Origin of the sequence: Pseudomonas sp. TNT2022 ID1044 (assembly GCF_028656895.1) — a bacterium.
GTDB lineage: Bacteria > Pseudomonadota > Gammaproteobacteria > Pseudomonadales > Pseudomonadaceae > Aquipseudomonas > Aquipseudomonas reinekei.
Genome location: NZ_JAMDHB010000037.1, coordinates 1 through 56,776 on the forward strand (window position 1 = coordinate 1; position 56,776 = coordinate 56,776).

General features: G+C 60.5%; 51 protein-coding genes and 4 pseudogenes (1 of these 55 cut by a window edge). 35 read left to right on the plus strand and 20 right to left on the minus strand.

The window, feature by feature from the left end; all coding sequences use genetic code 11:
* The 4 genes and pseudogenes from M5G20_RS29440 to M5G20_RS29450 form a co-directional block, all read left to right on the plus strand.
* Positions 1-128, plus strand: a pseudogene (locus M5G20_RS29440) (IS30 family transposase); the annotation flags it as partial.
* Entirely contained in the window at positions 106-510 is a 405-nt protein-coding gene (locus tag M5G20_RS30415; RefSeq protein ID WP_443218332.1) for an Imm50 family immunity protein, read from the plus strand. The pseudogene M5G20_RS29440 and the gene M5G20_RS30415, both read left to right, overlap by 23 nt.
* Before the next feature lie 426 nt (positions 511-936).
* A complete protein-coding gene (locus tag M5G20_RS29445) occupies positions 937-1,311 on the plus strand; it encodes a hypothetical protein (RefSeq protein WP_273922021.1) in 375 nt (124 codons plus the stop codon).
* A gap of 415 nt (positions 1,312-1,726) precedes the next feature.
* Positions 1,727-3,352, plus strand: a complete 1,626-nt coding sequence (locus M5G20_RS29450) for a methyl-accepting chemotaxis protein (RefSeq protein WP_273922022.1) — start codon at positions 1,727-1,729, stop codon at positions 3,350-3,352.
* 42 nt (positions 3,353-3,394) lie between these two features.
* On the opposite strand, the gene M5G20_RS29455 is transcribed toward M5G20_RS29450, so the two are convergent.
* Positions 3,395-4,705: an ATP-binding protein gene (locus tag M5G20_RS29455; RefSeq protein ID WP_273922023.1), complete on the minus strand. Its 1,311-nt coding sequence runs from the start codon at positions 4,703-4,705 to the stop codon at positions 3,395-3,397.
* Positions 4,702-5,442 carry a response regulator gene (locus tag M5G20_RS29460; RefSeq protein ID WP_075949170.1) on the minus strand — a complete coding sequence of 247 codons (741 nt, stop codon included), beginning with the start codon at positions 5,440-5,442 and terminating at the stop codon, positions 4,702-4,704. Before M5G20_RS29460 ends, M5G20_RS29455 begins: the two co-directional genes overlap by 4 nt.
* A 303-nt stretch (positions 5,443-5,745) precedes the next feature.
* Between M5G20_RS29460 and M5G20_RS29465 the strand changes: the two genes are divergently transcribed.
* The 4 genes from M5G20_RS29465 to M5G20_RS29480 all read left to right on the plus strand — a co-directional run bounded on the left by M5G20_RS29465 (position 5,746) and on the right by M5G20_RS29480 (position 8,693).
* Positions 5,746-6,009, plus strand: a complete 264-nt coding sequence (locus M5G20_RS29465; protein ID WP_150732470.1) for a DUF2790 domain-containing protein — start codon at positions 5,746-5,748, stop codon at positions 6,007-6,009.
* 49 nt (positions 6,010-6,058) lie between these two features.
* Positions 6,059-6,313: a hypothetical protein gene (locus M5G20_RS29470; protein ID WP_273922024.1), complete on the plus strand. Its 255-nt coding sequence runs from the start codon at positions 6,059-6,061 to the stop codon at positions 6,311-6,313.
* A 51-nt stretch (positions 6,314-6,364) separates the two neighbouring features.
* A complete protein-coding gene (locus tag M5G20_RS29475; RefSeq protein ID WP_273922025.1) occupies positions 6,365-7,591 on the plus strand; it encodes a cytochrome c biogenesis protein DipZ in 1,227 nt (408 codons plus the stop codon).
* A 289-nt stretch (positions 7,592-7,880) separates the two neighbouring features.
* Positions 7,881-8,693 carry a class I SAM-dependent methyltransferase gene (locus tag M5G20_RS29480; protein WP_273922026.1) on the plus strand — a complete coding sequence of 271 codons (813 nt, stop codon included), beginning with the start codon at positions 7,881-7,883 and terminating at the stop codon, positions 8,691-8,693.
* Between the two features lie 62 nt (positions 8,694-8,755).
* Here the strand turns inward: M5G20_RS29480 and pcsA are convergent, their stop codons facing one another.
* Positions 8,756-9,478, minus strand: coding sequence for a phosphatidylcholine synthase (pcsA, locus tag M5G20_RS29485; protein ID WP_273922027.1), 723 nt, complete (start codon positions 9,476-9,478; stop codon positions 8,756-8,758).
* A gap of 256 nt (positions 9,479-9,734) precedes the next feature.
* Here pcsA and M5G20_RS29490 point away from each other — a divergent pair, with 256 nt between their 5' ends.
* Both M5G20_RS29490 and ligD read left to right on the plus strand, forming a co-directional pair.
* Positions 9,735-10,493 carry a tellurite resistance TerB family protein gene (locus tag M5G20_RS29490; protein WP_273922028.1) on the plus strand — a complete coding sequence of 253 codons (759 nt, stop codon included), beginning with the start codon at positions 9,735-9,737 and terminating at the stop codon, positions 10,491-10,493.
* 338 nt (positions 10,494-10,831) lie between these two features.
* Entirely contained in the window at positions 10,832-13,426 is a 2,595-nt protein-coding gene (gene ligD / locus M5G20_RS29495; protein WP_273922029.1) for a DNA ligase D, read from the plus strand.
* A gap of 51 nt (positions 13,427-13,477) precedes the next feature.
* On the opposite strand, the gene M5G20_RS29500 is transcribed toward ligD, so the two are convergent.
* The gene (locus M5G20_RS29500) at positions 13,478-14,152 is read right to left on the minus strand and encodes a DUF3313 domain-containing protein (RefSeq protein WP_273922030.1); all 675 of its coding nucleotides are present in this window, start codon (positions 14,150-14,152) and stop codon (positions 13,478-13,480) included.
* A 392-nt stretch (positions 14,153-14,544) separates the two neighbouring features.
* Complete coding sequence (locus M5G20_RS29505; protein WP_273922031.1) at positions 14,545-14,946, minus strand: hypothetical protein; 402 nt, start codon at positions 14,944-14,946, stop codon at positions 14,545-14,547.
* Between the two features lie 187 nt (positions 14,947-15,133).
* Here M5G20_RS29505 and M5G20_RS29510 point away from each other — a divergent pair, with 187 nt between their 5' ends.
* Both M5G20_RS29510 and M5G20_RS29515 read left to right on the plus strand, forming a co-directional pair.
* Positions 15,134-15,463 (plus strand): hypothetical protein, encoded by a 330-nt coding sequence (locus M5G20_RS29510; protein ID WP_273922032.1) that lies wholly within the window; start codon positions 15,134-15,136, stop codon positions 15,461-15,463.
* A 213-nt stretch (positions 15,464-15,676) separates the two neighbouring features.
* Entirely contained in the window at positions 15,677-16,093 is a 417-nt protein-coding gene (locus tag M5G20_RS29515) for an organic hydroperoxide resistance protein (RefSeq protein ID WP_273922033.1), read from the plus strand.
* Positions 16,094-16,111: 18 nt separating this feature from the next.
* On the opposite strand, the gene M5G20_RS29520 is transcribed toward M5G20_RS29515, so the two are convergent.
* Positions 16,112-17,020 carry a LysR family transcriptional regulator gene (locus tag M5G20_RS29520; RefSeq protein WP_273922034.1) on the minus strand — a complete coding sequence of 303 codons (909 nt, stop codon included), beginning with the start codon at positions 17,018-17,020 and terminating at the stop codon, positions 16,112-16,114.
* Positions 17,021-17,147: 127 nt separating this feature from the next.
* Here M5G20_RS29520 and M5G20_RS29525 point away from each other — a divergent pair, with 127 nt between their 5' ends.
* The 11 genes and pseudogenes from M5G20_RS29525 (at position 17,148) to M5G20_RS29575 (ending at position 29,977) form a co-directional block, all read left to right on the plus strand.
* Complete coding sequence (locus M5G20_RS29525) at positions 17,148-18,203, plus strand: tartrate dehydrogenase (RefSeq protein WP_273922036.1); 1,056 nt, start codon at positions 17,148-17,150, stop codon at positions 18,201-18,203.
* Positions 18,204-18,307: 104 nt separating this feature from the next.
* Positions 18,308-19,663 (plus strand): dicarboxylate/amino acid:cation symporter, encoded by a 1,356-nt coding sequence (locus M5G20_RS29530; RefSeq protein WP_273922037.1) that lies wholly within the window; start codon positions 18,308-18,310, stop codon positions 19,661-19,663.
* A 194-nt stretch (positions 19,664-19,857) separates the two neighbouring features.
* A complete protein-coding gene (locus tag M5G20_RS29535; protein WP_273922038.1) occupies positions 19,858-20,775 on the plus strand; it encodes a LysR substrate-binding domain-containing protein in 918 nt (305 codons plus the stop codon).
* 261 nt (positions 20,776-21,036) lie between these two features.
* Positions 21,037-22,224 carry an aromatic ring-hydroxylating oxygenase subunit alpha gene (locus M5G20_RS29540; protein ID WP_273922039.1) on the plus strand — a complete coding sequence of 396 codons (1,188 nt, stop codon included), beginning with the start codon at positions 21,037-21,039 and terminating at the stop codon, positions 22,222-22,224.
* An 11-nt stretch (positions 22,225-22,235) separates the two neighbouring features.
* On the plus strand, positions 22,236-23,681 hold the full coding sequence (locus M5G20_RS29545; protein ID WP_273922040.1) for an aldehyde dehydrogenase family protein: 1,446 nt from the start codon (positions 22,236-22,238) through the stop codon (positions 23,679-23,681).
* A 5-nt stretch (positions 23,682-23,686) separates the two neighbouring features.
* Positions 23,687-23,851 (plus strand): annotated as a pseudogene (locus M5G20_RS29550) (rubredoxin); the annotation flags it as partial.
* Positions 23,840-25,096 (plus strand): FAD-dependent oxidoreductase, encoded by a 1,257-nt coding sequence (locus M5G20_RS29555; protein ID WP_273922073.1) that lies wholly within the window; start codon positions 23,840-23,842, stop codon positions 25,094-25,096. The pseudogene M5G20_RS29550 and the gene M5G20_RS29555, both read left to right, overlap by 12 nt.
* Positions 25,097-25,106: 10 nt before the next feature.
* Complete coding sequence (locus tag M5G20_RS29560) at positions 25,107-26,435, plus strand: NAD(P)/FAD-dependent oxidoreductase (RefSeq protein ID WP_273922041.1); 1,329 nt, start codon at positions 25,107-25,109, stop codon at positions 26,433-26,435.
* Positions 26,432-26,803, plus strand: coding sequence for an ethanolamine utilization protein EutQ (locus M5G20_RS29565; RefSeq protein WP_273922042.1), 372 nt, complete (start codon positions 26,432-26,434; stop codon positions 26,801-26,803). Before M5G20_RS29560 ends, M5G20_RS29565 begins: the two co-directional genes overlap by 4 nt.
* 24 nt (positions 26,804-26,827) lie before the next feature.
* The gene (locus tag M5G20_RS29570) at positions 26,828-28,075 is read left to right on the plus strand and encodes an MFS transporter (RefSeq protein WP_273922043.1); all 1,248 of its coding nucleotides are present in this window, start codon (positions 26,828-26,830) and stop codon (positions 28,073-28,075) included.
* A 228-nt stretch (positions 28,076-28,303) separates the two neighbouring features.
* On the plus strand, positions 28,304-29,977 hold the full coding sequence (locus M5G20_RS29575; protein ID WP_273922044.1) for a BCCT family transporter: 1,674 nt from the start codon (positions 28,304-28,306) through the stop codon (positions 29,975-29,977).
* A gap of 135 nt (positions 29,978-30,112) precedes the next feature.
* Here M5G20_RS29575 and M5G20_RS29580 read toward each other — a convergent pair whose 3' ends face one another.
* The 6 genes from M5G20_RS29580 to M5G20_RS29605 form a co-directional block, all read right to left on the minus strand.
* Positions 30,113-30,634, minus strand: a complete 522-nt coding sequence (locus tag M5G20_RS29580; RefSeq protein WP_273922045.1) for a cytochrome C — start codon at positions 30,632-30,634, stop codon at positions 30,113-30,115.
* A 104-nt stretch (positions 30,635-30,738) separates the two neighbouring features.
* Positions 30,739-31,260: a methylamine dehydrogenase light chain gene (locus tag M5G20_RS29585; protein WP_027620621.1), complete on the minus strand. Its 522-nt coding sequence runs from the start codon at positions 31,258-31,260 to the stop codon at positions 30,739-30,741.
* 18 nt (positions 31,261-31,278) lie between these two features.
* Positions 31,279-31,899, minus strand: coding sequence for a methylamine dehydrogenase accessory protein MauD (mauD, locus tag M5G20_RS29590; RefSeq protein ID WP_075949195.1), 621 nt, complete (start codon positions 31,897-31,899; stop codon positions 31,279-31,281).
* Between the two features lie 5 nt (positions 31,900-31,904).
* Positions 31,905-32,444, minus strand: coding sequence for a MauE/DoxX family redox-associated membrane protein (locus tag M5G20_RS29595; protein ID WP_273922046.1), 540 nt, complete (start codon positions 32,442-32,444; stop codon positions 31,905-31,907).
* Between the two features lie 13 nt (positions 32,445-32,457).
* Complete coding sequence (locus tag M5G20_RS29600) at positions 32,458-33,609, minus strand: amine dehydrogenase large subunit (protein ID WP_273922047.1); 1,152 nt, start codon at positions 33,607-33,609, stop codon at positions 32,458-32,460.
* A gap of 222 nt (positions 33,610-33,831) precedes the next feature.
* Complete coding sequence (locus M5G20_RS29605) at positions 33,832-35,313, minus strand: sensor histidine kinase (protein WP_273922048.1); 1,482 nt, start codon at positions 35,311-35,313, stop codon at positions 33,832-33,834.
* A 243-nt stretch (positions 35,314-35,556) separates the two neighbouring features.
* On the opposite strand from M5G20_RS29605, the gene M5G20_RS29610 reads away from it, so the two are divergent.
* The 9 genes from M5G20_RS29610 to feaR all read left to right on the plus strand — a co-directional run bounded on the left by M5G20_RS29610 (position 35,557) and on the right by feaR (position 43,505).
* Positions 35,557-36,720, plus strand: a complete 1,164-nt coding sequence (locus tag M5G20_RS29610) for an acyl-CoA dehydrogenase family protein (protein WP_273922049.1) — start codon at positions 35,557-35,559, stop codon at positions 36,718-36,720.
* A gap of 30 nt (positions 36,721-36,750) precedes the next feature.
* Complete coding sequence (locus tag M5G20_RS29615) at positions 36,751-37,122, plus strand: hypothetical protein (protein WP_046040355.1); 372 nt, start codon at positions 36,751-36,753, stop codon at positions 37,120-37,122.
* Between the two features lie 3 nt (positions 37,123-37,125).
* Positions 37,126-37,611 carry a nuclear transport factor 2 family protein gene (locus tag M5G20_RS29620; RefSeq protein ID WP_273922050.1) on the plus strand — a complete coding sequence of 162 codons (486 nt, stop codon included), beginning with the start codon at positions 37,126-37,128 and terminating at the stop codon, positions 37,609-37,611.
* Entirely contained in the window at positions 37,608-38,756 is a 1,149-nt protein-coding gene (locus M5G20_RS29625; protein ID WP_273922051.1) for an amidase, read from the plus strand. The genes M5G20_RS29620 and M5G20_RS29625 overlap by 4 nt, the downstream gene beginning before the upstream one ends.
* 23 nt (positions 38,757-38,779) lie before the next feature.
* Positions 38,780-40,063 carry an aromatic ring-hydroxylating oxygenase subunit alpha gene (locus tag M5G20_RS29630; RefSeq protein WP_273922052.1) on the plus strand — a complete coding sequence of 428 codons (1,284 nt, stop codon included), beginning with the start codon at positions 38,780-38,782 and terminating at the stop codon, positions 40,061-40,063.
* Positions 40,060-40,560: an aromatic-ring-hydroxylating dioxygenase subunit beta gene (locus M5G20_RS29635; protein ID WP_273922053.1), complete on the plus strand. Its 501-nt coding sequence runs from the start codon at positions 40,060-40,062 to the stop codon at positions 40,558-40,560. The genes M5G20_RS29630 and M5G20_RS29635 overlap by 4 nt, the downstream gene beginning before the upstream one ends.
* A gap of 10 nt (positions 40,561-40,570) precedes the next feature.
* On the plus strand, positions 40,571-41,311 hold the full coding sequence (locus M5G20_RS29640) for an SDR family NAD(P)-dependent oxidoreductase (protein WP_273922054.1): 741 nt from the start codon (positions 40,571-40,573) through the stop codon (positions 41,309-41,311).
* Positions 41,312-41,481: 170 nt separating this feature from the next.
* Positions 41,482-42,432, plus strand: coding sequence for a PDR/VanB family oxidoreductase (locus M5G20_RS29645; RefSeq protein ID WP_273922055.1), 951 nt, complete (start codon positions 41,482-41,484; stop codon positions 42,430-42,432).
* Positions 42,433-42,584: 152 nt separating this feature from the next.
* Positions 42,585-43,505 carry a transcriptional regulator FeaR gene (gene feaR / locus M5G20_RS29650; protein ID WP_273922056.1) on the plus strand — a complete coding sequence of 307 codons (921 nt, stop codon included), beginning with the start codon at positions 42,585-42,587 and terminating at the stop codon, positions 43,503-43,505.
* Between the two features lie 151 nt (positions 43,506-43,656).
* Here feaR and M5G20_RS29655 read toward each other — a convergent pair whose 3' ends face one another.
* Complete coding sequence (locus tag M5G20_RS29655) at positions 43,657-44,286, minus strand: response regulator transcription factor (protein ID WP_273922057.1); 630 nt, start codon at positions 44,284-44,286, stop codon at positions 43,657-43,659.
* A gap of 259 nt (positions 44,287-44,545) precedes the next feature.
* On the opposite strand from M5G20_RS29655, the gene hpaC reads away from it, so the two are divergent.
* Positions 44,546-45,055, plus strand: a complete 510-nt coding sequence (hpaC, locus tag M5G20_RS29660) for a 4-hydroxyphenylacetate 3-monooxygenase, reductase component (protein WP_273922058.1) — start codon at positions 44,546-44,548, stop codon at positions 45,053-45,055.
* A gap of 43 nt (positions 45,056-45,098) precedes the next feature.
* On the opposite strand, the gene M5G20_RS29665 is transcribed toward hpaC, so the two are convergent.
* From M5G20_RS29665 to M5G20_RS29685, 6 genes and pseudogenes are all read right to left on the minus strand, one after another.
* Entirely contained in the window at positions 45,099-46,115 is a 1,017-nt protein-coding gene (locus M5G20_RS29665) for a phosphotransferase enzyme family protein (RefSeq protein ID WP_273922059.1), read from the minus strand.
* Between the two features lie 9 nt (positions 46,116-46,124).
* The gene (locus M5G20_RS29670; RefSeq protein WP_273922060.1) at positions 46,125-47,405 is read right to left on the minus strand and encodes an aspartate aminotransferase family protein; all 1,281 of its coding nucleotides are present in this window, start codon (positions 47,403-47,405) and stop codon (positions 46,125-46,127) included.
* On the minus strand, positions 47,398-48,708 hold the full coding sequence (locus M5G20_RS29675; RefSeq protein WP_273922061.1) for an amino acid permease: 1,311 nt from the start codon (positions 48,706-48,708) through the stop codon (positions 47,398-47,400). Before M5G20_RS29675 ends, M5G20_RS29670 begins: the two co-directional genes overlap by 8 nt.
* Before the next feature lie 357 nt (positions 48,709-49,065).
* Positions 49,066-50,091 (minus strand): annotated as a pseudogene (locus M5G20_RS30420) (methyl-accepting chemotaxis protein); the annotation flags it as partial.
* Positions 50,092-50,463: 372 nt separating this feature from the next.
* A pseudogene (locus M5G20_RS30425) lies at positions 50,464-51,192 on the minus strand (cache domain-containing protein); the annotation flags it as partial.
* 53 nt (positions 51,193-51,245) lie between these two features.
* The gene (locus tag M5G20_RS29685; protein ID WP_273922063.1) at positions 51,246-52,568 is read right to left on the minus strand and encodes a hypothetical protein; all 1,323 of its coding nucleotides are present in this window, start codon (positions 52,566-52,568) and stop codon (positions 51,246-51,248) included.
* 281 nt (positions 52,569-52,849) lie between these two features.
* On the opposite strand from M5G20_RS29685, the gene M5G20_RS29690 reads away from it, so the two are divergent.
* Positions 52,850-53,239 (plus strand): c-type cytochrome, encoded by a 390-nt coding sequence (locus M5G20_RS29690; RefSeq protein ID WP_273922064.1) that lies wholly within the window; start codon positions 52,850-52,852, stop codon positions 53,237-53,239.
* Between the two features lie 137 nt (positions 53,240-53,376).
* Positions 53,377-54,867 carry an aldehyde dehydrogenase family protein gene (locus M5G20_RS29695; RefSeq protein ID WP_273922065.1) on the plus strand — a complete coding sequence of 497 codons (1,491 nt, stop codon included), beginning with the start codon at positions 53,377-53,379 and terminating at the stop codon, positions 54,865-54,867.
* A gap of 30 nt (positions 54,868-54,897) precedes the next feature.
* Here the strand turns inward: M5G20_RS29695 and M5G20_RS29700 are convergent, their stop codons facing one another.
* A protein-coding gene (locus M5G20_RS29700; protein WP_273922066.1) for a DUF3772 domain-containing protein crosses the window boundary here: on the minus strand, positions 54,898-56,776 show its 3' portion. Its footprint extends 503 nt past the window's final position; the window shows 1,879 of its 2,382 coding nt (coding positions 504-2,382); its start codon lies off the right edge, out of view; it ends in the stop codon at positions 54,898-54,900.

Genomic DNA, 56,776 nt, shown 5'->3' on the forward strand with positions numbered 1-56,776 from the left:
CCATCGCCCTGCAACTGAATATGCGCCCCCGTAAGCGCTTCGATTTCAAATGCCCGATCGAAGTCATGGGAGAGGTGATGCAGGAAGCCTTGGCTATGCGGCATGATGCTCCGGCTTCAATTCAATAACCGTGTTGCACTCAGCTCCTGCAACCGCCTGGTGTTTAGTGGGGCGATTAAAATCGGTGAAATAAAATTGTTTTCAATAGTCGTGGATAATGTTGCGTCGACGGCAACCTTGGCATTTAATATAAAGGAGTTGCCAGACAAGCCGCCTCTAAAATGGCAGTCAATAGAGTATAACGCCTGTCGAATTGGATTTACGTGCGATGATGTGAGGGGACTGAATGTGAAAAACCTTCCGGCAACCTCCCTGATGACAGTGAACATTGAGCGGCATGATTCTCGGTTTCGGGTATCGATAGAAGCGGAAGACTCATCGATAGAGTTTACTGCCGCATATTTGAGGCTTGGTGATCCATCGGTTTACTTTACTGATGATGTTTTCTGAGATCCAAGGTGTTCTAATCGTTGGTGTATAGCTTGTTGCGAAATTTTACGACCAATTAGCTGATGTGGCTTATTAAGACTGTTGATTGATGGGCTGAGCTTAGGAGAGTGGGTGATTAGTTTGGTGTTCATTGCTGGAATACTTCTCATGATGATCTGTCTGTAATAAAAATTGACGATATGTTTACTCAGGCTAGTGATCTCAAAGAAAATCTGTTGCAGGTGAAGTACCCCTCATCGCTGTTGCTTGATGTTGGTTGGTATCCTTCATTCGATCCTTGTGGTCATAATTAATCCTGGAGCTGAAGAGCCGTATATCCCAATGCCCTCTTAATTCTTCAATATTGCTTACCTAGAAAGCGTACCTATCGACAGAGGTTTCTTCTTTATAAGAACCTGGGGAAAGATAAGGTGGTGAGGCCCGCCGATGACTAAAAAATATGAGGCTCTTGTAGTCGAAGTTGATGAGGTTGTCGAAGAGGCAATGGTCTTGCTCGTTGAGGGCATGCTTGTCAAATGCTTTGCAAGCTACTGCCCGTTTGAAGTTGAGGTAGGTAAACAGTACCTGGTTGAGTTCGAAATGGTCTTGCCTGAAGGCAGTTGTGTCTTGGCGGCAAAAGGGTGCGATAGAAAAGTTGAGATGATTGGCTGCGGATTTTCTTGTGTTATTTCTGGATATTTGGACGGGGATGTCTTCCGATCATTTATTGATTTTATGGATCAAGAACTTCACTACGAGTACCCATATCTGAATGAGAGGTATGTAGAAGTTACTGCGGAAAGGATTGATGTTTCTTTTTGAGCAAGAGTGGCGAAATTTACGGGCAACGTCCTAGGGGATTTCCTTCAAGTACTAGCGGTTTTCATGAACTGGTGCGCGAAGGGTCAGAGCGATAGTCTTTATGAACCTAATCCTTTAGATCCGGAAGCTTCCACAGGTTTTATGTCGATCGGTAAAGTTGTGCAGGGCAAGAAAGCCTCAGGGATCCACCGATTTTTCAGTACGTGCGTGCCAAGTGTTTCGCCCTTGAAACAGCCTTAACCCTTTGAAAATTATTTGCTAAATCCGCGCAATAAACCTCAAGCCTGGCCGATACATCCAACAGGCGCAGACAAATTGATTACAACAATGGCGCCGGCCTGAAGGGGGGCTCCAATGCCTGCCTGTCAGAAAAACGGCATGGACGCTCGCAGCCACATCACCCGAGTATCGTCCTATGTCATTGCGTAATCTGAATATCGCGCCTCGCGCGTTCCTCGGTTTTTCCTTCATTGCGTTGCTGGTCATCGTGCTCGGTGTGTTCGCCGTGAACCGCATGACTGTCATCCGCGAGGCCTCCATCGACATGGAGTTGACGCAGCTGCCCAGCGTCGGCTACCTGGGCAACATGACCGAAAACGTCCTGCGCATGCGTATCCTGTCGTTCCGGGTGCTGGTCAACCGTGAACCGGCGGCGTTGCAGGAAGCCCAGACGCGTATCGGTGTGCTGGTCGACAAGCTGCGCAGTGCGCAAGCCAGTTACGCCGCGCTGCCGGCCGGGGCTGAAGAAGCGCAGTTGTACAAGACGTTCACCGCCACGCTGGACAATTACATGCAAGCCCAGACCCAGATGCTGGAGCTGTCGCGGCAGAACAAGCTCGATGAAATGCGCTCGCTGATCAACACACGGATCAAGGGCGGCACCGATCAGATGGGCGAGCAACTGAACAAACTGGTGGCCCTCAATACGGCCGATGCCAAGGGCGCTTCGGCCATCGCGGGTGCCAACTACGACAGCGCCATCACCGGCATCGTCGTGGTCGCTGTGATTGCCGCGTTGCTGACCGTGCTGTTGGCCTGGTTGTTGACCCGCAGCATCGTCACGCCGCTGAATCGCGCCGTACTGGCGGCCCAGACCATTGCCGAGGGCAATCTGAGTAAAGTCATCGACGTCGATGGCAAGGACGAACCGGCGCGGTTGCTCGGCGCCCTGGCCACGATGCAGGCCAGCCTGCGTAAAACCATCGAACAGATCGCCGGCTCTGCCACGCAATTGGGGACTGCCGCCGAAGAACTCAGCGCGGTGACTCAGGATGCGTCCCGTGGCCTGCAGCAACAGAACAACGAAATCGAGCAGGCCGCCACCGCCGTTAACGAAATGACCGCCGCCGTGGAAGAAGTGGCGCGTAACGCGGTCTCGACCTCCGAAGCGTCGAACCAATCGACCCAGGCCGCCCGCGAAGGCCGGGATCGGGTGGTGGAAACCGTCGATGCGATCCAGACCATGACCCACGACGTGCACAACACCTCGTTGATGATTGAAGGCCTGGCGACCCAGGGACGTGACATCGGCAAAGTGCTGGACGTGATCCGCGCGATCGCCGAGCAAACCAACCTGTTGGCGCTGAACGCGGCCATCGAAGCGGCCCGTGCCGGTGAAGCCGGTCGTGGGTTTGCGGTGGTGGCGGACGAGGTTCGGGCGTTGGCCCATCGCACGGCGCAATCGACCCAGGAAATCGAGAAGATGGTCGCCGGCATTCAGAACGGCACCGGAGAAGCGGTGGCGTCAATGCAGCAAAGCAATCAACGCACCCAAAGCACTCTGGAACTGGCCCGCGCCGCCGGTGTAGCGCTGGAGCAGATCACCGAGTCGATCCATTTGATCAACGAGCGCAACCTGGTGATCGCCAGTGCCTCGGAGGAACAGGCGCAGGTGTCTCGCGAAGTCGACCGCAACCTGGTGAACATTCGCGATCTGGCCACTCAGTCCGCCGCCGGCGCCAACCAGACCAGCACCGCCACCCATGAACTGTCGCGTCTGGCGGTGGATTTGAATGCGCTGGTGGCGCGCTTTGTCATCTAACGTGTGCGGCAAATCTGTAGGGGCCGCGTGCCCCTACAGGTATCAGCCGCGCAGTTTGAGCTCGGCGCACAAGCCACCGCCTTCACGATTACTTAACGTTAACGATCCCCCGATCGCCAACGCCAGTTGCTGTGCAATCGCCAGCCCCAGCCCGGTGCCGCCGGTACTGCGGTTACGCGAGTTCTCCACGCGGTAGAACGGTTCCATGACCTGGGCCAGCTCCGCTTCGGCAATGCCCGGGCCGCGGTCCATGACTTTTACCGAGACGCTGCCGTCGGCTTTCTTTTCGACCTGCAACTCGGCGGCGCCAGCAAATTTCAGGGCGTTGTCCGTCAGATTCACCAATACCCGGCGCAGGGCATGGGGACGGGTGTCGATGACGGTGGCGCTTTTCCCACTCAATTGAACCTCCTTGCCCACGTCCTGATAGTCGAACACCAGGCTGTCGAGGAACGAGTCCAGGTCGGTACGGCGACTTTCTTCGGTGGCGCCGTGGACGCTGCGGGCATAAGCCACGCCTTCGCGCACCAGGTGTTCCATCTCGCCGAGGTCGTTCCACAGCTTGTCTTTTTCCACGCAGTCATCCATGAACTCGGCGCGCAGCTTCATCCGTGTGATCGGCGTTTGCAGGTCATGGGAAATCGCGGCCAGCAGTTGCATGCGCTCTTTCAGGTAAGCGGCGATGCGCGCCTGCATGGCGTTGAAGGCCCTGGCGGCGTGGGCCACTTCGGTCGGGCCTTTTTCGTCCAGCAGCACCGGGTGGGTGTTGGGGTCAAGGTTGTCCACGGCTTCGGCGAGGCGGGTGAGGGGGCGAATGGCGATGCGTACGGCCAGCCAGGTGCAGGCGATCATCAGCGCCAGTTGGCCGAGCAGGACGATGGGCAGCCAGGGCGACAGCGGCACCATCGCAGGCCGCACGTCGATCGTCAGCGGGCTGCCGTCCGACAGTTTCAGGTGCACCTGAAAGTGTTTTCTCGGCCCCGGAATGTCGGTGAAGGTCATCGGATAATCTTTACCGATGGCGTCCTTGATCGAGGCCATTGCGATCGGCGCGCCGGGCATGTCCATGTCCATTGGGTCGCCGTTGGCGCCTTCACCCAGGAGATAACCGTAGTTGGCGCGTTGCAGCTGCTGCAGCCAGCCCATGCGTTCGTTGGCCGGCAAGCGGTCAAGGATGGCGATGGAGGTCGATACGTCGGTTTCCAGGTTGCCGAGCATGGTGTTTTTCGCGCTTTCGTAGCGCTCGTAATACTGCGCACCGAAGGACAGCGCCTGGGCGAGGATCAGGCCGACCAGGAAGATCAGCGACAACCTTGAAGCCAGGGTGCGGGGCCAACGCATCGACAGGTTCATGCTGGCGCACCGACGATTTCTACCGGCAGGGAGAACACATAGCCCTCGCTGCGTACGGTCTTGATGTAGGCCGGTTCACGGGCATCGTCCAGCAGTCGCTGGCGCAGGCGGCTCACCAACAGGTCGATGGAGCGATCGAACAAATCGGCGTCGCGACCCTGGGTCAGGTTGAGCAGCTGGTCGCGGTTGAGCACCCGCTGTGGATGATCGAGGAACACCCGCAGCAAGCGGTATTCGGCACCGCTCAAAGCGACCATGGTGCCGTCGCCGTCGAGCAGGTGACGGGCCGAGGTATCCAGTTTCCAGCGCCCGAAGGCCAGCAGGCGACTGCTTTCGGTGACCACCAGGTTGGGTGGCAACATCCGCGTGCGGCGCAGTACGGCGTTGATCCGCGCCAGCAATTCGCGGGCGGCGAACGGCTTGACCAGATAGTCGTCGGCGCCCATCTCAAGGCCGATGATGCGGTCGGTTTCATCGTTACGGGCGGTGAGCATCAATACCGGCGTGGCCTTGTGTTTTCCCGAGCGCAGCTCGCGGCAGAGCATCAGGCCATCGTCGCCCGGCATCATGATGTCCAGAACGATCAGGTCCACCGGCGTGGATTCGAGGAAGGTGCGCATCTGCCGGCCATCGGCGACGACGGTGGTGCGCAGACCGTTCTTCTTCAGGTAGTTGCCGACCAGTTCGCGGATCTCGCGGTCGTCGTCAACGATGAGAATGTGGTCGACGTGTTCCATGGGTCTTGCCTCTATATGTGGGGGATGTCGACAGTCTACCCAGCCTTTTCCCGCTCGCCCGCAGCGGTTTGTATTGCAGTGTATCTGGCTTGTTGGTGGATACACACAGACGTAAAAAAGCGATTTTTCCGGGGTTTTGTATCGCTCTGTATCCCGGCCCGGCTCAGATACTTTCCGATTTATCCGCGCCTGTTTCCGACACATGCGGGATACCTCGCAGGCTTTAAATAGGTTCCATCGAGGCAAGCCCAACCGCCTCTGCCCAAAAACGATTGACCCTATCCAGACCTTGAGGAAAACACCATGAACACCAAAGCCGTCTACGCCGCTTGCCTGTTTGCCGCCCTGAACATCTGCACCTTGTCGGCCCGTGCCGAATCCGATGTCAGCGCTAAACCCTACACCTACGGGACCCACCTGGACATCCAGAAAGTGGTGTCGCTGAAACAGGACGCTTCGCCTTCCTGCGGTGTGGTGGATGCCCAACTGACCTACCTCGATTCCCAGAGCAAAACCCAGGTCCTGGACTACCGCAAGATTTCCGATAACTGCAGCTCGGATAACTGAGTCCTGCGATTCGCCATTGCTCATCCCCTTTGAAACGAGGAACCAGACCATGAACAACATCAGCCGATTCTTGACCGCCTTTGCCTTCTCCGTCGCCGGCGCCGCCGCGCACGCCAATGCCGCTGTAGAACAAAGCGCCTGCGGCAGCAGCACCTGCTTCCAGTTGACACCGGTGGCGCAGAAGGGCGGTGAGGGTTTCCTCGCCGAGGATGGTTACAGCCGCACGCCGCAGGGGCAGGTCGTTGCCGAAAACGGGTCCAGCCACACGCCGCAGGGCAAGTGGCTGGATGGCCACACGGCCTGATGAACAACACCACAGGGCTTAGTGTTTGTCCCACATATTCAAGGTGATCCCATGTTCCTTATCGCTTTTCTGGGCGGCATATTGACCGTCCTCAGCCCGTGCATCCTGCCGGTCGTGCCGTTCCTGTTCGCCGGTGCCGACCGCAGCCGCTCATCAATCCTGCTCACGCTCGGCGGCATGGCCGTGACCTTTGCCCTGGTCGCCAGCCTGGCGGTGGTCAGCAGCGAATGGGTCATTCAGGCCAGCAACGCCGGCCGCCATGTGGCCCTGATCGTGATGGTGCTGTTTGCCCTGTCGCTGATTTCCGCCCGGGTCGGCGATTGGCTGACTCGTCCGTTCGTGCTGCTGGGCAATCGTCTTGACCCCAACAGCCGCAACGTCTCCGGCCCGCTGGGTTCGCTGATGATCGGTGTCGCCACCGGTCTGCTCTGGGCGCCGTGCGCCGGACCGATCCTCGGGGTGATCCTGACCAGCGCCATGTTGCAAGGCGCGAACGCCGGCACCAGCCTGTTGTTGGTGGCGTATGGCGCGGGCAGTGCGTTGTCGCTGGGCATTCTGATCTTCGCCGGTCGCGGACTGGTCAATCGCCTGAAGCCCTCGATCCCGGTCACTGGCTGGCTGCGTCGTGGCGCCGGTGTCGCGGTGTTGGCCGGGGCGGCGGTGATCTCCACCGGCGCGGATAGCGTGCTGTTGGCCAATACCTCTTCGCAAGGTGTCAGCAGCGTTGAGAAAGGCGTGCTGGAAACCGTGCCGAAAGTGGTCGATTACTTCGTCAGCAAGGTCAAGGCCGAGTCCATGGACAACGCCCAGGGTGCCATGCCATCGCTGAACGGCGCCGTGCAATGGCTCAACTCACCGGCCCTGACCAATGAATCGCTCAAAGGCAAAGTGGTGCTGGTGGATTTCTGGACGTTCGACTGCATCAACTGCAAACGCACCCTGCCGTACGTGAAGGACTGGGCGAAGAAATACGAGAAAGACGGGCTGGTGGTGATTGGCGTACACACCCCGGAATACGGCTTCGAACGGATCATCGATAACGTCAAGGACAAGGTGAAGGAGTACGGCATCACCTACCCGGTGGCGATCGACAACAACTACGCGATCTGGCGCAACTTCGATAACCAGTACTGGCCGGCGCATTACCTGGTCGATGCCAAGGGCCAGGTGCGTTTCACCCACTTCGGTGAAGGTCGCTACGACGCCCAGGAGAAGATGATCCAGCAACTGCTGGAAGAGGCCAAGGCCGACGCCAAGGCCACCACTCCGGCGGCGTGATCCCGCAAATCAATGGCTCACAGGTCTCGCACCGTGGGCCATTGCGCGGTTCTACTGACTACGCCGTCACGCCGCTGGCGGCGCTCCCTATTCGCGACGAAATGTCTGGTTGAAACCGCCGGACGATCGGACAAGGTCGCCCGACGATCGGACAGGACAGCAGCGGCCGGCAGCGCGATAGTTGACGCACAGGGTCTGCCGGCCCTGTCATGTGAACATCATCGATCCCACCACGGCGGAATAATCGTCCGTCGATCACCGTTCAGTGCGCCAAACAGAGATTGTCTCCATGAGCACACCCATTGATCTTACTGCCTTGAAAAACCGCCAGATGGCCGCTTGGGCCAGTGGTGATTACGCCGTGATCGGCACCACCTTGCAGATCGTCGGCGAGCAACTGGCCGAAGCCTGTGACCTGCTGTGCGATGAGCAAGTGCTTGATGTCGCGGCCGGTAACGGCAACGCGACACTGGCGGCGGCGCGTCGCGGTTGCCAGGTCACCTCAACTGACTATGTGGCCGCTCTGCTCGAACGCGGCGAAGATCGCGCCCGGGCGGAACGTCTGAACGTGACGTTCCAGGTGGCCGATGCCGAAGCGCTGCCATTCGACGATGGCAGTTTCGATGCCGTGCTTTCGACCTTCGGCGTGATGTTTACCCCGGATCAGGCCAAAGCCGCTTCGGAGCTGGCGCGGGTCTGTCGGCCCGGTGGCCGGATCGGCCTGGCCAACTGGACGCCGGAGGGTTTCGTCGGCCAGATGTTCAAGACCCTCGGCCGGCACCTGCCACCACCCCCTGGCGCGCAACCGCCGTCGCAATGGGGCACTGAGGCCTGGCTGCATACGCACTTTGACGAGCGTAACTTTCTGGTTCAGGTGACACGCAAGACGTTCAATTTCCGCTATCGCAGTGCCGGGCATTTCATCGATACGTTTCGAATGTGGTATGGGCCGGTGCACAAGGCGTTTGCGGCACTGCCACCGGAAAGCGGTTTGGCCCTGGAAAGTGACCTGGCGGATCTGATCAACCGTTCGAACCGGGCGGGGGACAAGTCTCTGGTGGTGCCGAGTGAATACCTGGAGGTGGTGATCACCCGGCGTTAACGCACAGCACAACGCCTGTGGGAGCGAGCAGGCTCGCTCCCACAGGGAAACGGGCATGGCACTTACTGGTGTCGCGACCCGTCGAACCACTCCAACGCCGTACGCCAAAAGCAGATCCCCAGAAAATACGCCGACATCAGCAACCAGAGCCCCATCACCATCGGGTTGATCACCGGATGATTGATCACCAGCGACAAGCTGCACAGCAACCAGGTCGCGGTCACGGCAATGTTGATCGGCATGAAGCGGCGCACGCGGAACGGGTGCAGGAATTTCATTCGGGTCAGCGTCAGCAAAGCCAGGCCAATCACGGTGAGGAAAGTGATCCACGGTGAGGGAGCAATGATGTACAGGCATAAGGCGACCACGTTCCACGCGGCGGGAAAGCCCTGGAAGTAGTTGTCCTTGCTTTTCATATTGACGTTGCAGAAACAGAACAACGACGACACCAGGATCAGCGACACGGTCAGCAACAGCGTGTTGTCCGGCAGCGGGATGTAGCGATAGATGAACAACGCCGGAATAAACACATAGGTCAGGTAGTCAATCACCAGATCGAGGATCGAGCCGTCGAAACCGGGCAGCACCGCTTGCACATTGACCTTGCGTGCCAGCGCACCGTCCAGGCCGTCAACGATCAGGGCCACGCCCAGCCAGAGCAGGCAGTTGGTCGGCTGGTTATCGAGCAGGGCGAGTGTGGCGAGGAACGCGGTGACCACGCCAGTGGCGGTGAATCCATGGGCACCCCAGGCCTTGAGCCTGGCGATGTGTAGAGTCGATATCACGGGGGCGTTCTCCAGAAAGTGAAGCAAGCCAGTCAACGCCTTCATCGAGGGCGGCAGCAAACCGGGTCGGGTTGCAGGTATCGACCGGGTATCCGGGAATAAGGTTCACCGCTTATGAATCTTAGCCAAGCCCCGAAAAAACACCCTGGCAAATACGCGGGGCTGATTGCCGGGCGTCAGCCAAACGGTGGTGGCGCATTTACAGGTGAGGTCTATCGTTGCCTGACGGATCACTCCCTTCGATGAGGATGTCGTCATGAACACCAGCGATTTGCTCGAACAATTACTGCGGGCCGGCCAGGGCTCGATGCCGCGACAGGGCGGCGGTGGGGCCTCGGCACAAGGCGGCCTCGGCGATCTGGGCGGATTGCTTGGGGGCCTGTTGGGTGGCGGTGGCGGCGCCAGCGGTGCCGGGGCGGGTGCTGGTGGAATGGGCGGGCTGGGTGGCTTGCTCGGTGGCTTGCTCGGAGGTGGTTCGGCGCGGATGGGCGGCGCGCCGCAGTCGCGATCCGGTGGTGGCGCCAACTACGCGGCGCTCGCGTCGCTGGGGATGATGGCATTCCAGGCCTATCAAGCCTGGCAACGCAGTCAGGCTTCGCAGCAACAACAGGCGCCGCAACAGGCCATGCGCACGGTGGACATGCTGGCCGGGCCGGAAGTCGAAGAACACAGCCATGCGATCTTGCGTGCATTGATTGCTGCGGCCAAGGCTGACGGCCGGTTCGACGATGCTGAGAAGGCGATGATCAACAAACAAATCGCCAGCCACACTGACGACCCGCAGTTGCAGCAGTGGCTCGACGATGAAGTCGCCAAACCGCTGGACCCCAATGAGGTGGCCCAGTCGGCAACCGATCCTGGCATGGCCGCCGAAATGTACCTGGCCAGTGTGATGCTGGTGGATGATCAACAGGATGCCGAACGCCGCTATCTCGATGAACTGGCGGCAGCGTTGCGGATTGAACCGGATTTGCAGGTGCGTCTGGAACAGCAGGCCAAGGGCGGGGTTGCTTGATTTTGTATCCGTGAGGACCAGCGGCGCCTGCCAGGAGGCCATCGCGGGCAAGCCCGCAGGTACCGGGGTTGTCCACAGAATCTGTTATCGCCACCCGTCTCTGTGGGAGTTGGCTTGCCAGCGATGATCGATGACGCGGTCAACCTGCCGGTGAATCCGGTCTTCGGCAATCCAACTGTGCCCGCTGAGTATATTTCCTGAGCCGCAAGCCCGATGCGGCCGACAGGCCCGTCTGTCCGGGCAATTCCAACGCCGATGGAATTTTTGCCCGAACGCTTTGCTCTGCTGAGTTAAGGGACATGCTGATTCAGCGCCCTGCAGCGATACGCAGGTGAGCCATGAACAAAAACCTCGATGACTACAATCGCATGCGCGATTTTTCGGCGACGTCCGAGCCGGCTGCCGTCAAGCGAACCGGCAGGAAAAACGCCAAGGATCATGCGCTGCAATTCTGCATTCAGAAACACGACGCCTCGCGCCTGCATTACGACTTCCGCCTGGAGCTCGATGGTGCGCTCAAGAGCTGGGCAGTGCCAAAAGGCCCGTCCCTCGACCCCAAGGTCAAGCGCCTGGCAGTGCACGTCGAAGACCATCCGCTGGACTACGCCACCTTCGAGGGCCGCATCCCCGAAGGTCACTATGGCGCCGGCGATGTCATTGTCTGGGACCGTGGGGTGTGGATTCCTCAGGACGACCCGGCCAAGGCCTACGAGAAGGGTCGTCTCAAGTTCGAGCTGCAAGGCGAGAAGCTCGAAGGGCTGTGGAACCTGGTGCGTACGCACATGCCGGGCAAGCAGGAGCAGTGGTTCCTGATCAAGCATCAGGATGGCGCGGCGCGGCCCGAAAGTGATTACGACGTGGTGAGCGCCGAGCCCGACAGCGTCATCAGTGAGCGCACCATCGTGGCCAAGGCACCCAAGGCGAAAAAAACCGCCAAGCCCAAACCCATCAGAAAACCGGCTGCCCCGGTGAAGGAAAAATCCGCGCCGCTCACCGGCGCGCGCAAGGCCAAACTGCCGGATCAGATCAAGCCGGAACTGGCGACCCTGGTGGAAAAAGCCCCGGAGGGCCAGTGGAGCTATGAGGTCAAGTTCGACGGTTACCGGATCATGGCGCGCATCGACCACGACGAGGTCAAACTCTTCACTCGCAACGGTCACGACTGGACACACAAGTTGCCCGAGCAGGCCAGGGCGTTGGCCGGCCTGGGCCTGGAATCGGTTTGGCTCGATGGCGAAATGGTCGTGGCGGACCAACAGGGCGTACCGGATTTCCAGGCATTGCAGAACGCCTTCGAAGCCGGTCGCAGCGGCAACATCCTTTATTACCTGTTCGACATGCCCTACCTCAACGGCGTGGACCTGCGCGAGGTGCCGGTCGAGGAGCGAAGGGCGGCGCTGGCGACCGTACTCAACGCCAGCAAAGACCCGCTGTTGCGCTTCTCCGACGCGTTTGGCGAAGACCCCCAGGCGTTACTCAACAGCGCCTGCCAGATGCGCATGGAAGGGCTGATCGGCAAGCGCCTCGGGTCGCCCTATGTGTCCCGGCGCAGCCGCGACTGGATCAAGCTCAAGTGCAAGCATCGCCAGGAGTTCGTCATCGTCGGCTACACCGATCCCAAGGGCACGCGCAGCGCGTTCGGTGCCTTGCTGTTGGGGCTGCACGACCGCGACAGTGGCAAGTTGCGCTATGCGGGCAAGGTCGGCACCGGGTTCACCGAAGCGACGCTCGACAGCATTCATCAACAGCTCAAGCCCTTGCAGAGCAAAAAGCCGTCGGTGGTCAACCCGCCCACGGGGGGCGAACTCAAGGGCGTGCACTGGCTCAAGCCGGAACGGTTGGCCGAAGTGGCCTTCGCTGAAATGACCAAGGACGGTTCGGTGCGTCATGCGGTGTTCCATGGTCTGCGTGACGACAAACCTGCCCGGGACATCACTGAAGAGCGAGCGACGACCGTGAAAACTGCCTGCGCGAAAAAACCTGCCGACAAGTCATCCGCCGCCAGTGCGAAGAAAGCCGAGCCGGCACCGTCCCAGATCGGCATGGAGGAGGGCAAGGTGCGCATCACCCACCCCGATCGGGTCATCGATGCCAGCAGCGGCACGACCAAAGTGCAACTGGCTCAGTATTACGCCAGCGTCGCCGAGTGGATTTTGCCGCAACTCAAGGATCGCCCGGTGGCGCTGGTGCGTGCGCCTGACGGTATTGACGGCGAACTGTTTTTCCAGAAAAACGCCGAGCGCCTGGCGATTCCCGGCATTAAGACCCTGGATCAAAAGCTCACGGGCCAGCCAATGATGGTCATCAACAACGCCGAAGCGTTGATTGGTGCCGTGCAGATGAGCACCGTGGAGCTGCACACCTGGAACGCCACGTCGGACAACCTCGACAAACCCGACCGCTTTGTACTCGACCTCGACCCGGACCCGGCCCTGCCGTGGAAACGCATGGTCGAGGCGACCCGGCTCACCCTCTCAGTGCTCGATGAATTGGGACTCAAGGCGTTTCTCAAGACCAGCGGCGGCAAGGGCATTCACCTGGTGGTGCCGCTGACCCGCAAGCTCGGTTGGGACGAGGTCAAGGACTTCAGCCACGCGATCGTCAGCCATATGGCCAAGTTGCTGCCCGAACGTTTTTCGGCGGTGTCGGGGCCGAAGAATCGGGTGGGGCGTATCTTCATCGATTACCTGCGCAACGGCCTGGGGGCGACGACCATCTGCGCCTATGCCGTGCGGACCCGCGAAGGGATGCCGGTATCGATGCCGATTTTTCGGGAAGAAGTGGAGGACTTAAAGGGTGGGAACCAGTGGAATATTCACAACGCCCATGAACGCTTGGCTGAGGTGGGGGATGAGCCGTGGGCGGACATGAAGAAAACCCGGCAGACCATTACGGCCGAGATGCGCCGACGGGTCGGGATGAAGAAGACCTGATGCCCCTGCAGGAGCTGCCGCAGCTAGCGTCAGCTCCTGCAAGGCAGTGTATTACTTGACGAACGCCTGGAAGTCATTACCCAGTTTGTCGATCGCTGCCTTGAAGTCCTGGGCAGTGATTTTCTGTTTGTCATTTTCCAGCGTGGTGCCGAAGACCTTACGCACGACCTTGGCTACGGTCTGGTTGCTTTTGGCGTCGATAAACTCGGCCTCGATATACAGTTCGGTGTCTTCATCCCGAATACCCGTAGCGGCGGACACACCACCGACGACCGCCGCGATGGGCACCACTTCATACCAGTGCATGCCTTCAGGGGAGGCACTGACGCCGGTGATCGCTGCCCGCATGACCAGGGTTTTGGCGCCGGCCGGCGCGGCGCCTGGGCTGGAAACCACCCGGTACTTATGCCCCAGCGTGGTCTTGGCCTTGTTGCTCATGTAGTTCTGGATGTCGTTCAGCGTCTGCTGGTTGACCCGCTCATTGGGCTTGGGCGCCGGGTACATTTCCAGACGGGTGAATGCCACGGTGTCATAGGCATTCGGGTTCCACGACGGGCTTTCCCAACGCATGGCTGTTCCGCCGCTGGGTGTTTCAACTTGCTGCAGATTGTTGTAGTTGGATAGGTAGCCGGAGTACTGATCCTTCTCGGTGACTTTCGACGTACAACCACCGAGCAACAGACTGGCCAGGGCAGTGCCGACGAGCAATTTACGGGTCAGGTTCATAATGCGGTTTGCTCCTTGGATAAAATTCTTTTTTCGTAAAAAACAATCAGAAACGCCAAGTCATGTTCCGGTCACGGCTTGAATCCCGGCACTGTCGATTTCCCCGGAAACGCGATTGCCCGATGTGGATTTGGTCTGCCTGCGGCGAGCACTGTAAAGGTGGGTAAAGCCAATGGTTTGAAATGCATGGCGTCAACACCTGTGCGTCAGTTCCTGACAACGCTTTTTAAGTTGTCTCCCGCAATGAGCGTAGGTTCGAATTACAAAATCGCCAGTACGGATTTGCTGCTATGTCCGGGCTTCAGTTGCAACTCATCCCTGCCACCGGCCTTTACTGGCCTCGTACAAGACGTACGTATTATTTTGGCGACGGAGAATTCCAGGATGGGGTATCACGCATCCCGCAACAGGTCATTGGCGTTGAGGATGTCGTAGGCGATTTCCGGGCGTTTTTCCATGGCGCGACGGATCGCCGCCGGGATCGCTGCGCGAGTCTTGCGGCACAGCCCGGGCAGCTCGCCGACGTGAATGCCGATGCCGCGCATGGTGCGCACTTCGTTCAAGCTGGGGACGATGTCGACGCGGATACCCAGTTGCTCGAGCATTCGCCGTTGCAGGTGCTCCAGGTCCTGGAGGCTTGTGAGGTTTTCCAGGCGATCGATCAGGCGCTTTTCTTCCGTGCGCGTCAGAAACAGGATGCGCACGTCCGCCCCCGGTGTTTCGAGCAACGGGTCACGCCCGCAATCGCAGGCGCCGGGCGGGCAGGGTTGGCGGATCGGAGCAGTGGAGTTCATGGGGTTCAATCATAGAGCGCTGTGCTTGAATTTGCCCAGAGGGTTCGGGCAGGTACAGGCGACCCCCTGAGCGAGCCTGCTCGCGAGGGTGGATCAGCTTTTTGACGATAAGGCATTTTGCTGGCCCCCAGGTTGTTCGGTTGTCGCCAGAATCGCTTCATTTTCAGGCGGTTAGGGTGGGTATTTGATGCGCAATATGTGGGTCGCTTTGATCTCGTTCGGCATGGCGGGCCTTGCAGTTCCTGCCGAGGGAAAGCAGCTGAAGGCCGGTGATACCTACATGTGCAGTTGGGGCGCGGGTACGGCGGCTAGAGCACAGGAACTCAAGTTGTCCGGGGTTTCGCTGTATGCGGCGCGACAGAAAATCCAGTCGTACAAGTTTTCCAAGTCCTGGATGCGGATGATGGCCATGGGTATTACCGAGCAAACTTATGACAGTCCGACGAGGATGAAACCGGCGGCGGTCCGGCGCAGTTTTTATGATGATTGTGTGAAGTATAAGTTGGCTCGTAAGTGATGGCTTTTTAGTCTGGGTCCGTATCCATTTCTTCGGTAACGGCCACTTGGGGTTTCGCCTTTACGTCAATTCCCTTTGGCCAGCCAGGACCCTCGTCGGATCGACCGCCTCATCGACCCACGCCGTCTATATTCAATGACTGGCATCAAGCCTGAACCTCGTTTTCTGATTCACCTGACATTGCATAAACCTCAATTCAATCAGGAGATCATCATGACCCAGCTCGACAAAGTCTTGTACACCGCCAAAACCCACACCACGGGCGGGCGAGACGGCGCATCAAAAAGCTCTGACGGCATTCTCGATGTCAAACTGTCATCCCCTGGCGCGGGCGGAGGGGGTACCAATCCGGAGCAGTTGTTCGCCGCGGGCTGGTCTGCCTGTTTCATCGGTGCGATGCAGGTCGCGGCCAAGGAAATGAAAGTGGCGCTACCCAAAGATGTGGCTGTCGATACCGAAGTCGACCTGGGCACCAATGAAGGCGGCTACCTGCTGCAGGCGCGATTGAATGTCAGCCTGCCGGGGCTGGACCGCGAGACCGCGCAAAAAATTGTCGAAACCGGGCACCAGTACTGCCCGTATTCCAAAGCAACTCGCAATAACATCAATGTAACGGTGAAATTGGTCTAGGGCCGTTGAGGCTGAGCTTCAGCCTTCCTCAACGTTATCGATGTGCTTGAACCGTTCGATCAGGAAATCGATCAGGCTGCGCACCCGTGCCGATAAATGCAGTTGTTGCGGGTACACCGCATACACGTCGGCGCGGGTTGGCGTCTGGTCTTCCAGCACCAGGCGCAAGCGGCCGCTGCGCACATAGCGTGCGATGTCCCATTCGGCTCGCAGCAAGATGCCATGCCCGTCCAGCGCCCAGTTCAGCGCCACCTCTCCGTCATTGCAGCCCAGGGCGCCATGTACCTTGATGTTGTCCGTGTGCCCGCCGTTGGTGAAGCTCCAGACACCATACGGCGACTCGTTCTGCCGGATGAAAATGCAGTTGTGACTTTGCAGGTCGGCCAGTTTCTGTGGCGTGCCGTGTTTGTCCAGGTACAGCGGCGATGCACACAGCAAGCGGCGGTTGGAAGCGATTTTGCGGGCATGAAAGGCGGCATCCGGCAGGGTGCCGAAACGAATGCCCAGGTCAAAGCCGTGGGTGGCCAGGTCCAGCGGGTGGTCGCTGATTTCCAGTTGAATTTCCACTTCCGGGTATTGAGCGTAGAAAGCGGCAAGGGCAGGGCCGATATGACGGCGCCCGAAGCCCAGCGAAGCATTGACCCGAATCAATCCCTTGGGCGTGGCGCGGCTGCTGCTGACCAATTGCTCAAGTTCGTTGATCTGGGTGAGGATGCGCGCAGCCTGGGAAAAATACAGCTCGCCTTCGGACGTCAGGCTCATCGAGCGCGTGGTGCGGTTGACCAGGCGGATACCCAAACGAGCCTCCAGCGCCGTCAGGCGTTTGCTCACTGCCGGCGGCGTAATGCCAAGCTCCCGGGCGGTGGCGGCGAGGCTGCCTTTGTTGGCCAACAGGTAGAAAAACGATAAATCCAGAGTCTGGCTCATTCGTAACTCAAAGTTATTTATGTAGTGATTTTTAGGAACTCACACCTATTTGTTCACTACATATACTCCGCTCACACCCCGCCTGAACAGCGGGAACAACATGAAATCGACGAGAGTGGAGTCAACAATGAGCGCATACAAAATTGCTGCAGTGCCAGGTGACGGCATCGGTGTGGAAGTGATCGCCGCAGGCGTAGAAGTACTGCAGGCCCTATCGAAAAAGTCCGGCTTTGAACTGGATTTCAAACACTTCGACTGGAACTCCGACAACTACCTGAAAAACGGTTACTACATTCCCGAAGGTGGGCTGGAAGAGCTGAAAACCTTCGACGCGATCTTCTTCGGCGCAGTCGGTGCGCTCAACGTACCGGATCACATCTCTCTGTGGGGCCTGCGACTGCCGATTTGCCAGGGCTTCGACCAGTACGCCAACGTTCGTCCGGCCCGCGTGTTGCCGGGGGTGAAAAGCCCGCTGCACAACGGTGACCAGATCGACTGGGTGGTGGTGCGCGAAAACTCGGAAGGCGAATACTCGGGCAACGGCGGTCGCGTGCACCGGGGCCTGCCGGAAGAAGTCGCCACTGAAGTGTCGGTGTTCACCCGGGCCGGGGTCGAACGCATTCACCGCTTCGCTTTCGAACTGGCGCAAAGCCGTCCGCGCAAGCACCTGACCATGGTCACCAAGTCCAACGCCCAGCGTCACGGCATGGTGCTTTGGGACGAGATATTCTACGAAGTGGCCAAGGATTTTCCCGATGTGAAAATCGACAAGGAACTGGTCGACGCCGTGACCACGCGCATGGTGCTCAAACCCGCGACGCTGGACGTGATCGTCGCCACCAACCTGCATGCCGATATCCTGTCCGACCTGGCCGCTGCGTTGTCCGGCAGCCTGGGTATCGCGCCAACCGCCAACCTCAACCCGTCGCGTCAATTCCCGTCGATGTTCGAACCGATCCACGGTTCCGCCTTCGACATCACCGGCAAAGGCGTGGCCAACCCGATCGCGACATTCTGGACCGCCGCGATGATGCTCGAACATCTGGGCGAAGCCGCGGCGGCCAAGCACTTGATGTCGGCCATCGAAGCGGTGACCGAAAGCGGTTTGCACACCCCTGACCTCGGCGGCAACGCCACCACCCGCCAGATCACCGATGCTGTCATCGCACTGATCAACCGCTGATTTACCCCGGCGATTCAAAGTACTGCGGCACAACGCCGAGGGGCAGGTCCGTTGACCTGACCCCTGGGCATTTCCTGACAACAATAAAAAATCAGGGCCCTGTCATGAAAAGAATATTTGGCAAACTCTACGTACAAGTGCTAATTGCGGTGATCCTCGGCGCCATCGTCGGGGTGTTCGTTCCCGAAACCGGCGCAGCACTCAAGCCATTGGGCGACGCCTTCATCAAACTGATCAAAATGCTCCTCGCTCCGGTGATTTTCCTGACGGTGGTCACGGGTATTGCGCGCATGGACAACATGAAGGAACTGGGGCGCGTCGGCTTTCGCGCGTTGCTGTACTTCGAAGTCGTATCGACGCTGGCACTGGTGGTCGGCCTGGTGGTGGTGGATGTGTTCAAACCCGGCGCAGGGATGAACATCGATGTCGCGACGCTGGACACCTCCAGCCTGGCAACCTACACCACAGCAGTGAAACATGCCTCGTTCATGGACTTCGTCATGAACATCATCCCCGACACCATCGTCGACGCCTTCGCCAAGGGCAACGTCCTGCAGATCCTGCTGTTTTCGATCCTGCTCGGTATCGCCCTGGCCCATGTCGGACCGCGCGGCAAACCCTTCGTCGACACGCTGGACAGCCTGATGCAGGGCATGTTCCGCATCGTCAACATGGTCATGCGCCTGGCACCAATCGGGGCTTTCGGCGCCATTGCGTTCACCATCGGCAAGTACGGTTTCGGCTCGCTGTTCTCTCTCGGCAAGCTGATGGCCTGCGTGTATCTGACCTGCGCGATGTTCGTGATTTTCGTGCTCGGCCCCATCTGCCGCTACAGCGGTTTCAGCCTGTGGAAGTTTCTCAAGTTCATCAAGGAAGAACTGTTCACGGTGCTGGGTACCAGTTCGTCGGAATCGGTGCTGCCGCAGATGATTTCGAAAATGGAAAAGGCTGGCGTATCGAAACCCGTGGCGGGAATGATCATTCCTTCCGGCCTGACCTTCAACCCGGACGGGCAGGCGATCTACTACACCATCGCCGCGATTTTCATTGCCCAGGCGACCAACACGCCGCTGACCCTGACCGATCAATTGATCGTGCTGGCGGTGCTGATGTTCACCTCCAAGGGCTCGGCGGGCGTCACTGGTTCCGGCTTCATCATTTTGGCGGCCACTCTGTCGTCGCTGGGGACTATTCCGGTGGCTGGCATGGTCTTGTTGCTGGGCGTCGACCGCTTCATGTCGGAAGCGCGGGCGATCACCAACACCATCGGCAACGGCGTCGGCACCATGGCGATTGCAAAATGGGTGGGAGCGCTGGATACGGTGAAAATGCACAAGGCGCTCAATGGTGAGGTTGTTGAGGAAAAGCCTGAGGCCGCGCAGGTCAAAGAGGTGGTTGCCTCGTCATCGATAGCCGCTGCACCGCTGACAAACAAAATGAAAACGGCAACCGGCGCTTAGAAAATCCAGTGCAGGAGCGAGTCTGCTCGCGATGGCGGCGCGTCAGGCAACAAGGATGTTGAATGTGCTGGCCTCATCGCTAGCAGGCTGGCTCCCACAGTAATCAGTGTCGGTCCGGAACCGCGCTGTCCACCTCTTGCAACAGGGGCTAATATGCCGCGATAAAACCACAATAACGACGTGATCTGCCTTGTATGAAAATCCATCCATTACCGCCACTTAATAGTCTGGTCGCGTTTGAAGCGGCGGCACGTCATTTGAGTTTCACCTTGGCTGCGCACGAGTTGAACGTGACGCAAGGTGCGATCAGCCGACAGGTTCGGCTGCTTGAAGATTATCTGGGCAAGGTCTTGTTCGAGCGCACCACTCGTACGATTCACCTGAGCCCGGCTGCCATTCAATACTATGAAACGGTGCGTGCTTCCTTGCTGCAAGTGGCACAGGCCACCGGTGAGATTCGCCATTGGCAGGGCGCCGAACAGGTGACAGTCGCCACCAGTACCGCCATGGCTTCGTTGTGGCTTTTGCCAAAAGTGTCCGAGTTTCAAAGGGAGAATGAAGAGATCGACCTGCGGATCATCGCCCATGACCAAGTCAAGGATTTCTCCCGTCTCGATTGCGACCTGGCGTTGTATTACTGCAAGACACCGCCACGGGACATGCAGGTCACGCCATTGTTTTCCGAAGAGGTTTATCCGGTTTGCAGTCCTGCCTACCTTGCCAAATATCCTGCCTTGAACAAGCCAGAGGACCTGGCCGCCTGTACCTGGCTTTTTCTCGATGACCCGCAACGCGACTGGATTGGCTGGCCGGACTGGTTCCGCAGCCAGGGCTTGAAAAACGTCGAGCCCAAACGCCGGATCAACATCAACAGTTACTCGATGCTGATTCAGTCGGCCATCAGCGGGCAGGGCATTGCACTGGCCTGGTCCAACCTTGTCGATGATCATCTGCAGAGCGGCGCGCTTATCCGTCCGCTCGATACCGTACTGAAAACCGATGCGCAGTTTTGCTTGCTGGAACCCTTGGCACGCGGGGGGATGCGGCAAAGCGTGAAACGTTTCCGTAGTTGGTTGTTGAACCAGCTTCCACCCGCAGAGGACACCCGGTAACGCCGGAACCCAGCTTGTATGTCCACTCCCAATCGCCCGGCATTTTGATGCCGGGCGATTTTTTTTGCCTCGACCCAATGCTCGTCAAAAGCGTGCAATAGAACCCCAATCGGCCCTGAATATTTATGACAATAAGTCATGAATCGCGCCGGAAATATCGTTTGTCGACACCCCCTCTGTTTTCCCAAACTGGCTGCCAGCGGACCCCGGGCCCATGCGCCCGCCGATCATCCAAACCGTGCCCAGCAGGGGAAAACAATAATGAGCAGCATCCAGCAAATTCCTGTGCATCATCTCGAAACCGTCCTCAATCCGATCCATGAAGCCACCGGCCTGAGCAACGAGTTCTACACTGAGCAACGTTACTTCGAACTTGAGCGCGATCAGGTCCTGGGCAAAACCTGGGCCTGCGTCGGTTTCGCCAGCGACCTGGGCAAGGCCGGTTCGGTCAAGCCCATCGATTTCATGGGCCTGCCGTTGCTGTTGATGCGCAACCGCGAAGGCCTGGTGCAAGTATTCCACAACGTATGCAGCCACCGCGGCATGAAGCTGGTGGAAGAGGCCGGTGAAGTGCAGGGCGTGATTCGCTGTCCTTACCACTCCTGGACTTACGACCTCAACGGCGGGTTGCGCGGCACGCCTCACGTTGGCGGCATCGACCAGCACAAAGACGAGCGTTTCGCCTGTGAAAAACATGGCTTGAAAGCTATTCGCAGCGCGATCTGGATGGACATGGTGTTCATCAACCTGTCCGGCGATGCGCAGCCGCTCGAAGACATGCTGGCGCCATTGACTCAGCGCTGGACCCAGTTCCTCGGTGAAGACGGCATGAGCCTGCTGCGCCGTCGTCCCGGTCATGACGCCACGACGCTGGACATCAACTGCAACTGGAAACTGGCCGTCGAAAACTACTGCGAGGCCTACCACTTGCCGTGGGTGCACCCGAGCCTGAACTCGTACTCGCGCCTGGAAGATCACTACAACATCATTTTTGACGAGCACTTCGCCGGTCAGGGCAGCTATGCCTACAACCTGTCGGACGTTGCCGGCACGCACTTGCCGACTTTTCCGGGCTGGCCGCTGGACCGTCTGAAAAATGCCGAGTACGTCGCGTTCTTCCCCAACGTGTTGCTCGGCATCCAGGCTGACCATGCCTTCGCCATGCAGCTGGAGCCGGTTGCACCGGGACGCACCATCGAGCACCTGCGCCTGTTCTACGTAGGCGACGAAGCCGCGAGCAGCGAAGAGTACAGCGCTTGCCGCGATGCGATTCTGGAATCCTGGAAAGTGGTGTTCGCCGAAGACATCAGCTCGGTGGAAGGCATGCAGAAAGGCCGTCATTCCCCCGGCTACAAGGGCGGAGCGTTCTCGCCGGAAATGGACATCCCGACGCATTTTTTCCACCAGTGGGCTGCACGTCAGTTGCTCGCCACCACGCCTTCTGCCTGAGGAGAGCTCCCATGTATCCGATAGCCTCTCACTGGCTCAACTACATCGACGGGCAATGGAGCGACAGCGTCCAGCGCCTGACGGTGAACAACCCCGGCACCGCCGAACCGGTCGCGACCATCGCCCAGGCCACCGTGGCCGATGCCGAGCGTGCGTTGCTGGCAGCTCGTCGTTGTGCCGACAGCGGCGTGTTGACTCGCGCCCGTCCGGCGCAGCGCGTCACCTGGTTGTTGCGCATTGCCGAGGAGATTCGCGCCGTGGCGGATGAGGGCGCCTGGGTGCTGTGCCAGGAAAACGGCAAGCGCCTGAGCGACGCCAGGGACGAGTTCGTCGAGGCGGCGCGCTACTTCGAGTATTACGCCGGCATGGCGGACAAGATCGAGGGCACTTCGATTCCGCTGGGCAACGGCTACATGGACTTCACCCTGTACGACCCGATGGGCGTTTCGGCGCAAATCGTGCCGTGGAACTTCCCGGTGTCGATCTGCGCCCGTTCGCTGGCGCCGGCTCTGGCGGCGGGTAACGCGGTGGTGATCAAGTCCCCCGAGCTTTCGCCGTTGGGCATGTGCGTGCTGATCTGCGCCATTGCCAAGGCTGGCTTGCCTGACGGCGCGGTCAACCTGATTTGTGGGCGAGGTCGTGAAGTCGGTTCGTATCTGGTCAGCCATCGTGCCGTCGACCAGATCGTGTTCACCGGTTCCGTGCCGACGGGCCAGTCGATTCTGCGTGATGCCGCGCAGCATGCGATCCCGAGCGTGATGGAACTGGGTGGTAAATCTGCTGCAATTGCCTTCGCCGATGCGGATCGGGAGCAACTGCTCGCCAGCGTCCAGTCGGGGATTTTCTTCAATGCCGGCCAGGTCTGTTCGGCGATGTCGCGCCTGCTGGTGCAGCGCGAGATTTATGAAGACGTGGTCGCGGCCGTGGTCGCCATGGCTGAAGGGCTGAGTGTCGGGCTGGGTCAGGACAATGCCGACCTCACCCCTGTCGTCAGCGCCGGGCAACTGACGGGTATTGAAGCCTTGTGCCGACGGGCGATCGAAGAGGGCGCCGTGGCGATTACCGGTGGCGAGGCTTTCGCTGACCGTGCGGGGCACTTCATGCGCCCGACAGTATTCCGCGACGTCACCGCCGACATGTGCATCGCCCAGGAAGAAGTGTTCGGGCCGGTGCTGGCGATCATGCCATTCGACACCGAAGAGCAAGCCATTGCGATTGCCAACGGCACCGAGTTTGGCCTGGTGGCCGGGGTGTTTACTCAGGACATCAGTCGCGCCATGCGCTGCACGCGCCGCCTTAAATCTGGCCAGGTGTTCGTCAACGAATGGTATGCCGGCGGCATCGAAACGCCGTTTGGCGGTGTCGGGTTGTCGGGCTTCGGTCGGGAAAAGGGCCAGGAAGCCTTGTACAGCTACGTGCGCACCAAGAACGTAGCGATCCGGATTGCTGGGGAGTGAACACCATGTTCAAAACTTGGCTATGCATCGTTTGCGGTCTGATTTACGACGAGGCTCTGGGCTGGCCCGAGGATGGCATTCTCGCCGGCACGCGCTGGGAGGATGTTCCCGAGGATTGGGTCTGCCCCGAATGCCACGTCGGCAAGGCAGATTTCGAGATGCTCGATATCAGTGAATACACGCAGGCGGTGACGGCCGTCAGCGTGCCGGTCAGTACGCCGCCGCTCGCGGTGGCGGCACCTGCGGTTGCTGCGTCGCCACGCCAGCCAATCGTCATCATCGGCAGTGGTTATGCCGGTTATGGGCTGGCTCAGGCCTTGCGCAAGGCAGATCCCAAAGTCGAGATCCGTGTGCTGACGCAAGAGTCCGGTCACCTGTATTCGAAACCCGCGCTGTCGATCGGACTGTCCCAGGGCAAGAGCGCCGAGGCATTGTCCGGCGAATCACCGCTGGCAATCGAGCAGCGCTTGAACATCCGCGTGTATCCGCACTGCAAGGTGCTGGGTATCGACAGTGCGGCACGGCGCCTGCGTACCAGCTTCGGTGAAATGGAATACGGCCAGTTGGTGCTTGCCAGCGGTGCGCAGCCGATTCGCTTGCCGATCGAGGGCGATAGTTCGGCGCTGATCAGCGTCAATAACCTGCAGGATTACCAGGGGTTCCGTGAGCGTCTGACAGGCGTAAGACGCGTCGCGATCCTTGGGGATGGCCTGATTGGTTGCGAGTTTGCCAACGACTTGGCCCATAACGGTTTCAGCGTCGATGTCATCGGCCTGGGTCGTTGGCCGATGGAGCGCCTGTTGCCGGCGGAGGCGGGGCAGGTGCTGCAAAACGCTCTGAGTGATTTGGGAGTGACATGGCATCTACAAAACACCTTGGAGGCCATCGATTCCGCCGCGCAGGGTTATCGTTTGAAACTCGCCAATGGTCAGACCATCGAGGCTGATCTGGTGCTGTCTGCCGTCGGTCTGCGTCCCGATGTGAGCCTGGCAGAGAGTGCCGGTGTGGTGGTTGGACGGGGCATTCAGGTGAACGCTCAGTTGCAAACCTCGGTACCGGGCATCTACGCATTGGGCGATTGCATCGAGGTCGATGGGCAACTGCTGCCGTATCTGGCGCCGATCAATCAAGGCATTGCTGCGTTGAGCAAGACATTGCTTGGCCAACCCACGGCTGTCGACTATCCGTTAATGCCGGTAACGGTGAAGACGCCGGCGGCGCCGCTGTGTCTGTTGGCACCCGCTAACGCCGGCGAAGGTGAATGGCGCTGCACGCTGACCGAGGACGGCTTGAGTGCCGGATTCTACGACGCGGCGGGCAAGCTCAATGGCTTTGTCCTGCTCGGTCGTCAAGCGCAAACGCAACGCAGCGCATTGCTGCAGTCCTGTCAGCATTCCCAGCAGGCGGTAGCCTGAGGCTCGAATCATGAAAAACACGATCAATCTGCCATTCGACGACTCGAGCTGCGGCTGGTACGCCGCGCTGCCCGAGCAACCGTCCTGCCAACGCCTGTCCGGTGAGCAGCGTGCAGACTACGCGGTGATTGGCGCGGGTTTCGCCGGCCTCGCCGCTGCCCGTCGCCTGGCCGAGCATCATCCGCAGGCTCGTATTCTGCTGGTGGATGCGCAACGGGTCGCCCATGGCGCCTCGGGGCGCAACTCCGGTTTTGTGATCGACCTGCCGCACAAATTTGCCCTGGAGCATCCGGATCCTGCGCACAAACAGCGTTTGTTGTCGCTCAACCGCGCCGCGATCTCGCAGTTGCAAGGGCTGGTACAACGTCACGGCATCGATTGCCAGTGGTCCCATGCCGGCAAATACCAAGGCGCGGTCGGGGCGCGTGGCCTGGCTTACCTGGATCACTTCGAGCGGCTGATGAGCGACCTCGGTGAGCCGTTTCGCCGGGCCGACTCCTCGGAGCTGGCCAAGGTCCTGGGCACCGACCATTACAGCGGCGCCATCTACACCCCCGGCTGCTACCTGATGCAACCGGCGGCGCTGGTCACTGGCCTGGCTCGTACATTGCCGGGCAACGTCGAATTGCTGGAAGAATCCCCCATCCAGCGTCTGGAGCGTGACGGTCGAGGCGGCTGGATTCTGCATGGCACGGCGGGATTGATCCGCACGCCGCAACTGCTCTTGGGCACCAGCATCTTCACCCAGGAGTTTGGTTATCTGCGCAATCGCCTGCTGCCGGTCATGACCTTCGCCAGCTGGACCCGGCCGTTGACCGATGCAGAGCTGACCACCTATGGCGGCCAACTGGACTGGGGCCTGACCCCGGCGGACCACGCCGGCACGACTGTGCGCATGACTCAGGATCGCCGGCTGATCATTCGCAACACCTACAAACACGTGCCCAAGTACGGTCGCAGCACCAGCGATGGCATGCGTTCGAAAGTGCGTGATTCGCACCGCAAGGCTTTCCTCGCGCGCTTTCCGCAGTTGGCCGACGTGCCTTTCAGCCATACGTGGGGCGGCGTTTATGCGATCTCGCGCAACTTCACCAATTTCTTTGGCGAGCTGGAGCCGGGCGTTCATGCGTCAGCGTGCGACAACGGCGTCGGTGCAGCCTGGGGCACCATTTCCGGGACGATGCTCGCCGATCTTGCCGTCGGTGCCGATTCGGCGCAGCTCAACGATATTCGCGCCGTGACCGGCATGCCGTCGCTCAATCCGCCGGAGCCGTTCCTCGGACTGGGGGTTCGCTCGCGTATTCATCTGGCGGCCTGGAACAGCCGGAGTGAGCTATGAACCCTCCGGCCAAAGGCAAAAGCCCGGTGCTGCGCATCGACCATCAGGACCTGGACTTCACCTTCCGTGGCGGTCCCCCCGGCGCCGCGTACGTGGCGCGGGCACTCAGCAACGAAGTCTCGCCGAACATCGGCGTGGGTTTCGCCCGATGGGAAGGCGCGCAGGTGGCCTGGACGGTGCTGTACGACGAAGTGATTTTCGTGATCGAAGGTTGCTTCGAATTGCGCGTCGGTGACGAGCTTTTTGAAGTCACCCCCGGGCAATTGCTGTGGATCCCCGAAGGCACCGAACTGGTGTATGGCGGGCATGCGTTGTTCGGGTACGTCGTTCACCCCGGCAACTGGAAGCAACTTCACGGCTTGGCTTGAAGCGCAATGATCGGGGATCGCACGGTGATAAGACTGACAAAAACCTTCGGTGCGCTTTATCTGGCCAGCCTGTTGATGCAGCTGGGATCGACCTTGCTGATGACCTATCTGGCACTGCGCCTCAATGCGATGGGGTCGAGTGAAACGGCAGGAGGGGCGTTGATGGCCGCCAATGCGTTGGGGATGGTGCTGGGTGGCTGGGTCGGGCGCAGCCTGATCGCACAGGTCGGGCATATTCGAACCTATGCAGCCTGTGCCGGACTGATTGCGGCAGCGGTGTTGGCGCATGAATTCAGCACGTCGCTGCCTTTCTGGCTGGTGCTGCGGGGGCTGGTCGGGCTGGCGATGATGTGCCAGTTGATGGTGCTGGAAAGCTGGCTCAACGATCAGGCCCGGACCGAGCAGCGCGGTAGCGTGCTGGCGCTGTACATGGTCGCCAGCTACGTCGGGATGATGCTCGGTCAGTTGGCCTTGAGTCTCGACGAGGGGTTGGGAATCCGTGCGCTGCTGGGGGTAGCGATGGTGTTTGCGCTGTGTTCGGTGCCGGTGGCGCTCACTCGCAGCGCCCATCCGACGGCGGTGCCCGCGGCTTCGATCGACCTGCGGTTGTTCCTGCGGCGCATTCCGCAGTCCCTGGTGACGATTCTGGTGTCAGGCATGATCAACGGCAGCTTCTACGGGCTGGCCGCGATCTATGCCAGCAAGCAGGGATTGGAAACAGCACAGGTCGGCCAGTTCATGGCGCTGACCATCGGGGCAGGCTTGTTGGCGCAGTTGCCGTTGGGCTGGCTCTCGGATCGGCTGCCGCGTGCCAGTCTGATCCGCGCGGTGGCGGTCTTGCTGGTACTCATCAGCCTGCCGCTGGCCTTCAATCAAACGCCTGCATTCGTGACCCTGCTGTGGTTCGGTTCGGCGATCGGCTTCTTGCAGTTTTGCCTGTATCCGTTGGGCGTCGCGTTGGCCAACGACAACATGGAGCCGCACTTGCGCGTTTCGTTGTCGGGCATGTTGTTGATCACTTTTGGTGTCGGTGCCTGCATCGGTCCGCTGATTGCGGGGGTGCTGATGGAGTTCTTCGGCACCTCAAGCTTCTACTTTTTCTATGCCGGCAGTGCCGCGTTGCTCGCGCTGTGCGTGGGCCAGGCGAAGGTCACAGGCAAGCACCTGCAAAAGGATGCGCCGCTGCAGCACCCGGTGACGCCAAACGGGATTGCCAGCTCTAACCTGGTGTCGGTGGGTGACCCCGTGGGTGAGTGCATCGACAGGCGATAAATAGAGGAGGGCGAGCCGGATTTATTGATGCGTTTTTCTCATGAGTCGGTGATTAAAAATGGTTTGAACGATGGTCAGGTTTCAATCAACTTGGCGATGCTGCCAAAACCGAGTTAGACCGGAATTAATCCGAAGATATACAGCCCTCTGATGTCATTCGATATCAAGGGATAAGTATCTTGCGGAATACTCTCTAAAACCCTTAAACAAAAACAAAAGGGGAAAACAATGCGTGCGCAATCAGGCATGTTAAAAGGCTTGAACCCGAATGTGACAGTCGCTTCGATAGTAGCGGTGATCTCATTTGTTCTGTTTTGTGCATTTAAAGATGAGCAGGCAGCCAAGGCCTTTGAAATGGCTTCGGTATTTATCCTGCATAACTTTAAGTGGTATTACATCGCCCTGATCAGTGGCGTACTCGGTCTGCTGCTGTATATCTCCGTCAGCCGTTTCGGCAATCTCAAACTGGGCACCGAGCACGATCGGCCCGAGTTCAGTTTCGCTTCATGGATCGCCATGCTGTTCAGTGCGGGAATGGGCATCGGCTTGATCTTCTGGTCCGTTGCCGAGCCCATGCTGCACTACGCCGACAACCCGTTTTCAAAGGGTTTGACGGACGAGTCGGCGACCATCGCGATGCGCATCACGCTGTTCCACTGGGGCCTGCACCCGTGGGCGATTTTTTCCATGATCGGCCTGAGCCTGGCGTATTTCGCGTACCGTAAGGGCCTGCCGCTGGCCCTGCGTTCGCTGCTGTATCCGCTGATTGGCGACCGCATCTACGGCTGGATCGGCCATGTGGTCGATATCATGGGTGTGGTGATTACTGCCTTTGGTGTTTCACAGTCTCTCGGCCTGGGTGTTGCGCAGATTAATACCGGGCTGCATCAAGTGTTCGGCATTCCGGTCAGTATCGGATTGCAGTTATCCATCATTCTGGTTGTCAGTATTATTGCCTGTATTTCGCTACTTGCCGGGTTGTCCAAAGGTATGAAGCGGATCTCCACCCTTAATATGTATCTGTCATTTATTTTGATGTTGGCGGTGCTGGCCATCGGTCCAACGCGTTACATCCTCAACTTGATGTTTGAATCCACCGGTGACTATGTACAAAACATCGTAGGCCTCAGCTTCTGGATGGACACCCAGAAAGACACCGAATGGCAAAACTGGTGGACGGCGTTCTACTGGCCATGGTGGATGACCTGGGGGCCTTTTGTCGGCCTGTTCATTGCGCGGATTTCCAAAGGCCGGACCATCCGTGAACTGGTAATCGGGGCATTGGTCGTACCGACCTTGGTGACCATTTTGTGGATGTCGGTGTTCGGTGGCGCTGCCCTGAAAAACGAACAGCAGGATCGCCAGGCTTATCAGGCATCGGTTGCCAGCCAGGTAGTGGGTCAGGAACAACCGAAGTTCGAAGGCGGCACGGTGCTGCTTGCCACCAAGAAAGAAACCACGGCGGCGATGTTCACGCTGGTTCAGTCGCTTGATGGCCCTACGGTTGGCGCCATCCTCTCGATTCTGGTGTGCGTATTGCTGGGTGTGCACTTTGTCACCACGGCAGATGCCGGCACCCAGGTGTTGTGCACCTTGTGTGCCCTGGGCAGCACCAATCCGCCCAACTGGATCCGGTTGCTGTGGTGCATTCTGGAAGGGGCGATTGCGGCGGGCCTGCTGCTCGCCGGCGGACTCAAGGCCATTCAGATGGCAAGCATCGCCGCCGGATTGCCCATAGCCATGTTGCTGCTGGTGATGTCTTACACCTTGATTCACAGCCTGCGCAAGGAGATGCCGAGTGTGCCGGCGTGGACGCCAGCGGTGGATCGTTTTCCAAGCCAGGCGCTTGATCAGGCCGACCGCCGCGAAGCACCGTCGAGTGTACCGTTGACTGCCGCATAAACCTGTTGGATCGCAGTTGGAGAAAAAACCGAAACCGTCTGCTCAGGCTGACGGTTTCAGTTTTTGTCTGGCATTCAGCCTTGAGCAATTGATCGATGCGTACCGGCAAATCAGGCTGATCGCGTTCAGGTCGACTCAGTAGTTCATCCCGTCATCAATCGCGATGCCTTGTACGCGCATGGCCTTGATCAGCTCGCCGCGGGTGCCAGGCAGGTTGAGCATGGTCTTGGCCCGCAAAGTCGCGACTTCATCAGCGCTGTAGGGCTGGTAATTCGCCGGAACGCTCTTGCCGGCCATGCCATCTTCGCGCATCAGCCAGTTGAGCAGATCCGCCAGTTGCGCGTTGTTCAGCGCCGACTGCGACATGCCCGGCACGCGCACCAGAAATTCGCGGCCACCGGGGACTTTCAGGAAGTTGCCGACAAAGCCTTTCATCCGTGGTGTGTCGTTGGCCGCGGAACCGCTGCCGTCGCCCAGATGGCAACCGGCGCATTGCAATTGATAGTTCACGCCGACGCTGTAGTTGGCTTCGGCGATGGGCTTTTGCGCCTCTTCGTTGCCCGGTGCGTGGCGCTGGATGGGATTGGGAATGGCCCGCGCGTTGACCTGCGGGGTGATGAGAAGGCAGGCGAGGCCCAGGGAAAGCAACATACGCATGACAAGTACCTTTAGCGGGTGGCAGGTCTTACCAAAATAAAAAACAGCAGACGCATAAAGAAAAAAACCGCCGATTGCCCAGGCAACCGGCGGTAAAGCGCGTGTCAGACCGCCACGCCACGGATGATCGAAACGGTGCAATGGTAGATGTGCGACTTGGCGGCCAGGCACCAGTTCACGTCGTTGTTGTTGAACGGGCGGTAGGCCGGCTCTTCACTGTCGTTGCGGGTACAGGCGCACTGGGCGCAGCTTTGCTTACCGCAGCAGTCGTTGTACGAAATGATGTAGTCCTTGCCATCGGCCGGGTTGCGGCAGGTGCCGATCCAGGTGACTTGCGAGGCTTCGGTGCCCGGTGGGCAGGACGTCACCGACCCACCGCAGCAGCTGCACAGAAAGCCGTCGATGGAGCAGTAGCGCCAGTAGTCGCAGCTGTTCGGATCGCCGGGATCACCGGCCTTCGGGTCAGTGGCGGCCAGCGCTTTGCTGGTGCGATCCAGTGGCAGCAGCAGGGGCAAGGCGGCACCGGCCACCATCAGCGAGCCCATGCGCGACAGCAGTTTGCGGCGCGAAGTAGTGTCGGCAACACGGCGCGTCGAGCGCTCGAACAACAGATCCAGCAGTTTCATAAACGTCTCCCTGCCTTATCAGTGGCTATGGCCGTGGCTGTGGTCATGATCGTGAGGCTGAGCATTGAGGTACTGCTGCAGCGTGGCGTGTTTCAAGTGCTCGACTTCGAACAGGCTGTCCAGATGCTCGCGGGAGTTGACCAGGCCTTTGGCGCGCAGGGTGCCGGACTTGTCGATCAGCGCGGCGTACGGCAGTTTGCCGATCTGGTAGGTCATGCCCACTTCCGGGCCGACCACATAGGTGGCGTCTTCCAGTTTGTGCTCACGGATCAGCGCTTGCTGGGCGTCCATGTCGCCATCGCTGACGAACACCACGTCGAGCGTGCCGGCCTGTTCTTTAGCGATGGATTTGATCGCCGGCAGCAAGGATTTGCAGATCGGGCAGGTGGGTGAGAGGAAGAACAGCAGTTGCGATTTTTCACCGGCATAGCCGAAGTTCACCGGACGACCCTTACGGTCAGCGGCAGTGATCTGCGGGGCGGCTTCGTTGACGGCCACGCCTTTGTCGACCATCAGCGCGCCGGCCGGGGCCAGGCGGCCGTGCAGCACGCCGATCTGACGAACCAGGCCCATGACGACAAACGCCACGGCCACCAGCAGTACCCAGAGCAATACGTTGGAAACGATCAAGCCTTCCATTTTGATTACCTACCAATCAATTTGAGCAGAAGAGGGGAGTTCGCCATCAGGCCTGCGGCCGCGGCGTAGATGAGCAGCGCAACAGCGGCGGCGGCCACGGTCACAAAACCATCGAACACCGTCATGTCACGCACCACCGGCGCCACGCTGGCCAGCAGCGCTACCGCCACCAGCACGCTGTTGCGCAGCAGCAGGACCGGGCGCAGCGGTTGCGCCTGGTCGGGACCGGCACAGCCGCAGTCGATGTCACGACGACCGCGCCACAGGTTGATGCCGATAGCGGCGGCGTACAGCGCCAGCAGGCTGGCTGCACTGAGCGCCGCCCAGCCACGGCTGACCGGAACCAGCAACGCGAAAGCAATGGCCAGTTCCAGCAGCGGAATCAACCGCGCGCTCGGACGCACCAGCGCCGCGGGCAGCAGTTGGTAGTCCGTCAGCTGTTTGGCGAAGCGTGCCGGCGCCCGTACCTTGTGGGTGGCGGCACTGGCCAGCAGCGCCGAAATGGCGAGTGCGCTGGCAATGATGAAGATCGGATCTGATTGCATGGCCGAACCTCGTTTAGTAGCTCATGACCTGAGTCGCGGTTTTGGCGACCTTGGCCATGCTGCCGGTGTGCTTGTTGGTCTTGAGGTCGAAGATCTGCAGGCCACCTTCAACATCGGTGCCCAGCAACAGCGGTTTGTCGTCGCCGGTTGCCTGCATGCTCCACACCGGAGCCGGGGCTTCCAGGGTGGCGATTTTCTTCATGGTCTTGAGGTCGTAGGCCCAGATGAAGGTGCTCGGGTCTTCCCATTTCATCGGTTCGTGAGCGTCGTGCATCAACACGTACAGGCGGTTCAGCTTCGGCGCGACGGCCATCAGCTGCCAGCCACCGGGTGCCCAGCCGGCTTTCTTTTCCTCGTCGGTGGTCAGCGACCAGCTCGGCAGGATTTTTGGTGTGTCACCGGAGAAATCCACGGCGCGCACGGTGCCGGTGGTGGTCGTGAAGTAGTAGGTGTCGCCGACGTTGACCGCGCGCTCCACCAGTTTCTCGGCGTTCGGGTCGAAGAACGGCGTGCGGTTGCGCGCGGTTTCCTGGCCCTGATCGTTGAGGGTCACCACTTGCAGGCTGCCGTCGCCGCACAGCGAGGCGAAACGGCGTTTGCCGACCGGGTAGTTGAGCACGCAGCCAGGGATCGCGATTTCGCTGGCGACGGCTTTGGCCTGGGTATCGACCACCGTCACCGAGGTCGACGGGGTGAAGTTGTAGACGTAGACGAATCGGTCATCGCCGCTGGTCTTCAGGCCATAGCGCTGGGTCAGCGACTCGGCGCGCTTGTTCGGAATCAACACTTCCCAGGCCGGCGACAGGGTCGAGGTGTCCCATGCAGTCAGCACGTCGGTGCGGGTGCCGCGGGTGCCACGGGAATACCAGATGTCCGCGGCGTAGATCAGCTTGCCGTCATGGCTCAGGGCCGATGGTGCGGCGAAACCGGTCGGCACCATGCCCAGCACGCGTTTCTGATCCGGGTTGACCACGGTGATACGGCCGGCGACGAAGCTTTCGAACTCGACATCGACGACGAACGCGCGGTGCGGTTCAGCGGGGAAGGCCAGGGTGGTCTGGCCGATGCCGGTGTCGGCCGGCAGGTCCGCACGGGCACTGTTCAAACCGAGTACAAGCAGGCTCAGGCCTAGCGCTGACTGTACGGAGATCCTGTTTGTTCGCATAAGGGGAACTTCCTGAATTGTTGGTAACGCGGATCGCGGGTGAGTGGGCAGATTCTGACGATTGAATAGTGCCTCGCCCGGCAATCGGGGGAATTGCCCTGCCTGCCAAGTGTTTGTGTCTCTGTGCCAGTGATGGCCAAAGATCAAAAGATCGCAGCCCACGGCAGCTCCAGGAGAAACACGAACCCTGTAGGAGCTGCCGCAGGCTGCGATCTTTTGCTTTTAGAGGGCGGAAGCGAGAGGAAGGGAGAAGCTGAAAACAGCGCCACAAGGCTCCTGGTTCTGCGCCCAGATATCGCCTCGATGACGGCCGATGATGTTCTTGCACAGCGCGAGGCCGATGCCGTTGCCGCTGACCTTGGATGAGAAAAAACCGTCGAACAGCTTCTCCTGCGCCTGGGCCTGGATGCCGCGCCCGCTGTCTTCGATACGCACCAGCGCCACGCCGTTGTCGGTGCTGGCATGGATGCGCAACAAGCGTCGCTCGATCGGCAGGTCAGCCATTTCTTCAATCGCGTTGAATGCCAGATTGAGGATCACCTGGCCAATCAGCACCTTCTCGCAACTCACCCGCAGCGGTTCGGGGGAGGTCACGATTTCGACACGCACCAGACTCGGATCGGCGCGCAAGCTGATGAAGTAGCGGGTTTCGCGCAGCAGCTCATTGAGGTCCACCAGTTCTTCGGACTGCTCAAGCTTGACCACGTAATCGCGCACGCTCTTGATGATGACCGAGGCGTGCTCGATTTGCCGCACGGCGCTTTGCAAACCCCAGGTGACGCCGGGGTCGGCATCGGCCACGTTGCCCAGGCGAATCACCGTGCCTTCGATGAAATTACGGGTTGCCGCCAGCGGTTGACTCAACTCGTGGGCGATGGCCACGGCCATTTCACCCATGGCGTTGTAGCGCGCCAGGTATTCGAGCTTCTGTTCGCTGACCCGTCGCGCCTCTTCGGCCTGCACCTGTTCGGTGACATCGCGAAACAGCAGCAGATGGCCGACCAGGTCGTCCTCAATCTCGATGTAGCGGCAAGTTGCATCATGCCAGCGCCACTCGCCGTCGCGTCGTTGCACTTTGTAATGAACGCTGAACGGCGCATGTTCCGGCGTTTCGTTGGCGAGCTGTTGCAGCAGGCGCTGGCGTGAAGCGTCGTCGCACCAGGCAAGAAAGTTCTTGCCCATCAGCTGGCGCACTTCGCTGGCGAGCAAGTGCGCGCCGGAGTCGCTGATAAAACGGATATCGCCCTCCGGCCCCAGCACCGCGACACCTTCGGCCAAATCCTGCATGAACGCCTTGAGCCGACTTTCGAAGCGTTTGAGGTCGCGTTTGACCTTGTCTTCTTTAGAGATGTCGCGGAACTGCACCATCAATACATCGCGGCCCTCCAGGTGCACCAGCGTCGCCACGGCCTCGGAAAGAATCTCCACCCCTTGCTTGGAGCGATAGCACCACTCGATGGCGCGCTGTCCGGTGCGCGCGGCACCCTCCAGCCAACGCAAACCCACTGAACGCCGATATTTCGGTGCGTCGCGGGTCATGTCCGGGGCTTTGAGTGGCGTCAGTTCCTCCAGGGTAAAGCCCAGCGCCGCCAGGGCAGCGGCGTTGGCCCAGAGGATTTCCTTGGTGTGCGCATCGTGAAGAATGATGCACAGCGGCATGGCTTCGATCAGCGCATAGAAGTCGTTTGGTTTTGGCAAATACATCGCACAGCCCTTGGCGGCAGAGGGTTCCGACCGGTGGAGCCGGAAGTATGGCTTTTTATACCTGCTCGCGCATGGGTACGCGCTCAGAGGTATGGGGTGTCGGCCTAGGGGTTTTCTTTAGTCCGGGGGCTGCACGCACCAATAGTGGCGCCGGGACGCGGTTTTTACACTGGACCGCAATGCAAGGGCATCCACACCCCGGTAGGAGCTGCCCGCTAACAATAATCAAAACGGAGAATGCCCATGCTGCGTTCAGCGGTTGCGCAACAAGACGCATCGATCGGCGTTGACGAGAATGTCGTCGACAGCCAGGCCTTTGCGCAGGTCCTGGACGAAGTGCGCCAGCGCCGCGAAGAATTCGACGCCGGCTCCCACGTGCCAAGGGACATGATCGAACGCTTCAAACACGTGGGCATCTACCGTGCCGCCACGCCGAAATGCTTCGGTGGTGACGCCCTGGCGCCACATCTGTTCCTGCAAATGATCGAACGCATCTCCGAAGCCGACGGCTCGGCGGGCTGGGTGGCCAGTTTCGGCAGCGCCGGCGTTTACCTCGCCGCTTTGCCACGGGAAACCCTGGCTGAACTCTACGCCGAGAGCCCGGACCTGGTGTTCGCCGGCGGCTTGTTCCCGCTGCAACCGGCGGAAGCTGTAGAAGGCGGCTATCAGGTCAACGGCACGTGGAAATTCGCCAGCGGCTGCAAGGGCGCGGACCTGCTCGGTGTCGGCATCGGCGCCGCAGGCGGCAAACCACGCACCGCCGTGTTCCGTCCGGAGCACGTAGAGATCGTCGAAAACTGGGACGTGGTCGGCCTCAAAGGCACCGGCAGCCATGACCTGCGCGTGAGCGACAAGCGCGTCGACGAGCGCTGGACGTTCATCCGCGGTGGTGCCTCGACCATCGACGAACCGCTGTTCCGCTACCCGTCGATTGCCTACGCCGCGCAAGTGCTGGCGGTGGTCAACCTCGGTCTGGCTCGCGCCGCACTCGATGAAATCAGCCGCATGGCTGGCGGTTCAGGCATCACCGGCGCACCGAAACTGTCCGATCGCGCTTACGTGCGCATCGAAATCGCCAAGGCCGAAGCCAAGCTCGCTGCGGCCCGTGGGTTCTTCTACAACGCCACCGAACAGGTGTGGAACTCGATCATCAAAGGCAACCCGGTCACCCCGGAGCAAACCAGCCTGTTGCGCCTGTCCGCCATTCACGTGTCCCAGGCCGGTGCCGAAGTGGTGCAAAGCGCCTACAGCCTGGCGGGGACCACTGCCATTTACCTGCGCCATCCGCTGCAGCGTTACCTGCGCGACTCGATGGTGGTGACCCAGCACGCGTTCCTCAGCGAAGGCCTGTATGACGGCGCCGGCTCGGTGTTCCTCGGCGTGCCACCGTTCCCGGGCTACATCTGAATTTTCATTACTTTTTCAAGGATCAACAGCATGTCCCAAGCTACCCAGGAACCACTGCGCGTCGTCTTCTGCATCGGCATCACCCAGAACTTTTTCGACCTGCCCACCGGCGAAGGCCTGAGCGTGTGGAAAGGCTTCAGCCAGATGATGGGCGACCTCGGCGCGATGCCCGGCATCACCGTACTCGGCGCCATGGACGACGACCGCTTGATGGTCGGCCCTTCGACCACTTCGCCCTGGACCGTGTACATCATGGCCGACGTCGACTGCCACCAGTCGGTGATCGACGCCTGCAACCTGTTCCGCACCACGCCGGTTGGCCAATACAGCCTGTGGCGTTACGCCAAGATCGAAGCGCGTATCGGTCGCCCGCTGACCATCCCTGATGCGGCCAAGGTGTAAGCCATGAACGAAGCCTTGCTGCAGCGTCTGGCGACGCTCGAAGGGGAAAGTGCCGTGCGCCGCTTGATGGCGCGCTACATGGACCTGTGCGATGTGCCGCGGGCGGCGATTCATCTGGGTCAGTTGGCGCAATTGTTCACCGAAGATGCGATCTGGGAAGGCCTCGGCACCCAGACCGCAAAGACCTTCGGCCAACACCGTGGGCGTGAGGCGGTGGCGGCATTTGTCGGCGGTTATCTGCCGCCGTCCGATCATTTCAAGCTGAACCTGCATTACCTCACCAGCGAGTCGATCGTGGTCGACGGCAGCGGGGCGCAGGGGCAGTGGATCATGCAGCAGATTTCCACCTATGCCGATGGTCGCAACGAGTTGTTCGGCACCCGTCTGAACATCGATTTTCGTTGTGTCGACGGCGTCTGGCTGATCGCGCATTTCCGCACGCAACGGCTGTTCAATACGGGGCTTTCCATCACAGAGGCGGATGCATGAGTACTTTCATCAGCGAATTTCTGCTCGGTGGCAGCGGTAAACGCGTGGCCATCAAGGATTCCATCGACATCGCCGGCCATCCGACCCGTTCGGGCAGCCGTGCGTTTGCCGAGGCACCGGCCGCCAGCAAAAACGCCGAAGTGGTCGACGCGATCCTCGACGCCGGCTGGCAGATCGTTGGCAAGACCAACCTGCATGAACTGGCCTTTGGCGTCACCGGGATCAACGACTGGACTGGCACACCGATCAACCCGCAAGCACCGGATCGCGTGCCGGGCGGCTCGTCCAGCGGATCGGCATCTGCCGTCGCCGCCGGCCTGGCGGACATCGCCATCGGCACCGACACCGGTGGTTCGGTGCGGGTACCGGCGGCGTGCTGTGGTGTGGCGGGGCTCAAGCCGACTTACGGTCGGGTCAGCCGTGTCGGCGCGCATCCGCTGGAATCGAGCCTCGATTGCGTCGGGCCGTTCGCCAGATCCATGGCTGACCTGATCGCGGCGATGCAGGTGATCTGCCCGGGCTTTATCGCTCAAGGCTTGCCAGGCGAAGGCGCCAGGGTCGGTTTCCTCGACGTGGCTTGCGACCCGCACTTGAAAGCCAGCCTGGGTGCCGCCGCCGACCGTGCCGGCTGGCGTCGCAGCCACCTGCACCTGAGCGAGTTCGAAGCGGCATTCGCTGCCGGCCTGACCGTGATCAATTTTGAAAACTGGGCGGCCTTCGGTCATCTGACCGGCAAGGGCCTGATCGGCGCTGATGTGGAAACACGCCTGCTGGCGGCCAGCCGCACCACCCGCGAAGACCTGGCCCAGGCCGAAGCCGTGCGCACCGCGTTCACCCAGCAAGTGGATGCGGCGCTGGAAGACTTTGCCGTGTTGCTGTTGCCGACGCTGCCGACCCTGCCGCCAACCCTCAGCGAAGCCCGCGCCGGCAGCAAAGCCGTGGCCGGCATGACCCCGCTGGTGCGGCCGTTCAACCTCAGCGGCCACCCGGCCCTGACGGTACCGGTGGAACTCGATTGCGGCGGGCTGAAGGTCGGCCTGCAGATCGTTGGCCGCAAGGGTCAGGACGAACAGGTCTGCGCCTTCGGTGCGCAGCTGCAACAAAGCATCGCCGGTGAACGCGCCGGCGCTAAAAACAAATCATAAAAAGAAGCCATGAGGAGAACCGCATGAGCACTCATGAATATCAGCTGATCGCGACGTCGAAAAGCCCTGAAGAGCTGGTCCAGCACGACCGCGTCGACGTCTCGCTGTACAACGATCCGGCGCTGTTCGAAGCCGAGCTCGAGAAGATTTTCTACCGCACCTGGGTGTGGGTTGCCCACGAAAGCGAAGTGCGCAACAGCGGCGACTTCAAGACCGCCATCATCGGCCGTCGCCCGGTCATTGTCGTGCGCGACAAGAAGAACACCATCAACGTACTGGAAAACCGTTGCCGCCACCGGGGCGCCACCGTATGCGAGAAGCACAAGGGCAACGCCACCGGTTTCACCTGCCCGTACCACAGCTGGTCCTATGGCCTGGATGGCAAGTTGCGGGCGCTGCCATATCCGGATGGCTACGAAGGCATTCTGGAAAAGTCCGAACTGCCGCTGACCAGCCTGCGTGTCGAGAGCTACGCCGGCATGGTCTTCGCCAGCTACAACGACGAGATCGAACCGCTGGAAGACTTCCTCGGCGGCGCCAAACACTGGATGGACCTGTTCATGAAACAGGGCGCCGGTTACCCGATCAAGACCCAGGGCGAACACAAGTTCAGCTTCAAGGGCAACTGGAAGATCCAGCTGGAAAACACCACCGACGGTTATCACTTCCCGATCGTGCACAAGTCGTTCATGTCATCGGTGGATGAAGAAACCTCGGAAATGCTCTCGTTCATGACCGACGAACAAGCCGTGACTCACTCGCTGGGCAACGGCCACAGTGTGATGGTCATGGTGCCGGAGCACGTCGATCTCGATCACGACGACGGCACCGAACAGCTGCAAGAGCGTTTCGCCCACGTCACCGAAGAACTGTCGAAAACCCTGCCGGCCGATCAGGTCCGTCGCATCGTGCGCTCGCTGCACGGCGCCGGTTTCAACCTGAACCTGTTCCCCAACGTGGCGATGTCGATGTCGTTCTTCCGCGTACTGCGCCCGGTGTCGGTCACCGAAACCGAGATCCGCCACGTGGCCCTGGGCATGGACGGCGGCCCGGAAATCGCCAACCGCGAACGCATGCGCATTCACGAACATTTCCAGGGCCCGTTCGGTTTCGGCAGCCCTGACGACGCCGAAGCCTGGGACCGCGTACAGCGCGGATCGTACGCTGGTGTCGATGCGCCGATCCTGGTCAACCGCGGCCTGAACCGCGAAATCACTGCCGAAAACGGCGACAAAGTCAGCCACGCCACCGATGAAGGCGGCATGCGCGGTGCCTACGACATGTGGAAAAGGATGATGAGCCAATGAGCAATCACGACACCCTGAACGGTTTTTCCGGCCCGTTGGCCCAGGCCATCGAATTCATCTGGCGCGAAGCCGAACTGCTCGACCACAAGCACTACGCCGAATGGGCGACGTTGTGGAGCGAAAGCGGCAAGTACATTGTGCCGATCGACCCGGACACCGAAGATTTCGAAGCGACCCTCAACTACGCCTACGACGATGCGCGCATGCGTGCCCTGCGCATCGAACGCCTGACCGCCGGCTACTCGCCGTCGGCGGTGGACGCGGCGAAAACCATCCGCACGGTTTCGCGTTTTCGTCTGGTGGAAGCGGCCGGGGACATCGTCGAAGTCAACTCCGCGCAGTTGCTGTACGCCTACAAACGCGGCGTGCACACGCCGTTCGTGGCCGACCTCAATCACCGCATTCGTTTCACCGATGGCGTGCCGTCGCTGGAGCGCAAAGTGGTGCGCCTGATCAACTCCACCGACAGCCTGAGCGCGCTCGGCTTCCTTTTGTGAGGACACCATCATGAGTCGAGTAGCCCTCGTAACGGGTGCCTCGCGCGGACTGGGCGAGTGCATCGCCCGTCGTCTGCATGCGGCGGGTTATCGCGTCGGCCTGGCGGACGTGCGTCTCGAAGGCGTGCAACGTCTGGCGTTGGAACTCGACAGCAGCGGCGCCAGCGCCATGGCCATCGAGCTCGACGTGCGCAGCAAAGCGGCGTTCCAGCAGGCGCGTGATCTGCTTGCCGAACGCTGGGGCGGCACCGACATTCTGGTGAACAACGCCGGGGTGTCGAAGGTTGCAGCGCTGATGGACATCACGCCGGAAGAGTTCGACGAGTCGATGGCGATCAATCTGCGCGGCACCTTCGTGGCTTGCCAGGTGTTTGGCGCGCACTTCGCCGAGCGTGGCTTCGGGCGGATCGTCAACATCGCGTCCCTCGCGGGGCAGAACGGCGGCACCGCCACCGGCGCACATTACGCGGCCGCCAAGGGTGGCGTGGCGACCCTGACCAAGGTCTTCGCCCGTGAACTGGCGCCGCAAGGCGTGACCGTGAACAGCATTTCGCCCGGTCCGCTGGACTTGCCGGTGGTGCGCGAAACGGTGGCCCCGGAGCGTCTGGAACAGATCCTGAAAATGATCCCGGCCGGCACCCTCGGCGACCCGGCGTTCATCGCCGACAGCGTGCTGCTGTTGATCGCCGACAACGCCACCTCCGTAACCGGCGCGTGCCTGGACGTCAACGGCGGCTTGTTCATGCGCTGAAAATTGTGGCGAGCGAGCTTGCTCGCGCTGGGCTGCGAAGCGGCCCCAACGTTTTCAGCAACACCGAATATTTTGCGATTGCTGCGCAATCGAGCGGGAGCAGGCTCCCTCGCCACAAAAGCTGTGCCAGACCCATGACTTAACCGAAACAACAGTATTCAGGTGATGCAATGATGAAGGTGAAGATCGAAAGGATCGTCGACGAAGCGCTGGATATCCGCTCCTTTCGCCTCGTGCGCAGTGACGGCCAGCCGCTCGACACCTATGAGCCGGGCGCCCACGTCGACCTGACCGGGCCGACCGGCGTAACCCGCCAGTATTCGCTGTGCAGCCCGCCCCAGGACCGCCGCGCCTATCTGGTGGCGGTGAAGAAAGAAGCGCAGTCTCGCGGTGGCTCGCTGGCGTTGCACGAGCAAGTGGAAGAGGGCATGGAGCTGGAAATGGGGGCGCCGCGCAACCTGTTCCGTCTCGATGAAAGTGCCCGCGAACATGTGCTGTTCGCCGCCGGTATCGGTGTGACGCCGCTGCTGAGCATGGCCTACAGGCTGGCGGAAAGCGGCCAGCCGTATCGCCTGCATTATTTCGCGCGTTCGGCACAATACGCGGCGTTTACCGAGCTGTTGGCCAACCAGTTTGCCGATCATGTGGAATTCCACTATGGCATCGAGCCGGGCGACCTGGACGGCGCATTGAGTGCGTGCCTGGAGCGCGCCAATCCGGCGGCCCACGTCTACACCTGCGGTCCGGCGCCGTTCATGAACAAAGTGGTGGAAGTGGCGTCCCGCAGTCGCCCTGACGATTCGATCCACCTCGAGCACTTTGCCGCAGACCCGGCCGCCAACAGCGCCCCGGCCGGCACCTTCGAAGTCGAACTGGCCAGCTCAGGCGTGGTGCTGCAAGTGCCGGCCAACGCTAGCCTGGTCGATGTGTTGCAGGCCCATGGTTGCGACATCGATACCGAGTGCCGCGAAGGCATCTGCGGGACGTGCATCGTCGAGGTACTGGACGGTGTGCCGGAACACCGCGACAACTGCCTTTCCAACAAGGAAAAGGCCTCCAACAAGCAGATTTGCGCCTGCGTTTCCCGGGCTCTTTCCGCTCGTCTGGTATTGGACATCTAAGCGCTTTCTTCACTGGAAAGCTGACGCCGGAGCCTGTTGAATGGCGCCCGGCGGCCATCGAGGGAGGCGATGGTTTTCAGATACAACCGTGTTACCGAACCGCTCGATGAAGCGGTCGAAAAATAACAACAGAAACGTGAGGCTTTGCGGACATGACTACAGCATCGGCGGTGCGCAACGAGGCGTTCGAAAGTTGGTTGAGCCAGGTAAATCAGGCCTGTGGGCGTTTCGATGCCCGGGCACTGGATACCGACTTCTACGGCGAACTGGCGGAATTTCGCAGCGGTGCGATCAACCTCAGTGTGGTCGACATGGCGCACGTGCATCTGTATCGCACCAGCAAGGATGTCAGCACCAGCAGCGACGGCCATTATTACGCGGTGTTCCAGATGCGCGGCAGCTCGCGACTGGAGCAGGGCGACAACCGCGCGCAACTGGGCTGTGGCGACATCGCCCTGATCGACGCCAGCCGCCCGAGCGACATGATTTACAACGACGATTGCCGACAGCTGTCGCTGATTCTTCCGCGGCAGGTGGTCGAGCGTGGGTCGCATTTCAATGGGGTCAATTGCGCCACTCGGATCGCCGCCAGCAGCCCCCTCGCATCGATGGCCAACAAGCTAGTGTTGGAAACCCGTCAGCAGGAAGGCCTGGACATGCAGGAAAGCGAAGCCGTGCTCGATGCATTGGCCAGCCTGTTGCTGCCGGGCATCAGCGCCCAGGACAGCGGCGGCGATTCCCATGAACGGCAATTTCGCAAGGTCATCGCCTTCATCGATCAGCACATCAGTGACGAAGAACTGTGTCCCGAGCTGATTGCCCGTGAGGTCGGCGTTTCGGTGCGAGGCCTGTACCGGATGTTCTCCAAGCGCGGCCTGGTGGTGGCGCAATACATCAAGCACCGCCGCCTGGACTTCTGCGCGGAAAACCTGCGCCGCGCCGATGTCGAGCAAAAGCTCTCGGCCTTGTGTTATGCGTGGGGGTTCTCGGATTCCAGCTACTTCTCGTCGGCGTTCAAATCACGCTTTGGCGTGTCGCCGGGGGCTTATCGCAAGCGGTATAGCCAGATCTGATCCGCCGGCATTGATGTTGAACTTGCCGTCCTCATCGCTAGCAGGCCAGCTCCCACAGGGATTTTTGCCGTGCACAGATTTTGTGTTCGCTGGAGATCCACTGTGGGAGCTAGCTGCTAGCGATGGCGGCCTCATGGCCGCCAAAAATCCCTCAATGCCGCACCGGCTCTTCCACCGGTAAATGCAGCACTTCGCGCACCAGCATGGCGATGCTGGTCACGCCCATCTTTTCCTTGATCTTGGTGCGATGCACGTCAACGGTCTTCACGCTGATGTTCAGCTCACGGGCGATGACCTTGCTGGCCTTGCCATCGATCACCAGCATCAGCACTTCACGCTCGCGGGTGGTCAGCAGCGCCAGTTTGCCTTGCAGGTTCTGACGCTGCTGCTGATCGGCCTGGGCATGCACCGCGGTCTTCAGCGCGGCCTGGATGCGGTCGATCATCTGTTGCGGGTTGTAGGGCTTCTCGACGAAATCCAGCGCACCATTCTTCATCGCCGTGACCGACATCGGAATGTCGCCATGGGCCGAAACGAAGATGGTTGGCAGGGTGCTGCCGCGCTGATTGAGGATCTCCTGCAACTGGAAACCGCTGGTCTCCGGCATGCGCACGTCCAGCACCAGGCAGGCGGGCTGCTGGGGGTCGTATTGGCTGAGGAATTCTTCGGCGCCGGCGAAGCACTGCGCCTGCACACTGACGGACTCCAGCAACCACGCCAGCGAAGTGCGCAGATCCTTGTCGTCGTCAACGATGTAAACAATCGGTTTGCGGGTTTCCATCAGGGCTGCCACGAAAGTCTTCTAATTATTGTTTTCGCACGCGAACGCGCGGCACGCATCGGCTCATCTTTCTGGAGCCTCTGCGCAGGATACCCACTGTCGCCGGCCCTTGCGATAAAGAAACCACCTAGTCGACTAGCGGAAACCCAACCTCATCATGGGGATCGTCAGAATGGTTGCGCCGCGGCCAGCGTCTTAGTCTTGTTCCATCACCTACGGGCCGCACGATGGCGGTCCTCCTGAAGGAAGGGGCATCGACATGGCCGACTTGAGCCAGCAGCAAATCGACTTTCGCAACGCCATGGCGCAGCTGCCTGCTGCGGTGAACATCATCACCACCAACGGCCCTGGCGGTCGTTGCGGCATTACTGCCAGCGCCGTGTGCTCGGTGACCGACTCGCCACCGACCGTGCTGGTGTGCGTCAACCGCAACAGCGCCACCCACGACGTGTTCCGCACCAACGGCCATCTGTGCGTCAACGTGCTGTGTGGCGAACAGGAAGAGTTGGCCCGCCACTTCGCCGGCATGACCAAAGTGCCGATGGAAGAACGCTTTGCCTGGGACCTGTGGGACGACGGCGCGGCCGATGTGCCGGTGCTGCGCGACGCCCTGGTGCAGCTGCAAGGACGGATCAGCGAGTGCAAGGAAGTGGGCTCGCATTCGGTGATGTTCGTGGAGCTGACGAAGGTTGGCGTGCGCGAACCGCGTGACAGCCTGGTGTACTTCAACCGGTTGTTCCATCGCCTGGAACACGCCAGCGCGGCTTGACGGTTGTGGCGAGGGAGCAAGCACCCTCGCCACAGAAACACCGTTATTGCTGCATGTAGTCCCGCGCTAACCTGCAAGCCCGTTCAATCAGCATCGGCGCCATTTCAATCGCCGTCGGCGTGCCCTGACGGGTGTGAATCCAGCCCAGGTAGGTGGTGCCGCGCAGCATCAGGAACAGGGCCAAAGTCTTACGATCGGCCTCGGTCAGCGGTTTGACCGCGTGGTAGCCGTCAAGCAGCGCAGCCTTGATCTGCTCATAACGCGGGTCATCCAGGCAGAAATACAGCGCCGTGGCCAGCTCGAACATGTGCCAGCCAAACCCGGCGTCATCGAAGTCGATCACGCGCAGCTGCGGGCCTTCGATCAGCAGGTTTTCCGGCACAAGGTCGGCGTGAATCATGCCGAAGTTGCCCAGGTGTCGGCCGTACTGACGCAAGTCCTTGCGCGCCGTACGCCGGGCCTGCTGGAGCAAATCCCGCTGCTCATCGCTCAGTTGCGCAAGCTCCCAGAAGCGCCCCCAGAACGGGTTGGCACCGATCAAGCCTTCTTCATCCCAGGCATGCCGGACAAATTCGTCCGGCTGCTGCCAGTCCGCCGAATGCAGGTGAATGCGCGCAGCAATCGCGCCGGCTTCATTGAACAGAAAATCGATTTCGGTATCGGCCTGCACCCCGGCCTCGGAAGTGCCGGCGGTGGCACCGGGCAGCCAGGCGAGCATATCGATGTGCCGCACCTCGCCGATGGCCTGGTGGGTGACTTCGATCAGGTGACGCTCATTCTGCGCACGGATGATTTGCGGCACGGTGATACCCGCACTGGCCAGCGCCTCCATCCATTGCAACTCGGAACGCAGCGCGGCTTCGCAGTGATAGCCGTTGCGATGGATGCGCAGGGCGACGCGCTGACCATCGTGACGGCGAGCTGAAAACACCGCGTTCTCGCGGAACTTCACCAGTTCGATCTCGGCGAATTCGCCGTCCCATTGTTGCAGGGCATGGCGCGCCAGTTCGTGCAGGCGGCTGACTTGCTGGTCATGGGGCAGGGTATGAAATTCAGTCATGGCATGGCCTCAAATGGCGCTCAGGGCGTGGTCCAGGGTGTCGACGAACAAGTCAGCGTGATCGCGGCCGAAAACCAGCGGCGGGCGCAGCTTGAGAATGTTGTCGCCGGCGCCGATCTTGCTGATCAGCACACCGTTCTCGCGCATGTCGTTGACCACCTTGCGCGCCTCCAGCCCGGCCGGTTCCTTGCTGGCGTGGTCGCGCACCAGTTCCATGGCGAAGAACAAACCCTTGCCGCGCACATCGCCGATGATCGAGTGCTTGGCCGCCAACGCTTGCAGGCGTTGCTGCACGTAAGCGCCGACGCTCTGCGCGTTGTTCAGCAGTTGCTGTTGCTCGATCACGTCAAGCACCGCCATGCCGACTGCCGCCGCCACGGGCGAACCGCCGAAGGTGTTGAAGTACATCGCGTGGCGCCCGAACGACTCGACCAAGGCCTTGTGGGTGATCAACCCGGCCAGGGGATAGCCGTTACCCATCGGTTTGCCTAGGGTGACGATGTCCGGCACCACACCGTGAGCCTGGTGACCCCATAAGTGATCGCCGGTGCGACCGAAACCGGATTGCACTTCATCAGCGATGAACAAACCGCCCGCCGCACGGATTAGCGCCGCAGCCTTGTTGACGAAACTGACGGGCACCCGTGGCAACCCTTCGTTGGCGAACAGGGTGTCGATCAGCAGCGCGGCGGGGCGAATGCCCTGGGCCTGCATCGAGGCAATCGCCGCCGCGATGTTCGCCGCGTATTCCTCGGCCAGTTGCAGTTCAGTGGTGCCGGTCGGCGCGTGGTACAGGCATGGAATCGGCACCGCACGGGCATGGGCTGCGAAGGGTTCCGGCGAGGGTAGGGCGGTGGTGACTTCGGCCAGCGACGCCGAGTTACCGTGGTAGTTGTAGTCGCTGACGATGATGCCGGTGCCGCCGCTGGCGAAGCGCGCCAGGCGTAACGCCAGCTCATTGGCCTCGCTGCCGGTGCAGGTGAACATCGCGGTGTCCAGCGGCTCGGCGAAGGTCGCGGTCAGGCGCTCGGCGTAGCGCACCACTTGTTCATCCAGATACCGGGTGTGGATGTTCAGCGTGGTGGCCTGGCGGTGCATGGCCTCGGTCACGTGAGGGTTGCAGTGACCGACGCAGGGCACGTTGTTGTAGACGTCGAGGTAGCGGCGACCGTCGACATCAAACAACCAGACGCCATCGCCGCGTACCAGGTGCAGAGGTTTGTCGTAGAACAGTGGCGAGGCGCTGCCAAGCACGCGATGGCGGCGTTGCAGGAGAGTGTCTTCAGGCATGGTCTGGAACCTCGATAACGCTGCGGCGAGTGCGCAGCAGGTAATTGAAAATGCACAGGGTGAAGGTCACGGCCAGGGCGATCAGCATCAGCATGTCGAGCTGGAAGCAGGCGGCGATCACCACCAGGGTCAAGGCCAGGCCGAGCCACGCGACCCGTTTTCCGCCGGTCAGGGTGAACGGGCGTGGCAGGTCAGGCTGGCTATTTTTGATGCGCAGGTAAGCGCCGAAAATGAACAGGTAGCAAACGTTGAGCAGCAGCACGACCGCGAGCATCACCGTGGCTGGGTCGACCGCCGACAGCGGCAGGCCGATCACGCCGATCAGCAACAGTGCCGGGTACGGCGTGCCGCGTTTGCCGGTCTTGCCCAGCCATTGCGGGAACAGACCGTCGCGGGCCATGGCGAACAGTTGCCGCGATGCTGCGTAAACCAGGGAGAAGAAAGTCGCGATCAGACCGAACACGCCGCCGCAGCCAATAACTTTGGCCAGCCACGAGCCTTCACCGAACGCGCTGTTGCTGGACATCGCCGCGTACAGCGGATCGCCCGCCGAGCCCACCAGCTCGACACCGCCGGCGCCCGGTGCGCACACCAGTACCACTAAAGCAGTCACCAGCAACGTGCCGATGGCCGCGAGAATGCCGCGTGGCATGGTGCGACCGGGGTTTGCCGCTTCTTCCGCCGCTGAGCCGGTTTGCTCGACGGTGATGAACAGCCAGATGGCGAACGGCACGCAGGCGAAGATGCCGCCGAGACTGACCGGCGTTGTGACATTGGCTGGCAATGTCAGCAGGTTGGTCAGTTCGACATGCGGCGCCATGGCCACACCGAAGGTCAGCAGGGCGACGACAGCGATTACGCCGGCAATGAACGTCAGCCCCATGGCCTCACCGACGCCGCGCAGGTGAATGCCGATGATCACCACGAACAGGGCGATCTTCACCGGCCAGCCACCGAAGCCGAAAATCGATTCGGTGTAGGCGCAAATGAACGTCGCCGCCGCACCGGTGCCGATGGTCAGTGCCAGCGCACAAGCCACGCCGATCAGGTAACCCACAAATGGTCCGAAGGCACTTTGCGCATAAACGAACACACCGCCAGCGCTCGGCAACGCCGTGGACAGTTCCGCCACACACAACGCCAACCCACCGCAGAGCAGGGCCATCAGCAATGTGGCGATCAGCATGTTCAACCAGCCACCGGCCGCCAGCCCGAAGTTCCAGCCTGAAAACTGCCCGGCCACCACCAACGCAATTCCGAGGCCGGCGATCTTCGGCCAGCCCAACGCACTTTTCTTAAGCACAGAAGTCTCCCGCGACCCGAAGGCCGATTTATTGTTTTAGTGAGAAATGGAGGGGTTCAGCGTTGCTTTACCGCCCACTGGATGGGGGTTGTCTCGATACTACGCCGGGGGTGTTGAACGGCATGTTTGCGTGCATGCCATGTGGTTGGTTGTGGGTGCCAGATTCCACGCGGGCCATGTGGGAGCCTGCTGGCGATGGCGGCGTGTCAGCCAGCATCGATGTTGTATGTGATGGCCTCATCGCTAGCAGGCTAGCTCCCACAGGGTTTTGGGGTGATCACGGTGTTTGTGGGGCGGCACAAATCCAATGTGGGAGCTAGCCTGCTAGCGATGGCGGTCGATCCGACAACATCACTCTCAGATCCGAAAGCTCCCCACCAACTGATTCAGCCGCGCCGCCTGTTGTTCCAGCTCGGTACACGCGCGCAACGTCGACTGCAGGTTCTCCACGCCTTGCTGGTTCAGGGTGTTGATCCGGGTGATGTCGACGTTCAGCGCCTCGACCACGGCCGTTTGTTCTTCGGTGGCGGCTGCGACGGACTGGTTGACGTTGTCGATCTCGCCGATCCGTTGGGTCACGCTGCCCAGGCGGGTGCCGGCGAGGTTGGCGATGGTGACGCTTTCTTCGCTGTGTTGCTGGCTTTCGGTCATGGTGGTGACTGAGTTCCGGGCGCCGACTTGCAGCTCTTCGATCATCTGCTGGATCTCCAGTGCCGAGGCCTGGGTGCGGCCGGCGAGGCTGCGCACTTCGTCCGCCACCACGGCAAAACCGCGTCCCGCTTCACCGGCGCGGGCCGCTTCGATCGCGGCGTTCAGTGCCAACAGGTTGGTTTGCTGGGAAATGCCCTTGATCACTTCGAGGATCTGCCCGATGTTCACGGTCTTGTCGTTGAGCACTTCGATGTTGGCGCACGAAGCGCTGATTTTGCCCGACAGTTCGTTCATCACTTCGATCGTGCGTTGCACCACCTGGCGACCGTCTTCGGCTTGTTGCCGGGCGCTGGACGCCTGATGTGAAGCGTCGGATGCGTTGTTGGCGATCTCCTGGGCAGCGGCGCCCAATTGATTGATCGCGGCGGCCACGCTGTTGGTGCGGCTGGATTGATCGTCGAAATTGCTCAGTGACGAGTTGGACGCGTCCAGCACGCGGCGGGCGCCTTCGTTGACGCCAAGGGCCGCTGACGACACCTCGCGCATCGACTGGTGAATACGTTCGACGAAACGGTTGAACGCCGTTGCCAGTTGGCCAATCTCATCCCGCGATTGCACGTGCAGGCGACGGGTCAGGTCGCCTTCGCCGAGGGAAATGTCCTCCATGACCCGCGTCAGCACCTGCAACGGCCGGGTAATGCGCCGGGCGGTGTAGCCGATCAACAACAGGCCGAGCAACGCCGAGCCGCCGCCGAGCAACAGTTCCAGCGCAGTGCTTTGCACGCCTTGGGCGTCGAGTTCCTTTTGCAGGGTGGTTACGGGCGCCAGCAACACCTCTTGCGGCACGCCCACCAACACGCCCCACGGTGCGGCGTCGGCAATCGGTGGCAGCGGTTCGAGCACCTTGATCTGTTGCGAGTCGACAAACACCTTTGGCTGGCCCAGGCGCAAAGCCTCCATCACCTCGGCGTTGTCCATCGGTTGGCCGAGTCGGCTGACATTCTGACTGTCGGCGGAGATCACGCCACGGGGGCTGACGATGCTGATCTGACCGTGGCCGTCGAACAGTTCAAGCGCGCTGGCTTCGCTGTTCTTTTGCAGGGCGGCAAGGTTGATGTCGAGGCCGACCACGGCGATGACCTTGCCGTTTTCCAGCAGCGGGAAGGCGACGCTGGTCACCAGTTTGCGGCTGCCGGAGGCTTCGTCGAAGTACGGTTCCAGCACGCAAGCCTGACGGGTGTCACGGGCGCAGGTGTAGAAGGCGTTATACGGCGCGCCGCTCGGCCCGGGTTCGGTGTTGGCCAGCAAGCCTTCGTCGCCGATCACGGCCTGGAGTTCGCCGGGTTTGCTCTGCACCCAGTACAACGAGAATCGCCCGTTTTCGTTGCTGCCCAATGCGGCCTGATTGGCGAAACCGGTGTCGGCGCCGTCCAGCGCATCGGGTTCAAAAATGACGTAAAGCCCGAGCAGGTCGGGCTTGTCGATCAGGGCCTGATGAAGCTGGGTATTCAGCTCCTGGCGCAGTTGTGGGGCGCTCAGTCGGCCCTGGTGCTGGAGTTGCCTGAGGTAGAGCAAATACCGCGACAACCCCTGGCCGAACTCGTGGGTTTGCATGAAGGTGCGTTGCACCTGCATGGCCTGGACTTTGCCCAGCGCCTGCATGTGTTCCCTGGCGGCATCGGCGAGCATTTCGCCGCTGGCCTCGGCCACTTGCCGGCTGCTTTTGTGCGTCTGGTAGAGCGACAAAGCCATCAGCAAACCGACCACCAACAACAGGCAGAGGCCGGCGAGCAGGGCGATCTTGCTCTGGATCGTGAGGAATGTTCTGCGCATTGGAAAAGCCTTTTTCCACGGGGGCAGTGGGTGCGCCACTGCCCCGTCATGACTTAGAAAGTGCTGGCGAATATCAGCTGGCTGTAGAGGTTCTTATCGTTGTTGCCCAACTGCGTGCCGCCCTGATCGGCGCTCTTGTCCGGCTGGAACAGGCCAACCAGCGGCATCACCGTGATGTGGTCGTTGAGGTGCCATTCGGCATACAGGTCGATTTCGTGGCCATCGGTGTTGCCCAGGTCGCGGTCGATGGTGTCGAAGTTGAAGTACATCGCGCCCACGGTCAGGTTTGCCAGTGGCGAGACGGTGAATTTGAGCTGCTGGATGCGCGAGTTGGTGTTGAACGGGCCGGCGTAGTTACCCGCCACTTCACCCTGGAACCAGGTACCGAAGCCACGACTGAAACCGTAGAACAGCGTGTCGTAGCCTTCCGAAAAGCGGCTGTAGCGGTAGCCGGCATAGGGTGTCCACGGGGCTTCGGAAAAGGTCCAGCCTGCCTCCAGATACCAGGCGTCCTCGGTGGCGGTGTGAGGTTTGTCTTGCTTGGCGTATTCGCCGGAGAGGAATAGATCTTTGACCCCGGCATTGCCGGTCGCACGCAGGCTGTAGGTCTTCATGCCGTCGCGTTCGAGTTGCGCAGGGGAGGCGTACTGTTCGTCGATGTCTTTGGTGTCGACGTAGGTCAAGCCGACGGTGCCGGCTTCAGACACGTGCTCCAGGGTGCCGACGTACATTTCGGTCATGGCCTGGGCGCGGTTGTTGGACTTCAACCACATCAGGTCGCCGCGCCAGCCTTCCTTGCCGCCGATGCGCAACACGGCGGTTTCGTCGAAGGCCTTGCGCGCGGCCAGCCAGTAGGCGCCACCGCGATTGAACTCGCCATCGGCCAGGCCTTTGCCGAGGTTCAGGGCGTCGCCGTTGATCAGGAAACCATCGCCGACCATGATGTTCTGGCGACCGAACGACAGGTCGATGCCATCGGCACCCAGTACCGGGAACAGGTCAGCCGAGCGCCAGCCGAGGTAGGCGTCTTCGAACCTGGTGGTGCGTTCCGAACCGTCGCTGAAACCGGCCGCATCGCCGTCGCCCCAGGTACCGGAGCTGAGCATGTTCGCCGCGCCGTACGCGGTACCCACACCGCCCAGGCCCTGGTCGAAGCTCAAACCGTATTTGATATAGCCCTCGCGCCACGACGAAGAACCTTCATCGAGACGACCCGACAGGGCGTAATTTTCCTGACTGTGGAAAACGCCGAATACCGCTTCCAGGGTGGCGTTCAGGTGACTGTCGTCATCGGCGTAGAGTTCATAGGCTCCGGCCTGGCCGGCGCTGATCATCAGCGCGAGAGTCGAAAGGCGAAGCAAGGGGGACTTGAGCATGGCATGACATCCGTTCTTGTTCTTGAGCGCAGGTTTGCGGTCTGCCCGGATACTAAGTCGCAACTTTTTTCTAGCCTTTTGCCTGTTTGCCAATTAGTTGGTTGTACATGCCAGATCGATCGGTTTGGCAGTAGCGCCAACACAACTGGCACGCAGGGCAAAACCTGTCGGCCAGCGACCGCCCACAATCCCTCTCAACCTGCCGGTGCACCGTTGCCCCGGCACTTTCAGTGTTGGCGTTCGCTGGCTGGCGAGCGCGTGGATTTTCAAGGGCGTTTTTTATGTTCACCACCCTGCGTTTGCCCGTTATCGGTTTGCTGTCATTGACCCTGGCCCAGGCTGCGCTGGCTGCCGATTGCGCACCGGTGCAGAGCCGGGGCGCCGAAGTGTTTGCCAATGAATGCGGGGTTTGCCATGCCGTGGCCAAAGGCGCGGCCGGCATGATGGGGCCGAACCTGGCGGGTGTGGTCGGGCGCAAGTCCGGCTCACTGGAAGGCTTCAACTATTCCCAGGCCATGCGTAACAAGAACATCGACTGGCAAGCCGAGAGCATCGAACAACTGATCACCCAACCCCAGGCCTACGTGCCTGGCACCTACATGCCTTACATGGGCATGGCCTCGGCGGATGATCGCCAAGCGGTTGTGTGCTTCCTCAAAGAACAACATTAAGCGGCCGGTTAATTTTCTGACCAGCCAATCCCTGTGGGAGCTGGCCTGCCAGCGAAGGCGGCCTTGAGTATTGCAGTGCCCGTGAAGGCGCATTCGCTAGCAAGCCGGCTCCTGCATCTGAATAAAAAAGGTGATTTATGAGCAACGTTGAAATCCTGCCGCAGGTGGCTGCCTTCCTCGATCGCCGTCATGGCTGCTTCATCGACGGGCAATGGGTGTTCGCCGAAGGCGACAGCATCGCCGTGGTCAACCCGGCCACCGGGCAGACCTTGTGCGAAACCCTCGATGCGCCACTGGAAGTCGTTGAGCGTGCCGTGCAGTCGTCGCACAAGGCTTTCAAGTCCGGCGTCTGGTCGAGCCTGCGTCCGGCCGACCGTGAACGCATCCTGCTGAACTTCACCCGTCTGGTGGAGGAGCACGCTGAAGAGCTGGCGCAGTTGGAAACCCTGAGCCAGGGCAAGTCGATCAACATGGCCCGCGCGCTGGATTTGAACGCGACCGTGGAATTCATGCGCTACATGTCTGGCTGGGCGACCAAGATCGAAGGCCAGACCTTCGACGTGTCGATTCCACTGCCACCGGGTGCCAGGTTCACCGCGTTCACCAAGCGTGAGCCGGTGGGCGTTGTGGTCGGCATCGTGCCGTGGAACTTCCCGTTGCTGATTGCTGCCTGGAAACTGATGCCGGCGCTGGCCACCGGTTGCACCGTCATCATCAAACCGGCGATGGAAACCCCGTTGACCGCCATGCGCCTGGCCGAACTGGCGCTCGAAGCGGGTATTCCGGCGGGGGTGTTCAACGTCGTCACCGGCGGTGGTGCTTCGGTGGGTGGCGTGCTGACTTCGCATCCGCTGGTGAGCAAAGTGTCGTTCACCGGGTCCACCGCCGTGGGCAAGAGCGTTGGCGTGGCGTGCATGGAAAACATGACGCGTTTCTCCCTGGAGCTGGGCGGGAAAAACCCGATGATCGTGCTCGCCGATGCCGACATCGAAAAAGCCGTGCAGGGCGCAATTCTTGGTGGCCTGCTGAACAATGGCCAGGTGTGTGCGGCGGCTTCACGTTTCTATGTGCATCGCTCGATTCACGACCAGTTTGTTGAGGCCCTTGCGGCTGCTGTTTCGTCGATGCCCATTGGCGACGGCATGAACTGCGACGCGGCAATCAACCCGCTGGTGTCGCGCAAACAACAGCAGAGCGTACTCAAGCACATCGAGCTGGCCCGCAAGGAAGGGGCTCGCGTGGTCACCGGTGGCGAGTTGCTGGAAGGTGACGGGTTCTTTGTGCAGCCGACCATTCTGGCCGACATCAACCACAGCATGGCCGTGGCTCGCGAAGAGGTGTTCGGCCCGGTGCTGGGCGTGATGCCGTTCGACGATGAAGACGCCGTTATCGCGCTTGCCAACGACAACCGCTACGGTCTGGCCGCCAGCCTCTGGACCAACGACCTGGGCAAAGCCATGAACCTGGTGCCACGCATCGAAGCCGGCACGGTATGGGTCAACGCCCACGTGCTGCTCGACCCGGCGATGCCGTTCGGTGGGGTCAAGCAGTCGGGCATGGGCCGCGAGTTCGGGCGTGCGGTGATCGAGGCTTACACCGAGCTCAAGTCAGTGTGCATTGCACATTGATGCAAATCACTACCAGCGGCGGGACGGTCATTACGCAGCAGGTGGTTTTGCCAGATTAATCCCGGCGGCGCTCAGCCGTTTGAGAATCTCGAACAGCAGTTCGCTCTTGATCGAGAGCACCATGCGTGGGCTGCTGACATAACCGGTGACGGTCAGGGTGATGCCTTCAGGCTTGAGCTGGCTGAAGCGCACCACCGGCGCCGGTTTGTCCAGAATCGACTCGTGCTCGACATAAGTGTCGTACAGCAGCGTGCGCACCTGTTCCGGGTCGATGTCCAGCGGGAACATCAGTTCGAGTGACGTTACCCCTTGAGCGCTGCCGCCCAGGGTGACGTTGCGCAGGTTCTGTGAGATCAACTGCGAGTTGGGCACGATCACGATCGAACGGTCGGCCAGCTGTATTTCGGTCGCCCGTACGTTGATGCGGCGGATGTCGCCTTCGACCCCGCTGATGCTGATCAAGTCGCCGACCTTCACTGGGCGCTCGGTCAACAGGATGATGCCCGAGACGAAGTTCTTGACGATCTCCTGCAAGCCGAAGCCAATGCCCACCGACAGGGCGCTGACGATCCAGGCCAGGTTAGTCCATTTCACGCCCAGCGAAGACAACATCAGCAACAGCACCAAGGCGTAGCCGATGTTGGAGAACAGGGTGCTGAGCGAGGCACACATGCCGGGGTCCATTTCGGTTTTCGGCAGGAACTCGTCGTCCAGCCAGCGGCGCAGGGAACGGATCAGGTAGACGCCGATGATCAGCGCGAGCAGCGCTTGCAAAAGGTTGGCGGGGACGATGTTCAGTTTGCGCAGGCCGTCACCGCCGAGGATCGCCAGAATGTTGGTGGCCAGTTGTCCCAGGGTCGAACCGACTCCGCCCACCAGCAGGGTGATCAGCGCAATCAGCAACAGGGCAGCGCGACCGGCGCCGGAGAGGATGATCGAAATCTGTTCCAGGCGCGTATCGCCAATGCCCAGCAACTCCTTGATGGCTTTACCGGTAGAGTATCGGGGGGAAAACAGGAACTCGCAGCCGTCCTTGAGCATTTGGATCAGCAAGTAGAAGCCAGCAAAGATGATGAAAAACCAGACCAGTTCGTAAGTGATGAAGCGCGACAGCGACACGTAGCCGATGATCAAGGCGAGAAACGAAACCACGATCGCAATACTGGCGAAGGCATAGATCACACCGGCCAGGGTACGGCCTGCTTCGGGGGCAGTGCCGGCCATGACCATGGCCCGCCGCGTTTTGCTGACATGCACCAGCAAGGTCGCGATCAACGTTGAAATGACCAGTGCCACCAGGCCCCTGACTGAAATCACCAGCTGTGAGCTCATGCCGGTGGCATTGGTCATCTGCGCCAGCGATACCAGCACCAGCAGGGCAACGGCTAACCGCAAGGGATAAGGCTTGATCACCACCGCGAGCGGATCGGCAAAAGCCGGCAGCCGCCATGAAGGGTGTTCGGTGGACAGCAGCGCACGGCTCAGGCCGGTAATCAGCACGCAGGTGTAGACGATCTTTTCAAAATCCTGGGAAAACCCCGCCAGTTGCGGCGTCAGGGGCAGCTCTCGGGTGACCGTAAAAAACAGCAACTGCAGGGCAATCCAGGCAGACAGGACCGTGGCCACCACCGAGGCCAGCGCCAGGGCGCTGCGGCGCAGGCGACCTTCCGGCATTCGATGAACACACAGCCAGGTCAGCCCTCGTTCAGCCACCCTGCGACCGAAAAACCAGAACGCCAGGGCCACGACGAGCAGCAGGCTGGTCAACAGGCGTTCGCCCGGTTGCCACGTGGCAGCCAGTGTGGCGCCGATCTGCTGGATGAATGCGTTGAATTTTTGCCGATCTTCCTGCGGTGGATTGAATAACGGTGCCCAAAACCAGGGGTTGAGCACGCTGCGGGTCTGCTGC

Bases quoted from the DNA above. Each gene is read 5' to 3' on its own strand.
- M5G20_RS30415 (WP_443218332.1), top strand. From the start codon at position 106: ATGCTCCGGCTTCAATTCAATAACCGTGTTGCACTCAGCTCCTGCAAC.
- M5G20_RS29445 (WP_273922021.1), top strand. From the start codon at position 937: ATGACTAAAAAATATGAGGCTCTTGTAGTCGAAGTTGATGAGGTTGTC.
- M5G20_RS29450 (WP_273922022.1), top strand. From the start codon at position 1,727: ATGTCATTGCGTAATCTGAATATCGCGCCTCGCGCGTTCCTCGGTTTT.
- M5G20_RS29455 (WP_273922023.1), bottom strand. From the start codon at position 4,705: ATGAACCTGTCGATGCGTTGGCCCCGCACCCTGGCTTCAAGGTTGTCG.
- M5G20_RS29460 (WP_075949170.1), bottom strand. From the start codon at position 5,442: ATGGAACACGTCGACCACATTCTCATCGTTGACGACGACCGCGAGATC.
- M5G20_RS29465 (WP_150732470.1), top strand. From the start codon at position 5,746: ATGAACACCAAAGCCGTCTACGCCGCTTGCCTGTTTGCCGCCCTGAAC.
- M5G20_RS29470 (WP_273922024.1), top strand. From the start codon at position 6,059: ATGAACAACATCAGCCGATTCTTGACCGCCTTTGCCTTCTCCGTCGCC.
- M5G20_RS29475 (WP_273922025.1), top strand. From the start codon at position 6,365: ATGTTCCTTATCGCTTTTCTGGGCGGCATATTGACCGTCCTCAGCCCG.
- M5G20_RS29480 (WP_273922026.1), top strand. From the start codon at position 7,881: ATGAGCACACCCATTGATCTTACTGCCTTGAAAAACCGCCAGATGGCC.
- M5G20_RS29490 (WP_273922028.1), top strand. From the start codon at position 9,735: ATGAACACCAGCGATTTGCTCGAACAATTACTGCGGGCCGGCCAGGGC.
- ligD (WP_273922029.1), top strand. From the start codon at position 10,832: ATGAACAAAAACCTCGATGACTACAATCGCATGCGCGATTTTTCGGCG.
- M5G20_RS29500 (WP_273922030.1), bottom strand. From the start codon at position 14,152: ATGAACCTGACCCGTAAATTGCTCGTCGGCACTGCCCTGGCCAGTCTG.
- M5G20_RS29505 (WP_273922031.1), bottom strand. From the start codon at position 14,946: ATGAACTCCACTGCTCCGATCCGCCAACCCTGCCCGCCCGGCGCCTGC.
- M5G20_RS29510 (WP_273922032.1), top strand. From the start codon at position 15,134: ATGCGCAATATGTGGGTCGCTTTGATCTCGTTCGGCATGGCGGGCCTT.
- M5G20_RS29515 (WP_273922033.1), top strand. From the start codon at position 15,677: ATGACCCAGCTCGACAAAGTCTTGTACACCGCCAAAACCCACACCACG.
- M5G20_RS29520 (WP_273922034.1), bottom strand. From the start codon at position 17,020: ATGAGCCAGACTCTGGATTTATCGTTTTTCTACCTGTTGGCCAACAAA.
- M5G20_RS29525 (WP_273922036.1), top strand. From the start codon at position 17,148: ATGAGCGCATACAAAATTGCTGCAGTGCCAGGTGACGGCATCGGTGTG.
- M5G20_RS29530 (WP_273922037.1), top strand. From the start codon at position 18,308: ATGAAAAGAATATTTGGCAAACTCTACGTACAAGTGCTAATTGCGGTG.
- M5G20_RS29535 (WP_273922038.1), top strand. From the start codon at position 19,858: ATGAAAATCCATCCATTACCGCCACTTAATAGTCTGGTCGCGTTTGAA.
- M5G20_RS29540 (WP_273922039.1), top strand. From the start codon at position 21,037: ATGAGCAGCATCCAGCAAATTCCTGTGCATCATCTCGAAACCGTCCTC.
- M5G20_RS29545 (WP_273922040.1), top strand. From the start codon at position 22,236: ATGTATCCGATAGCCTCTCACTGGCTCAACTACATCGACGGGCAATGG.
- M5G20_RS29555 (WP_273922073.1), top strand. From the start codon at position 23,840: ATGCTCGATATCAGTGAATACACGCAGGCGGTGACGGCCGTCAGCGTG.
- M5G20_RS29560 (WP_273922041.1), top strand. From the start codon at position 25,107: ATGAAAAACACGATCAATCTGCCATTCGACGACTCGAGCTGCGGCTGG.
- M5G20_RS29565 (WP_273922042.1), top strand. From the start codon at position 26,432: ATGAACCCTCCGGCCAAAGGCAAAAGCCCGGTGCTGCGCATCGACCAT.
- M5G20_RS29575 (WP_273922044.1), top strand. From the start codon at position 28,304: ATGCGTGCGCAATCAGGCATGTTAAAAGGCTTGAACCCGAATGTGACA.
- M5G20_RS29580 (WP_273922045.1), bottom strand. From the start codon at position 30,634: ATGCGTATGTTGCTTTCCCTGGGCCTCGCCTGCCTTCTCATCACCCCG.
- M5G20_RS29585 (WP_027620621.1), bottom strand. From the start codon at position 31,260: ATGAAACTGCTGGATCTGTTGTTCGAGCGCTCGACGCGCCGTGTTGCC.
- mauD (WP_075949195.1), bottom strand. From the start codon at position 31,899: ATGGAAGGCTTGATCGTTTCCAACGTATTGCTCTGGGTACTGCTGGTG.
- M5G20_RS29595 (WP_273922046.1), bottom strand. From the start codon at position 32,444: ATGCAATCAGATCCGATCTTCATCATTGCCAGCGCACTCGCCATTTCG.
- M5G20_RS29600 (WP_273922047.1), bottom strand. From the start codon at position 33,609: ATGCGAACAAACAGGATCTCCGTACAGTCAGCGCTAGGCCTGAGCCTG.
- M5G20_RS29605 (WP_273922048.1), bottom strand. From the start codon at position 35,313: ATGTATTTGCCAAAACCAAACGACTTCTATGCGCTGATCGAAGCCATG.
- M5G20_RS29610 (WP_273922049.1), top strand. From the start codon at position 35,557: ATGCTGCGTTCAGCGGTTGCGCAACAAGACGCATCGATCGGCGTTGAC.
- M5G20_RS29615 (WP_046040355.1), top strand. From the start codon at position 36,751: ATGTCCCAAGCTACCCAGGAACCACTGCGCGTCGTCTTCTGCATCGGC.
- M5G20_RS29620 (WP_273922050.1), top strand. From the start codon at position 37,126: ATGAACGAAGCCTTGCTGCAGCGTCTGGCGACGCTCGAAGGGGAAAGT.
- M5G20_RS29625 (WP_273922051.1), top strand. From the start codon at position 37,608: ATGAGTACTTTCATCAGCGAATTTCTGCTCGGTGGCAGCGGTAAACGC.
- M5G20_RS29630 (WP_273922052.1), top strand. From the start codon at position 38,780: ATGAGCACTCATGAATATCAGCTGATCGCGACGTCGAAAAGCCCTGAA.
- M5G20_RS29635 (WP_273922053.1), top strand. From the start codon at position 40,060: ATGAGCAATCACGACACCCTGAACGGTTTTTCCGGCCCGTTGGCCCAG.
- M5G20_RS29640 (WP_273922054.1), top strand. From the start codon at position 40,571: ATGAGTCGAGTAGCCCTCGTAACGGGTGCCTCGCGCGGACTGGGCGAG.
- M5G20_RS29645 (WP_273922055.1), top strand. From the start codon at position 41,482: ATGATGAAGGTGAAGATCGAAAGGATCGTCGACGAAGCGCTGGATATC.
- feaR (WP_273922056.1), top strand. From the start codon at position 42,585: ATGACTACAGCATCGGCGGTGCGCAACGAGGCGTTCGAAAGTTGGTTG.
- M5G20_RS29655 (WP_273922057.1), bottom strand. From the start codon at position 44,286: ATGGAAACCCGCAAACCGATTGTTTACATCGTTGACGACGACAAGGAT.
- hpaC (WP_273922058.1), top strand. From the start codon at position 44,546: ATGGCCGACTTGAGCCAGCAGCAAATCGACTTTCGCAACGCCATGGCG.
- M5G20_RS29665 (WP_273922059.1), bottom strand. From the start codon at position 46,115: ATGACTGAATTTCATACCCTGCCCCATGACCAGCAAGTCAGCCGCCTG.
- M5G20_RS29670 (WP_273922060.1), bottom strand. From the start codon at position 47,405: ATGCCTGAAGACACTCTCCTGCAACGCCGCCATCGCGTGCTTGGCAGC.
- M5G20_RS29685 (WP_273922063.1), bottom strand. From the start codon at position 52,568: ATGCTCAAGTCCCCCTTGCTTCGCCTTTCGACTCTCGCGCTGATGATC.
- M5G20_RS29690 (WP_273922064.1), top strand. From the start codon at position 52,850: ATGTTCACCACCCTGCGTTTGCCCGTTATCGGTTTGCTGTCATTGACC.
- M5G20_RS29695 (WP_273922065.1), top strand. From the start codon at position 53,377: ATGAGCAACGTTGAAATCCTGCCGCAGGTGGCTGCCTTCCTCGATCGC.